General features: G+C 44.8%; 45 protein-coding genes and 1 tRNA gene. 15 read left to right on the plus strand and 31 right to left on the minus strand.

Annotated elements, in window-relative coordinates:
- Positions 1-25: 25 nt before the first annotated feature.
- Entirely contained in the window at positions 26-1,363 is a 1,338-nt protein-coding gene (gene astB, locus M1L23_RS11200; RefSeq protein WP_252627451.1) for an N-succinylarginine dihydrolase, read from the plus strand.
- Here the strand turns inward: astB and M1L23_RS11205 are convergent.
- From M1L23_RS11205 to fabB, 11 genes are all read right to left on the minus strand, one after another.
- Positions 1,360-2,235 carry a TraB/GumN family protein gene (locus tag M1L23_RS11205; RefSeq protein ID WP_252627452.1) on the minus strand — a complete coding sequence of 292 codons (876 nt, stop codon included), beginning with the start codon at positions 2,233-2,235 and terminating at the stop codon, positions 1,360-1,362. The two genes, astB and M1L23_RS11205, sit on opposite strands and share 4 nt — an antisense overlap.
- 27 nt (positions 2,236-2,262) lie before the next feature.
- Positions 2,263-3,774 carry an amidophosphoribosyltransferase gene (gene purF, locus M1L23_RS11210; protein ID WP_252627453.1) on the minus strand — a complete coding sequence of 504 codons (1,512 nt, stop codon included), beginning with the start codon at positions 3,772-3,774 and terminating at the stop codon, positions 2,263-2,265.
- An 18-nt stretch (positions 3,775-3,792) separates the two neighbouring features.
- Positions 3,793-4,275, minus strand: coding sequence for a CvpA family protein (locus M1L23_RS11215; RefSeq protein WP_252627454.1), 483 nt, complete (start codon positions 4,273-4,275; stop codon positions 3,793-3,795).
- 65 nt (positions 4,276-4,340) lie between these two features.
- Positions 4,341-4,898 carry an SPOR domain-containing protein gene (locus M1L23_RS11220; RefSeq protein ID WP_252627455.1) on the minus strand — a complete coding sequence of 186 codons (558 nt, stop codon included), beginning with the start codon at positions 4,896-4,898 and terminating at the stop codon, positions 4,341-4,343.
- Positions 4,888-6,198, minus strand: coding sequence for a bifunctional tetrahydrofolate synthase/dihydrofolate synthase (folC, locus tag M1L23_RS11225; RefSeq protein ID WP_252627456.1), 1,311 nt, complete (start codon positions 6,196-6,198; stop codon positions 4,888-4,890). The genes M1L23_RS11220 and folC overlap by 11 nt, the downstream gene beginning before the upstream one ends.
- Positions 6,199-6,228: 30 nt before the next feature.
- Positions 6,229-7,107, minus strand: a complete 879-nt coding sequence (gene accD / locus M1L23_RS11230; RefSeq protein WP_252627457.1) for an acetyl-CoA carboxylase, carboxyltransferase subunit beta — start codon at positions 7,105-7,107, stop codon at positions 6,229-6,231.
- A 136-nt stretch (positions 7,108-7,243) separates the two neighbouring features.
- Positions 7,244-8,032, minus strand: a complete 789-nt coding sequence (gene truA / locus M1L23_RS11235; protein WP_252627524.1) for a tRNA pseudouridine(38-40) synthase TruA — start codon at positions 8,030-8,032, stop codon at positions 7,244-7,246.
- A gap of 9 nt (positions 8,033-8,041) precedes the next feature.
- Positions 8,042-10,495, minus strand: coding sequence for a FimV/HubP family polar landmark protein (locus M1L23_RS11240; protein WP_252627458.1), 2,454 nt, complete (start codon positions 10,493-10,495; stop codon positions 8,042-8,044).
- Positions 10,496-10,711: 216 nt separating this feature from the next.
- Positions 10,712-11,728: an aspartate-semialdehyde dehydrogenase gene (locus M1L23_RS11245; RefSeq protein ID WP_252627463.1), complete on the minus strand. Its 1,017-nt coding sequence runs from the start codon at positions 11,726-11,728 to the stop codon at positions 10,712-10,714.
- Between the two features lie 58 nt (positions 11,729-11,786).
- The gene (locus M1L23_RS11250) at positions 11,787-12,932 is read right to left on the minus strand and encodes a 4-phosphoerythronate dehydrogenase (RefSeq protein ID WP_252627464.1); all 1,146 of its coding nucleotides are present in this window, start codon (positions 12,930-12,932) and stop codon (positions 11,787-11,789) included.
- An 84-nt stretch (positions 12,933-13,016) separates the two neighbouring features.
- Positions 13,017-14,237, minus strand: coding sequence for a beta-ketoacyl-ACP synthase I (gene fabB / locus M1L23_RS11255; RefSeq protein WP_252627465.1), 1,221 nt, complete (start codon positions 14,235-14,237; stop codon positions 13,017-13,019).
- A gap of 120 nt (positions 14,238-14,357) precedes the next feature.
- Between fabB and mnmC the strand changes: the two genes are divergently transcribed.
- Positions 14,358-16,277: a bifunctional tRNA (5-methylaminomethyl-2-thiouridine)(34)-methyltransferase MnmC2/FAD-dependent 5-carboxymethylaminomethyl-2-thiouridine(34) oxidoreductase MnmC1 gene (gene mnmC, locus M1L23_RS11260; RefSeq protein ID WP_252627471.1), complete on the plus strand. Its 1,920-nt coding sequence runs from the start codon at positions 14,358-14,360 to the stop codon at positions 16,275-16,277.
- Here mnmC and M1L23_RS11265 read toward each other — a convergent pair whose 3' ends face one another.
- Complete coding sequence (locus M1L23_RS11265; protein ID WP_252627473.1) at positions 16,278-16,571, minus strand: YfcL family protein; 294 nt, start codon at positions 16,569-16,571, stop codon at positions 16,278-16,280.
- 133 nt (positions 16,572-16,704) lie between these two features.
- Between M1L23_RS11265 and fldB the strand changes: the two genes are divergently transcribed.
- Positions 16,705-17,229 (plus strand): flavodoxin FldB, encoded by a 525-nt coding sequence (gene fldB, locus M1L23_RS11270; protein ID WP_252627474.1) that lies wholly within the window; start codon positions 16,705-16,707, stop codon positions 17,227-17,229.
- 17 nt (positions 17,230-17,246) lie between these two features.
- Here fldB and M1L23_RS11275 read toward each other — a convergent pair whose 3' ends face one another.
- Together M1L23_RS11275 and M1L23_RS11280 are read right to left on the minus strand one after the other, a co-directional pair.
- Positions 17,247-17,675 (minus strand): HIT domain-containing protein, encoded by a 429-nt coding sequence (locus M1L23_RS11275; protein WP_252627476.1) that lies wholly within the window; start codon positions 17,673-17,675, stop codon positions 17,247-17,249.
- Between the two features lie 40 nt (positions 17,676-17,715).
- On the minus strand, positions 17,716-19,425 hold the full coding sequence (locus M1L23_RS11280; protein ID WP_252627477.1) for a M28 family metallopeptidase: 1,710 nt from the start codon (positions 19,423-19,425) through the stop codon (positions 17,716-17,718).
- 182 nt (positions 19,426-19,607) lie between these two features.
- Between M1L23_RS11280 and M1L23_RS11285 the strand changes: the two genes are divergently transcribed.
- Positions 19,608-21,779 (plus strand): TonB-dependent receptor, encoded by a 2,172-nt coding sequence (locus M1L23_RS11285; protein WP_252627479.1) that lies wholly within the window; start codon positions 19,608-19,610, stop codon positions 21,777-21,779.
- A gap of 74 nt (positions 21,780-21,853) precedes the next feature.
- Positions 21,854-22,240: an acyl-CoA thioesterase gene (locus M1L23_RS11290; RefSeq protein WP_252627481.1), complete on the plus strand. Its 387-nt coding sequence runs from the start codon at positions 21,854-21,856 to the stop codon at positions 22,238-22,240.
- Between the two features lie 81 nt (positions 22,241-22,321).
- On the opposite strand, the gene M1L23_RS11295 is transcribed toward M1L23_RS11290, so the two are convergent.
- Positions 22,322-23,866, minus strand: a complete 1,545-nt coding sequence (locus tag M1L23_RS11295) for a M17 family metallopeptidase (protein ID WP_252627482.1) — start codon at positions 23,864-23,866, stop codon at positions 22,322-22,324.
- A gap of 47 nt (positions 23,867-23,913) precedes the next feature.
- A complete protein-coding gene (gene cysS / locus M1L23_RS11300; RefSeq protein ID WP_252627486.1) occupies positions 23,914-25,308 on the minus strand; it encodes a cysteine--tRNA ligase in 1,395 nt (464 codons plus the stop codon).
- 89 nt (positions 25,309-25,397) lie between these two features.
- Here cysS and M1L23_RS11305 point away from each other — a divergent pair, with 89 nt between their 5' ends.
- The 3 genes from M1L23_RS11305 to lpxH all read left to right on the plus strand — a co-directional run bounded on the left by M1L23_RS11305 (position 25,398) and on the right by lpxH (position 27,514).
- On the plus strand, positions 25,398-26,141 hold the full coding sequence (locus tag M1L23_RS11305; RefSeq protein WP_252627488.1) for an LOG family protein: 744 nt from the start codon (positions 25,398-25,400) through the stop codon (positions 26,139-26,141).
- Positions 26,142-26,255: 114 nt separating this feature from the next.
- Complete coding sequence (locus M1L23_RS11310; RefSeq protein WP_252627489.1) at positions 26,256-26,771, plus strand: peptidylprolyl isomerase; 516 nt, start codon at positions 26,256-26,258, stop codon at positions 26,769-26,771.
- Positions 26,772-26,773: 2 nt separating this feature from the next.
- The gene (gene lpxH, locus M1L23_RS11315) at positions 26,774-27,514 is read left to right on the plus strand and encodes a UDP-2,3-diacylglucosamine diphosphatase (protein WP_256473774.1); all 741 of its coding nucleotides are present in this window, start codon (positions 26,774-26,776) and stop codon (positions 27,512-27,514) included.
- Here the strand turns inward: lpxH and miaE are convergent.
- On the minus strand, positions 27,511-28,287 hold the full coding sequence (gene miaE / locus M1L23_RS11320; protein WP_252627493.1) for a tRNA isopentenyl-2-thiomethyl-A-37 hydroxylase MiaE: 777 nt from the start codon (positions 28,285-28,287) through the stop codon (positions 27,511-27,513). The genes lpxH and miaE overlap by 4 nt on opposite strands.
- 90 nt (positions 28,288-28,377) lie before the next feature.
- On the opposite strand from miaE, the gene M1L23_RS11325 reads away from it, so the two are divergent.
- Entirely contained in the window at positions 28,378-28,977 is a 600-nt protein-coding gene (locus M1L23_RS11325; RefSeq protein ID WP_252627494.1) for a Yip1 family protein, read from the plus strand.
- Positions 28,978-29,054: 77 nt separating this feature from the next.
- Here M1L23_RS11325 and M1L23_RS11330 read toward each other — a convergent pair whose 3' ends face one another.
- The 3 genes from M1L23_RS11330 to M1L23_RS11340 form a co-directional block, all read right to left on the minus strand.
- Positions 29,055-31,100, minus strand: a complete 2,046-nt coding sequence (locus M1L23_RS11330; protein WP_252627496.1) for a S9 family peptidase — start codon at positions 31,098-31,100, stop codon at positions 29,055-29,057.
- A gap of 98 nt (positions 31,101-31,198) precedes the next feature.
- A complete protein-coding gene (locus M1L23_RS11335; protein WP_252627497.1) occupies positions 31,199-32,002 on the minus strand; it encodes a TatD family hydrolase in 804 nt (267 codons plus the stop codon).
- Positions 31,959-32,624 (minus strand): AhpA/YtjB family protein, encoded by a 666-nt coding sequence (locus tag M1L23_RS11340; RefSeq protein ID WP_252627499.1) that lies wholly within the window; start codon positions 32,622-32,624, stop codon positions 31,959-31,961. Before M1L23_RS11340 ends, M1L23_RS11335 begins: the two co-directional genes overlap by 44 nt.
- Before the next feature lie 85 nt (positions 32,625-32,709).
- Here M1L23_RS11340 and serB point away from each other — a divergent pair, with 85 nt between their 5' ends.
- The 3 genes from serB to rimI are packed head-to-tail and all read left to right on the plus strand — an operon-like array spanning position 32,710 to position 34,285.
- Entirely contained in the window at positions 32,710-33,369 is a 660-nt protein-coding gene (serB, locus tag M1L23_RS11345; RefSeq protein ID WP_252627501.1) for a phosphoserine phosphatase SerB, read from the plus strand.
- Positions 33,370-33,375: 6 nt separating this feature from the next.
- Positions 33,376-33,810, plus strand: coding sequence for a hypothetical protein (locus M1L23_RS11350; protein WP_252627502.1), 435 nt, complete (start codon positions 33,376-33,378; stop codon positions 33,808-33,810).
- Positions 33,811-33,817: 7 nt separating this feature from the next.
- Complete coding sequence (gene rimI, locus M1L23_RS11355) at positions 33,818-34,285, plus strand: ribosomal protein S18-alanine N-acetyltransferase (protein WP_252627503.1); 468 nt, start codon at positions 33,818-33,820, stop codon at positions 34,283-34,285.
- A gap of 17 nt (positions 34,286-34,302) precedes the next feature.
- Here rimI and M1L23_RS11360 read toward each other — a convergent pair.
- Together M1L23_RS11360 and M1L23_RS11365 are read right to left on the minus strand one after the other, a co-directional pair.
- Positions 34,303-34,379 (minus strand) — tRNA-Trp (locus M1L23_RS11360).
- Between the two features lie 136 nt (positions 34,380-34,515).
- On the minus strand, positions 34,516-35,448 hold the full coding sequence (locus M1L23_RS11365; protein ID WP_252627504.1) for a nucleoside-diphosphate sugar epimerase/dehydratase: 933 nt from the start codon (positions 35,446-35,448) through the stop codon (positions 34,516-34,518).
- Positions 35,449-35,596: 148 nt separating this feature from the next.
- Between M1L23_RS11365 and tagD the strand changes: the two genes are divergently transcribed.
- Both tagD and M1L23_RS11375 read left to right on the plus strand, forming a co-directional pair.
- Positions 35,597-36,010, plus strand: a complete 414-nt coding sequence (gene tagD, locus M1L23_RS11370; RefSeq protein WP_252627506.1) for a glycerol-3-phosphate cytidylyltransferase — start codon at positions 35,597-35,599, stop codon at positions 36,008-36,010.
- An 11-nt stretch (positions 36,011-36,021) separates the two neighbouring features.
- Positions 36,022-37,032 (plus strand): glycosyltransferase family 2 protein, encoded by a 1,011-nt coding sequence (locus M1L23_RS11375; protein WP_252627508.1) that lies wholly within the window; start codon positions 36,022-36,024, stop codon positions 37,030-37,032.
- A gap of 32 nt (positions 37,033-37,064) precedes the next feature.
- Here the strand turns inward: M1L23_RS11375 and M1L23_RS11380 are convergent, their stop codons facing one another.
- The 9 genes from M1L23_RS11380 to M1L23_RS11420 form a co-directional block, all read right to left on the minus strand.
- Positions 37,065-38,516, minus strand: a complete 1,452-nt coding sequence (locus M1L23_RS11380) for a glycosyltransferase (protein WP_252627509.1) — start codon at positions 38,514-38,516, stop codon at positions 37,065-37,067.
- Positions 38,503-39,210 carry an HAD family hydrolase gene (locus tag M1L23_RS11385; RefSeq protein ID WP_252627510.1) on the minus strand — a complete coding sequence of 236 codons (708 nt, stop codon included), beginning with the start codon at positions 39,208-39,210 and terminating at the stop codon, positions 38,503-38,505. Before M1L23_RS11385 ends, M1L23_RS11380 begins: the two co-directional genes overlap by 14 nt.
- A complete protein-coding gene (locus tag M1L23_RS11390; protein WP_252627512.1) occupies positions 39,207-39,893 on the minus strand; it encodes an acylneuraminate cytidylyltransferase family protein in 687 nt (228 codons plus the stop codon). The genes M1L23_RS11385 and M1L23_RS11390 overlap by 4 nt, the downstream gene beginning before the upstream one ends.
- Positions 39,890-41,500 carry an aldolase catalytic domain-containing protein gene (locus tag M1L23_RS11395; RefSeq protein WP_252627514.1) on the minus strand — a complete coding sequence of 537 codons (1,611 nt, stop codon included), beginning with the start codon at positions 41,498-41,500 and terminating at the stop codon, positions 39,890-39,892. The genes M1L23_RS11390 and M1L23_RS11395 overlap by 4 nt, the downstream gene beginning before the upstream one ends.
- 13 nt (positions 41,501-41,513) lie before the next feature.
- Positions 41,514-42,383, minus strand: coding sequence for a hypothetical protein (locus tag M1L23_RS11400; protein ID WP_252627515.1), 870 nt, complete (start codon positions 42,381-42,383; stop codon positions 41,514-41,516).
- Between the two features lie 90 nt (positions 42,384-42,473).
- Positions 42,474-43,592: a glycosyltransferase gene (locus M1L23_RS11405; RefSeq protein WP_252627516.1), complete on the minus strand. Its 1,119-nt coding sequence runs from the start codon at positions 43,590-43,592 to the stop codon at positions 42,474-42,476.
- 97 nt (positions 43,593-43,689) lie between these two features.
- Positions 43,690-44,787, minus strand: a complete 1,098-nt coding sequence (locus M1L23_RS11410) for a DegT/DnrJ/EryC1/StrS family aminotransferase (RefSeq protein WP_252627518.1) — start codon at positions 44,785-44,787, stop codon at positions 43,690-43,692.
- A complete protein-coding gene (locus tag M1L23_RS15020; protein ID WP_252627519.1) occupies positions 44,784-45,245 on the minus strand; it encodes an N-acetyltransferase in 462 nt (153 codons plus the stop codon). Before M1L23_RS15020 ends, M1L23_RS11410 begins: the two co-directional genes overlap by 4 nt.
- Complete coding sequence (locus tag M1L23_RS11420) at positions 45,245-45,643, minus strand: sugar 3,4-ketoisomerase (RefSeq protein ID WP_252627520.1); 399 nt, start codon at positions 45,641-45,643, stop codon at positions 45,245-45,247. Before M1L23_RS11420 ends, M1L23_RS15020 begins: the two co-directional genes overlap by 1 nt.
- Positions 45,644-45,817: 174 nt before the next feature.
- Between M1L23_RS11420 and M1L23_RS11425 the strand changes: the two genes are divergently transcribed.
- A complete protein-coding gene (locus M1L23_RS11425; RefSeq protein WP_252627521.1) occupies positions 45,818-46,903 on the plus strand; it encodes a glycosyltransferase family protein in 1,086 nt (361 codons plus the stop codon).
- Positions 46,904-47,305 lie beyond the last annotated feature (402 nt).

Raw genomic sequence — 47,305 nt, forward strand, 5'->3', positions numbered from 1 at the left:
AGCATGCTCAGAAGTAGGAGCTTTTATGAAACACTTTGAAGTTAATTTTGATGGCTTAGTAGGGCCAACGCACAATTACGCCGGGCTTTCGTATGGTAATGTTGCCTCGCTAAGTAATGCGCGCAGTGTATCTAGCCCACGCTCTGCTGCCAAGCAGGGTCTGCTAAAAATGAAGGCTTTGCAAGAAATGGGCTTGATCCAAGGTGTTTTCGCTCCCCAAGAACGTCCCGATATTTATGCACTACGTCGGCTTGGTTTTCAAGGTTCTGACGCCGAAGTGTTAAGCCAAGCCTTTAAGCAAGCACCTGCCATTTTTCAGGCGGTATGCTCTGCTTCAAGCATGTGGACTGCTAACGCCGCCACTGTGTCGCCCAGCGCTGATACGACCGACAACAGAGTACATTTTACCCCAGCTAACCTAACAAACAAGTTTCACAGATCTCTCGAACCACAGACAACAGGCAACATTTTGCGGGCAATGTTCAACAACTCCCGCTATTTCGCCCACCATCCACATTTGCCCGACAATGAACATTTCGGTGACGAAGGCGCTGCCAATCATACTCGCTTTTGTACCGATTATGGCCATACCGGGGTAGAAATGTTTGTATATGGGCGCTATGCATTTGATGGCTCAAAGCCGGCCCCGCAAACATACCCTGCACGACAAACTCGTGAGGCTTGTGAAGCCGTAGCTCGTTTACATGGTTTAAGCGAAAGTAAAACCGTTTATGTGCAGCAAAACCCTGCCGTAATTGAACAGGGCGTATTTCATAACGACGTTATTGCCGTAGGTAATCAAAATGTGCTTTTTTACCATGAGCAAGCCTTTTTAGACACCGAGCGAAAGCTTGCTGAACTACAAGAAAAATTCGCTGCGCCCATGCATTTTATTGAAGTGCCTACAGCCAAAGTGTCGGTGGCTGAGGCAGTTAAAACTTATATGTTTAATACTCAGTTGGTAACCCTTGCCAACGGCGATATGGTTATTATTGCGCCAACCGAGTGTGAAGAAAGCACCATTGTGCACCAATATTTTGATGAATTATTAGCAAGCAACACGCCTATTAAAGAAGTGCGCTATTTCGATGTTAAACAAAGTATGCGAAATGGCGGAGGGCCTGCCTGCTTGCGTTTACGGGTTGCTATAAATGATCAAGAATTAGCCGCTGTAAACCAGGCTTGCATAATGAACGATACGCTATTTGAACGGTTGAACCTGTGGGTTGACACCCATTACCGCGATGAACTCAGCACCGACGATTTAGCCGACCCACAACTGCTAATAGAGTCGCGTACAGCGTTAGACGAGTTAACTCAGATATTACAGCTTGGCTCCGTGTATGCGTTCCAACGTAATTAGTGTTTAGTAACTGTACCACCACTACGTTCAAACAGAGCTAGCATGCCCTGCTCACCTGGCAAGTGAGCAGCGCCAACAGCCATAAAATGCTGCTCATTTTCCTTTAGTTCAGCCCGCACTTTACGCAACCAGTTTTGATTTCTTTCCACTAATAAAACGTGCTGAGTATAAGGAGATAACTGCTCGTTTATTTTAGCCCAAATACTATCTAAATCACCTTTTTGCCAATCACGCTCAAGCTCGGCTAGCTCTGTGGAAACTACCTTAAGCTGCTCTAATACATCCTTAATATGCTCTTCGGCAGTAATGTTATTGCGTGCATGGGCTAGCACCGTAACTTGCTCTTCGGCGGATTCCAAACCGTGAATATCGGTAGCATTGACCGCTGCGAAGCGCATCACTTGATAATCAATACCTTGCTGCGTGTCGAAGCCCTCGTGCCTAAGCCATAACACCAGCACTATATATTCTACTAACCAAGGCTCCATTCGCTGCATAACCGTAGGGGCTAAACCTACCCGAGCGCTCATTGCAGCAAGCTCATTCCACAGTTCAGGGCTAAGTTTTTCTTTTAAGTATGGGTAGTCATGCAAGCCCTGTTGGAAGAGCAAATCAGAACTGCGGGTAAGCTCTTCACTGGTTATTTCCATCCATAAGCGGTCACTACTGGAAATTGCTTGTTTGGCTTTGGTAGTAAGCTCTGTTGAAGATTGGGCGGCAAGATGAATGGTACCTAATAGCCAAAGCTCCCGGTCTGGCCACTGCACGTGGTAAAGTATTTCAGCTCGGGCAGTTGTTGCTAGCCCGAGCGAAAATAAAACCAGGATGACAAGACTTTGCGGATACCTTAAGCACCCCTGCCAAAAGCTCACTATTCATATCCTTATAGAGTTATTGCATTAATCAGCTTCATTATAGAGGGCTAAATTAGATTCTTCCTGTTCTGGCTCGTCACGTTTTTGATCGTTACGCGCATCATGCAATTCATCAAGGTAATGCTGATCAATATCGCCTGTTATGTATTGGCCACTAAATACCGAGCTTTCAAACTGCTGCAAATGTGGGTTTTCGTTTTGTACCGACCAAATTAAGTCGTCAAGGTCTTGATAAATAAGCTCATCAGCTTTTATTAGCTGGCTTATTTCTTCAACTTCTCGGCCATAACCAATCAGCTCGTTGGCACTCGGCATGTCAATACCATACACATTAGGAAAACGTATTTCTGGTGCTGCCGAGGCAAAATAAACCTTTTTTGCCCCTGCTTCGCGAGCCATTTCAATAATTTGCTCCGAGGTAGTACCCCGCACAATTGAGTCGTCTACCAGCAATACGTTCTTACCTTTAAACTCTACGCCAATTGCATTCAGTTTACGCCGAACAGATTTCCGCCGTTGTGTTTGGCCCGGCATGATAAAGGTACGGCCAATATAGCGATTCTTAACAAACCCTTGTCGATATGGTTTATTCAGTACACGAGATATTTCCAACGCCACATCTACCGCTGTTTCGGGAATAGGGATAACCACATCAATGTCCAGGTGTTGGTATTCTTTCTTTATTTTTTCACCCAGTTTAAGCCCCATGTTTAATCGACTAGCATAAACCGACACACCATCAATAAAAGAATCGGGACGGGCGAAATACACGTATTCGAAAATACATGGGCAATGAACCGGTTTAGCAGCACATTGACGGCTAAATAATTGACCATCTTCCGTAATATAAATTGCTTCACCCGGTTCAACGTCTCGCATAAAGGTGAAGCCCGTACCGTCAATAGCAACGCTTTCAGAGGCAACAATGTATTCTGTACCTTGCTTTGTTTCACGCTTGCCAATAGCTAACGGGCGAATACCGAAAGGGTCGCGAAAAGCTACCAAGCCATGGCCAATAATCATGGCAACAACAGCGTATGCACCTTTTACTTGTTCGTGCACACGGCTAACGGCACCAAACATGTCGTCGGCTGCAAGGTGATCTTGGTTATTATTAAGCAATTCATGTGCGAAAATATTGAGTAATATTTCCGAGTCTGAGGCGGTATTAATATGGCGTTTGGCTGTTTCAAACAACGCTAATTGTAACTCTTGCGCGTTGGTTAAATTGCCATTATGTGCCATGGCAATACCAAACGGTGAATTCACATAAAAAGGCTGTGCTTCTGCCGAGCTAGAGCTGCCTGCCGTTGGGTAACGCACATGGCCAATGCCAATATTGCCACTTAAGCGCCGCATATGGCGAGTGTGAAAAACATCGCGAACTAAACCATTCCCCTTGCGTAAGCGCAAGTTATAGCCATCAATGGTCATAATACCTGCGGCATTCTGCCCCCGATGCTGCAGCATAGTCAATCCGTCATAGAGCGCCTGATTTACGGGTTGCTTACCAACGATTCCAACTACACCACACATAACTACCTCTAAATAATTTTATTGCAGGAAGCTCGAAGAACTTTGCAAATAATCAAAAAACCATTGAATATAAATCCCGAAATGTGGGATTAACGTCGACACTTGCCACCACTCTTCATTTGGAAAGGGAGTAAAAGAGTCAAGAACAAACAACAGCGCACTCACAATAAGCACGCCGCGTAAGGCGCCAAATACAACACCTAATAATCGGTCAGTACCACTTAGCCCTGTTTTTTGTACCAGCTGACTAACAACATAGGTAATCATTGCTCCCACTATTAGGGTTACAATAAACAGCAAGGTAACGGCAAGCCCGTTTCGAACCATGGGGTCTTCGAAACCGGTAAAAAATGCGGCAAGATCTTGGTAAAACAAACTAGCGACAAAAAATGCAGCTATCCAAACGGCAAGCGATAATGCTTCTTTAACAAAACCGCGAATAAGGCTAATAATAATAGATAGTGCTATTACGCCAATAATTGCGTAATCAATCCAATTCATAGTAATGAACCACCCTTTTTAGACCTGCGAATTCTAGCAGAAAGTATTCGCTTATCGTTAGTTTTTTAGTCATTCGCTGGGCGATAAGGTACCACTTTACCCTCAAGCTCGGTTAATTCTTTTAACCGACCTAATTGTGAAGTTAATGCTTGTTCGTTTAAATCAGGGCCAACCAGCAGCAAGTGTAATTGCCCCTCTGGGCGGCGTAATACCCTGCTGTCGGCTTGAAAGCCTTCAGCACGTAACTTTGTTATCAGATCGTTCACCCTATCAACATTCCGAAAGGCACCTAACTGGATAACCCAACGGTCACCTGCTTGCGCAATAGGCTCTGCTTCATCGGCACCCAAAACCACAGTAGGCGCCAGCTCTCGCACTTCAATTTGGTCCTCTATAATAGGTACTGCAATAACATCGTTGCTGGTTGGGCCGGTAACGGAAAAATCGGCGGGGAAACTAGGAGATTGCATTTGCTGCTCTACCGAGGGTCGCAGAGGCGTTACTTGAAAGTCATCATTCGGCAGCTGTCCTGCATTACTAAACAGGTCAGGTAATATAATAACGGCCAGTGCAACAACGATCACTGTGCCTACCAGCCGGTTTTGTAAAGGACTACTCGCCACCTATCGTTCTCCCTTTGCAAGCATACATTGCGGTAATTGTTAAAAACGAACCAAAACATACTATCACATCGTTAGGCTTTGCTTCAGCTAACGCTTGCTCAAACGCATTGGCAACTGAAACAAATTGTTTTGAGCGACATTGTAACTGCGTTAAAACTCCAGCAAGATGCGCCGCTTGTGCTGCCCTTGTGCCCGGCAAGGTAGCCACATGCCAGCTGTCTATAACCAACGTCAACTCAGCCAAAGTAGCATGAATATCTTTATCGGCTAACATGCCACACACTGCAATAATGTTTATATCGCTACTAGTTTGCTCGCGCAAGGCTTGTAATTTGTCACGTAAGTAGCGTGCTGCATGTGGGTTATGTGCCACATCAAGAATAACCTTTGGTTCACCTGGCCAAATTTCAAAGCGGCCAGCCACAGTTGCTGTTTGTAAGCCCTGAGCAACATTATTTGCACTCACCTTAAAGCCTGCATGCTGTAAACCAGCAATGACTCCTAGGGCATTCACTACGGGCAACTGTGGTTCTGGTAAGTTTTTTAATGCCGTTAATGACTGTTTGGCCAACTCTGAGCAAAGTATAAAATTCCAGCCTTGCTCGGATTTTTCTAAATCGTAGTCTTGTTGCACACAAAGTAAATGCGCCCCAATTTCTTGCGCATGCGCCAACAAACGCTGTGGTGGCAAGCGGTCGCCACAAATGGCTGGCTTACCCGCACGGAAAATACCGGCTTTCTCAAAACCTATGTTTTCCCGGTCATTACCTAAAAAGCCCACATGATCAATATCAACACTGGTAACAATGCTTAAATCAGCGTCGACAATATTAACCGCGTCCAAACGACCACCTAAACCAATTTCAAGAATGGCAACATCTACCTGGTGTTTTTGTATTAACCACAGCGCCGCTAGGGTGCCAAATTCAAAATAGGTTAGCGACGTACTGCCCCGTGCTGCATTAACCGCACTAAAGGCCTCGCAGTGCTCTTGTTCGGTTAACATTTTACCGTTCACCAACACCCGTTCGCGGTAGTCAACTAGGTGTGGCGAGGTATAGCACGCCGTACTGTAACCAGCGTGCTGCAATATAGCGTCTAACATGGCAACCGAAGAGCCTTTACCATTGGTACCTGCAACAGTAATAACCTTCGGGCTAGGCTGTAATACCCGCAGCGACTGTGCCACTGCAACAATGCGGTCAAGGCCCATGTCAATTTCTTTGCTATGTATGTTCTCTAAATAAGAAAGCCACGCATCTAATGAGCGTGGCTGTTCCTGAGCGTGTGGTGTATTCAAGGTTTAAAACCTCGTTCCATCAAGGGTGAATTAATTATCAGCCATCATTATTTCAGTTTTAGGAGCTGGCAAGTGTTGAAATTTAGCCAACAAACTAGCAACTTTATTGCGCATTTCACGACGGTCTACAATCATGTCTATGGCGCCATGCTCGAGTAAAAACTCGCTCCGCTGAAACCCTTCAGGCAATGTTTCGCGCACTGTTTGTTCAATAACACGTGGCCCAGCAAAGCCAATTAGTGCTTTTGGCTCGGCTATATTAATGTCGCCTAACATGGCAATACTGGCCGACACGCCACCCATAGTTGGGTCGGTAAGCACAGAAATATAAGGTAAGCCCTGCTCGGTCATTTTTGCTAATGCCGCCGACGTTTTTGCCATTTGCATTAACGACAGTAAAGCCTCTTGCATACGAGCACCGCCCGAAGCAGAGAAACATACCAACGGCATATTATGTTCTAAACATTCCTCAGCGGCTTTAACAAAACGCGAACCAACCACCGTAGCCATAGAGCCACCCATAAAACTAAATTCAAATGCAACTGCAGCAATTGGCTGGCCTTTTAAAGTGCCTTTCATGGCAACTAATGCATCTTTTTCACCGGTCGCTTTTTGTGCAGCAGCAATACGGTCTTTATATTTTTTAGAGTCTCTAAATTTAAGTAAGTCTTGGGGCTCTAATTCGACACCAAGCTCCACTCGATTGTCGGCGTCAAGAAACTGATCGAGGCGCTCACGCGCACTAACCCGCATGTGGTGCTCGCACTTAGGGCATACGTGCAAATTGCGCTCAAGATCGGCACGATACAAAATAGCTTCACAACCCCCGCATTTACTCCACACCCCTTCAGGTATGTTGCGGCGTTTACTAGATTGTGGTTTTGCAAGAATTCTTTCTATCCAGCTCATAAATACCTATCACTAATCGGCCAAAAGCCAAATACGTCATGTTCGTTGAATTACCCGACATTAAAGCACAATTCAGCCCATGTTTGCAGCGCTAAGTGGTCTTAGTTGTCAGGCCCAGTGTTCCTATTTCGTTTTATTATCGTTCCGGCAAAAATAATGGTCCTAACGGTACCTTAGGCATTTCTAACTCAGGCGGGTACTGCACATGAACCAAATAAAGGCCATTAGGTTTAGCCGTAGCCGAGCACACTCTTCTGTCTTTTGCTGCAAGTACCTCTTCCAGCCATTGTTTAGGCTGCTCGCCACTACCAACAACAATAAGCGCCCCAGCTATATTCCTTACCATGTGGTGCACAAATGCATTTGCTTGTATATCTATGACCACATAAGCGCCAAAACGTTTAACCGTAATAAAGTGAACTTTACGAAAAGGTGAATGCGACTGACACTGCGCTGCCCGAAACGAAGAGAAGTCGTTTTCACCTAATAAAACTTGCCCGGCAGCGTGCATGCGCTCTGCATTAAGGGGCTGATGAATATGGGTAACACCGCCATTTAAAATGGCAGCTCGAAAAGGTGCATTGTAAATAACATAGCGATATCGCCGCGACTCGGCCGTAAACCGCGCACTGAAGTCGTCGCCAACCCGTTTTACCCACCTTATAGCTATATCGTCGGGCAAATGCGAGTTTACCCCCATGGTCCAAGCGCCATCGGGGCGATCAACACTAGTATCAAAGTGAACTACCTGCTGTGTCGCATGTACACCTGCGTCTGTTCGCCCAGCACACACCACCGCTACCGGGTGTAAGCTTATTTGTTCTAGTGCTCGCTCTACACAGGCTTGAACGCTAATAACATGGTGTTGCTTTTGCCAACCAAAATACTGCTGGCCATTATATTCAATTCCAAGTGCAATACGCATGTTCATTATTTATTCGTTATCAATCCGCTTCAGCAATTCCTCAGCTTCGGCTTTAAGGGCTTCGTCGGCAGACGCTAATACTTCTTGTAGCGCTTCACGGGCATTCTCGTACTCATCCATTTCAAGGTAAGCCCTAGCCAAGTCTAATTGTGCGGCTAATTGGTCTTCTGCTCGGTATGAATCGTCGTCGTTATCTTCATCAGCTGCTGCTTCAACACCAGTGTCTGTCTCGGCAAGTATGTCGTCTATATTTAAAAAACTGTCCGCTTCGTCGGTTGTATCCGCATCTTCCGTAAATAGCGACTCCAATTCACTTTCCGCTGCTGCTGTTGCTTCCGCTAGCTCATTTTCATCGAGTGCGTAGTAGTCTTCGTCCAGCTCTTCATCGTCCGCCAACGCAGTAAAACCGCTTTCTTGTTCTAATGGCGAGGTTTTTTCTGCTGTTGGTTGTACTTCCTCTAAACTAATTGGCTCTTCGTCACCTTCGGCGTCCACATCAGCAAGTAGCTCATCGCCTTCTTCTTCATTTGGTTCTAATTCATTATCAATGTCATCTTCATCTACAAAAACCAGTTCAGGCTCTTCATCTGCAGCGCTACTTTCGCCTGCTAAGACATCGTCGGCGTCAGTGGTTTCAGGTTCAGATAACAACGAGTCAATATCTTCGGGAGTAATCTCTTCAGTGCTTTCGTCGCTAATTCCAAGTTCATTAAATAGCTCGTCAATATCAATATCATCCGCTTCAACTTCTGCATCGTCAGATTCAGCGTTATCTTGCTCTGTTTGCTCTGTTTGCTCTGTTTGCTCTGTTTGATCAAGCACCACATCAGGGTCGAAAGGATCAATGCTATTCGGCTCTTCAGGGAGCAAATCGTCGCTTTTAGCGGCAACTTGTTTAGTGGTTTTATCATCTTTAGCAAAGTTATCTAGCAGGTCGTCAATATCATCACTATCAACGGTTGTCGCAGTGTTGCCTTGCTCTGCGGTTACAGCTGCATCCGAATCGGTATCAACGTCAGTGGTACTTTCATGCTCTGGCTCAAACTGTTCTTCACTGTCATCATCGGTTGCACCAGCAAGTAAGCGGTCAAGATCATCTTGACCAAGCGAGCCATCTGTAGGGTCATCGGTGTTAACTGCCTTGCTTGGCGCTTGTGGCGGCGCCGCTGGCGGAGCTTGCACTAACTCTACCGCCTCTGGGGTTTCCTCGGGACTATCAAAACCATCGTCTAATTCTGAAAAGTCACTCTCGTTTAGTGCTTCTGCCGACTCATCTAAACGTATGTCAAAGTCAGCTTCGTCATTGCTTTCATCGGTCGCACGAGGCATTAGCATTTCGTCTGACAAGCGGTCTAAATCAGCTCCTTCATCATCGTCAAAGCCTTCAAATGGGTCGTCCGATAGTAGGTCGTCTTCTTCTACCGTAATGCCCCCCATAAGCTCCCGTTCAAGCGCCTCTCGCGCTTCTTCGTCAGACAACTCTTGTTCTGCCTCACGCCCACCTTTGGTTTCTGTTAAAAACTCATGCTCAGATATATTTAACTGGCGACGGCGCAGTAACCAAGTGGTTAATAAAATCATTAACAGCGCAGGAACCGATGCAAGTAGCGCTAGGGCCGCTGGGTGGTCTAATAGCTCTTCGACTACTGTTTTTTCTTGCGTGCGTGCGCTAACAATGTCTTGCTCTCGACGTAGTGCTTCTTGGGCAGCTTTCAGTTCACTTATTTCTGCCTGATATTCTGCAGAAGTCACGGCCCCTTCTTGTAGGGCGTTTAGTAACTCTTCCAGCCTCACTAAACGCTCTCTGAGCTCTTCATTGTCACGGAAAACTTTTTCTGTGGTTTCAATTGAGCTCAATAAGCTTTCACGCAAATCGATAAATTCTTGTTCATGCCGCGCACGCACTTCACCAATTGCTTGCTCTGTGCGGGTACGGGTTTCTTGTACTAGCTTGTCTTGTTCTTCTTGTCGTTGGTTAGTGAGCTGTTGTTGTTCGTTTAGCACTTGTTGCTGGCGGTTAAGTTGTTCGCCAAGCTGCACCTGCCTACGAGCAGCTTCAGGATTCATCATTTGCACTTCTTGCAAACTTGGAATTCTTAGGTAAAAACCCGTTAACATTTCGCTTGGGTTACCATTACGAAATGCTTCGGGGTTCGCTAGCACCAGTGCCGCCATCATTTGCGGCACGTCAACACTAGAATGTGGTCGATACTGGCTAGCTATGGTCCATAAGGTGTCGGTTGCTTTAATAGGCCCATAGCGTTCAGTACCAATGCGCACGTCGGTTTGTTCTGCTCCTTCAGGGCCACGAATAACAATACGGTCACGCTCTTGCGCGGCCACATCAAGAGGATGAAATAGGCTAAAGGTACCAGCACCTATAAGCGCACCAACAATTACAGTGCGAGCCCACCGACGAGGCAACTGGAACACATCAAAACTTCCCTGAGCTGAATGGGTCATTGCATTAATCCTGATCGAACGCACATTTAATACCTGATTATTATTGAAAAGCTTTTCGCCTAGCTAGGTACGTAGCTAGTTAAGTAGTTAACCGACAACATTTAAACACTATAAGCTACCTTAGTAGGTAACGGCAATCTACCCTTTATAATTAGCTAGCCTAACGCAAACAAAACCTACATAGGCAGCTTACATTCATTGCTTTCTTATGTTCGTTTACCAGTAGTTAGCCAACAAATGCTCTGCAATTTGCACACTATTCGTTGCGGCACCTTTACGCACGTTGTCGGCTACCACCCAAAGGTTTATGCCTTGTGGGTGTGAAATGTCTTGTCGTACACGGCCAACAAATACTTTGTCTTGGCCAGTTGCATCACTCACCTGGGTTGGAAAGTCGGCCTGATCTTCCATAAGTTCTATGCCGGGCGCGTTGCGTAGTAAATCTTTTATTGTTTGCGCATCTGCCGGTTGGCGTAGTTCTAAATGAATTGCTTCCGCATGGCCAAAAAACACCGGCACCCGAACGGCGGTAGCATTGATGCGAATTGAATCGTCACCAAATATCTTTTGGGTTTCCCACACCATTTTCATTTCTTCTTTGGTGTAGTCATTATCTAAAAACGAATCAATTTGAGGAATACAGTTAAAAGCAATTTGGCGTGCAAAGGCTTCAGGCTCAACCGGAATGCCATTTAATAAGTTAGCGGTTTGTTTGGCCAGCTCGTCTACCCCACTAGCACCAGCTCCGGAAACCGACTGGTACGTAGCCACATTAATACGATCAACCCCAAAGGCATCGTGAATAGGCTTTAAGGCGACAACCATTTGAATAGTTGAACAATTCGGGTTAGCGATTATATTTCGGTTACGAAAATCTGCTAGCGCGTCACCATTTACCTCTGGTACCACTAAGGGTACATCTGGCTCATAACGAAAGTGCGAGGTGTTATCAATCACTACACAGCCGGCGTCTGCAGCACGGGGCGCATACATTGCAGAAATACTGCCGCCCGCTGAAAAGAAGGCAAGGTCAACTAAACTCCAGTCGAAATGTTCAGCATCTTGAACTTCCAGCTGTTCGCCGTTGAATTGAATGTCGGTACCCGCAGAACGGCTACTCGCTAAAGGAAAAAGCTGTTTAATGGGAAACTTTCGTTCAGCCAGGCATTCAAGTAGTTGTTTACCTACTAAACCAGTAGCTCCTAGAACAGCAACATTCAATTGTAAACTCATGTACTACCTCTCAATTCAAATATGCCTAATTAGGCTTCATGCTTAACTAATTCTACTGCTAATCGTGCGTTAGCTCTACCTTGAAACCAAGTTGCTGACACTGATTCAAGAATGTTTCTGGCACCTTAACACAAGTGGCGCTTAACTCGCGCCGGTGTTGGTAAACTTTTCGAAGCCTGTCAAAGCCTTCGGCCGTTACACCATGTACGCGAAAGTCGTTATCGTCGGCAACAATAGCATAACTACTGCGTACCCAGTCTGTTACTAACGCCTGCGGCAATTTTTGGTTTGCTAAAGTTGGCGCCGTAAATTGGCGTAAGTTAACTGCAGGCATAAAGTGGCTTTCACTTAGTCGCTTGCCCTTCCAACTGAAGAACTCGTACAGGGCCTCATATAATTTATAACTGCCACGTATTTTACCTTCCAGACTATGCCCTGCAATGTGTGGCGTAGCTAAGCCCACCCGCTGTAGCAACTCTAAATTTACGCTAGGTTCGCCTTCCCACACATCTAAAGCACAATATAGCCGTGGGCCGTCTTTTAGCCGTTGTAGTAACGCTTGATTATGCACCACAGGGCCCCGGCTAGCATTAACCAAAATAGCATCTGGCTTTAATAGTGCTAATTGCTCTGCATGCATTAAATGCAACGTACTATGGGGCGCTGCCGTGGTTAGCGGCACATGAAAGGTAATTACATCTGCTTGGGCCAATAACGACCAGTCGCCAAAGGTTTTATCGGCTTTGGGTAACACGGGTTCAGGATCAATATAGCGCACGTCCATACCCAGCGCCGCTAAGCGTTTACCCGCTTGCACGCCCGTATGCCCTGCCCCTACCACTAATGCCAGTTTACCCGCCAATTCTAGCTTGGCTGTTGCCGCCAGCTCCAACACCGCAGCCAACACATATTCACCAACAGAAATAGCATTGGCGCCGGGCGCACTGGCAAAACCAATACCGCGCTTCTGTAACGCATCAACGTCAACATGCTCCGTACCAATAGTACCGGTACCAACAAATTTAAGTTGAGGGGCTAAATCGAGTAGTTCTTTAGTAACCTTCGTTACCGAGCGAATGAGTAATACCTCAGCTGCGAGAAGATCGGCTGCCGGTGGAGTACGGCCAGAAAAAGTTTTAATTTGCCCGCGCCCTTGCAGGTAGCAGTCAAGTTTAGGAAGGTTTTCGTGAATCAAAAAATTCATGGGCTCTCGCCTTCATTCAGGTTTGAGCCCAGTTTAGCAAGTTTTCCCTGCGTTTTAATATGTTACCAAGCTATAACGAATAAATTATGCTTCAGGAACATAACGGCGGAACACTAAAGAAGCGTTCGTACCACCAAAGCCAAAGCTATTCGACATCACCACGTTAATTTCTTTTTCAAGCGGCTCACGCACAATATTCATGCCCGCAGCTTGCTCGTCTAAGTTATCAATATTAATTGAAGGCGCTACAAAGCCGTCGCGCATCATGAGTAATGAGAATACCGCTTCGTGAACACCAGCAGCACCAAGCGCGTGGCCTGTCATTGCTTTGGTTGCACTAATTGCTGGGGTGTTGTCGCCAAATACTTCACGTATCGCCTCCAACTCTTTCACGTCGCCTACTGGCGTGCTGGTACCGTGCGTATTCAAATAGTCGATCGGCGTATCTAAGCCGGCCATCGCCATTTTCATACAACGCACAGCGCCTTCGCCTGAAGGAGCAACCATGTCGTAACCGTCTGAGGTTGCGCCGTAGCCAACAATTTCAGCATAAATTTTCGCACCACGGGCTAGGGCTGTTTCTAGCTCTTCAATCACCAGCATACCGCCACCACCTGAAGGCACGAAGCCGTCACGATCTGCGTCATAGGTACGCGACGCTTTTTCAGGCGTGTCGTTATATTTCGTGCTGAGTGCACCCATGGCGTCAAATTCCATGCCTAGGGTCCAATGCAGCTCTTCACCACCACCTGCGAATACGCGATCTTGCTTACCTAATTGAATGAGCTCTAACGCATGGCCAATACAGTGCGCACTGGTAGCACACGCCGAACTAATTGAATAGTTCACGCCCTTAATTTTCATTGGCGTTGCTAAGCAAGCAGACGTGGTCGACGCCATGCAACGTGGCACCATATATGGCCCAACACGGCGTACACCGCGCTCGCGCAACGTGTCTGCTGCGGCAACTTGGTGTTCACCTGAAGCGCCACCTGAACCTACTACTAACCCGGTGCGCTCGTTACTTACTTCCTCTTCGGTTAAGCCTGCATCAGCAATAGCTTGCTCAAGAGAAATATATGCATAGGCAGCTGCGTCGCCCATAAAGCGCAGTGCTTTACGATCAATATGGTCTGCAACATTAATTTTTAAGTCGCCCCATACCTGACAACGTAAGCCCATTTCTGCAAAACTTTCTGAACGGGTAATTCCTGAACGCCCTTCACGAAGTGAACTCAACACTTCTTCTTGGTTGTTGCCAATGCTCGAAACAATACCTAAACCAGTAACAACAGCTCGTCTCATCTTGTCTGTCCTATGTTAAAATTTGTGCGTATCATAGCGCGTCCGCGAGCAAACGAAAATCTATCAATGCAGTGGTCAGCTTAGCTATACCTTTATTCGCCATACGGAATGAGTTGTATTGTGCCCCAAGAACCCATGAACAAAACGCCCCTAAGCTATGCCGAGCTTGCCTTCGATGCCACAGGCACACCTCGCTCTACGCAGCATAACGACGTTTACTTTTCTCGTGGCCAAGGCGTCGCTGAAAGCCGATATGTATTTCTTCAGCACAATTTCTTACCGGCTAAGTGGCACACTTTAAAAGCTGACTCTACCTGGGTCATAGCTGAAACAGGCTTTGGCACCGGGCTCAATTTTTTTACCGCAGCCACCGACTTTCTCCAACACGCGCCAGCACATACTCAACTGCATTATGTTTCTTTTGAAAAGTACCCACTTCACGCCAGCGATCTCACCACTATTGCTAGCCACTGGCCTGAGTTTGAAAGTATTAGTCAAGCCACCGCGGCTCATTACCCTGAACTTATTCCCGGCTTGCACCGGCTGCAGTTACACCCACGTATCACCCTCGACCTCATTTTTGGCGACGTGCTCGATACCTTGCCCGACTGGGCCGCAGCCCATGAAAACATGGTCGACTCATGGTTTCTAGACGGCTTTGCACCAAGCAAAAACCCCACCATGTGGCAGCCGGTGGTGTATCAATCGGTATTTAAAAGCTTAAAAGCACAGGGCACCCTTGCTACCTTCACTGCCACCGGCCATGTTCGCCGAGGCTTAGAAGCAGCCGGCTTAAACATAAAAAAAGTCCGTGGTTTTGGCTATAAGCGCGATATGCTCTGCGGCACTAAACCAACCTTAGCAACACCTGCGCCACGCTTACCTAAGTCTATCGCCATTATTGGAGGCGGCATTGCCGCCGCAAGCGTAGCTACTGAATTACGCGACTTTAACGGCCCATTAACCTTAGTTTGGGGCGCTAAAAGCCCTGCCGACGGTGCTTCTGGTAACCCCCAAGGGGCTATTTATCCCTTATTGCAAGCCAACTGGACCCTACTAAGCCAACTCAACACCCATGCCTTTTGTTTTAGCCGCACGTTTTACCAGCAACATGTGCCTCATCAGGTACATTGGACCGGTGTGGAATTATTAGAGCGCTCAGCAGAAGACAAAATTCGCCAGAAAAAAATTATTCAACGCCAGCTTTACCCAACGTCCATAGTGCAGGCCAAAGCCCACAGCCTGCTTATGCCAACCGCTGGTTGGCTTAACCCGTTGGCGGTGGTGAGCGAGTTATTCCAGCAGCTTATTCAGTATCGTGAAACCCGTGGGCTTCCTACCCAGATTATTAAAGACCAGCCGGTAAAGTCGCTCGAGCGTATTGCAAGCCAATGGCACATTGAAACCAACAGCGGCAGTTATCAAGCTACAAATGTGGTGTTATGTGTGGGCCATAGTTTAGGGTTAGCCGAGCAAGCCGTTACCGCCACTCATATTCACAGTCGCGCGTTAGCACAGGCCAACTTACCTATTCGGCCCGTGCGCGGGCAAATTAGCTTGTTACAGGCCGGCGCCCTCGAAAACTTACAGCATGTAGTGTGTGAGAAGGGTTATGTATTACCGCCACAGCAAGGGGTGCTGTGTACCGGGGCAACCTTCGATCAAAACGACCATAGTGCCAATATAAAAGAAAGTGATAATGCCGCGAATATCAACAAATTAAATAGCATGATGCATACCAATTTTCAGGCTAGCGACCTTCTTGGCTGCCGCGCTTCGGTGCGCGCCACAACTCCTGATCATATTCCTATTCAAGGCCCACTGGTGCGTGCCAGTGCCTGCGGCAAAGAAACCGTTTCATGCCCAGGCTTGTCGGTTATTTTAGGGTTAGGCTCGAGGGGGTTTACTACGGCGCCGTGGCTAGCACATGCCGTAGCGTGCAACATTCTGGGTAAACCATTACCCTTTGGCGAGCGCATTGCAAAGGCAACCGGCACCCGTCGTTTTATACAACGGGCGCAAGCTAGAACAAATGAGTAACTAACGGGCAGCTGTTGCTTTCGCTTTTTGCTCCAGCCGAGTTACCATGCCTTCTACTAGCACTCGGTCACTGTCATTTAATTCACCGGCGTGTTCGGCAACACTGGCATATAATGCTGGCCAAAACTTCGCTTGATCTTCTTCACCAGCCATAGTTAAACGCGCCACAATCAAGTCGAAATGGCCTCGTAAATACCCACTCGCAAACAGCTCATCGTCGTTACCATGGGCCACAATGTGATCAAATTCCGCGTCAATGTCTTCCGACATCTCGGTAATACTCTTGCTGCTCATATATCCTCAAACGCTATAATAGTTTGGCGCTTAGTATACCGTTCATAGGCTTAGCCATCTACCATCCAAACGGCTTTCTGTTACAATGGCCGCCATTCTTTTTACCCGCAGTACTTGGAGTTTTAACCAGACCATGGGTGATTTTCGGATTGGTTTATTTTATGGTTCAACCACCTGCTATACAGAAATGGCAGCAGAAAAAATACGCGACTTTATTGGCGCCGACATTGTTGACATATACAACATCAAAGACGTGCCGCTGGCTAAGGTGAACGACTATTCGTTACTAATATTTGGCATTTCCACTTGGGACTTTGGTGAATTACAAGAAGACTGGGAAAGCCTATGGCAAGAAGCAAGCACCTTAAACCTCAGCGGTAAAACGTTAGCGCTTTATGGTATGGGCGACCAAGACGGCTACCCTGAATGGTTTCAAGACGCGCTCGGCATGCTGCACGACGCGGTGGCACAACCTAACTTAAAACGTATTGGGTTTTGGCCCAATGAAGGCTACAACTTCGAAGCGTCGAAAGGCCTAACTGCAGATAAAACACACTTTGTTGGCCTAGCACTAGACGAAGACTCGCAATACGAATTGTCAGACGAGCGCATTGCTATTTGGTGCACCCAAGTTTTAGAAGAAATAGCTGCCGCCTAAGTAGCAGCTATTCATTACTAAGAAAGTGGCTGTTGTAACCGCAGCCCTTCCTTTAGCGCGTCGCAAAACTCATGCAACGCCTTTTCTTCATAAGCCACCGCAGGGTGTTTACCCCATACAGGGCTTGGCCATGCGGGGTCGGCTTTAAAGCGCACAATATGGTGCATATGTAACTGCGGTACCACATTGCCCAAAGCACCAATATTAAGCTTCTCGCCTTTAAAGTGCTTCATTAACCACATTGATAAAAAAGTCGACTCTTGCAATAATTGCTGTTGTTGCATGGCTTCAAGCTCATATATTTCGCGAATTCCAGCAACCCTTGGCACTAAAATAACCCAAGGGTACTGGCTGTCGTTCATCACTAATACACGGCAAAGAGGCAAGTCGCCTACCGACTTCGTATCTGCAGCAAGCTGCGTATCTAAGGTCCAAATATCTGTCATCATTTACCTTTTAGTGCTGAATACTTTAGTAGCGAATACTTTAATGACGAATACTATTTTCGTCACCCGCAAACACCTGGCCAAAATAACTGTCTGGCAACCATGTTGGGCGCACTGCATTGCCATTAGCAATCATGCGGCCAATATCGTAGTTAATATTGGTAAATACCGCGCCTGCATCATAACGAATGCCGCCGTATTGTTCCGTTAAGGTGCTAATTTCGTCTGAATGCCTGTGGTAATGCTTGGCAAAGAATTCGCCCCACACTTCGCCGCCATCTTCCCCTTCATTTTGCGACTCAAAACCAGTCATCAAAAATACCGCCGGAATTCCTTTTTTCACTAAAGCATAGTGGTCTGAACGTGTGAAAATAGCTTGCTCAGGCATTGGGTCGGGGCTGCGCTTAATACCATGCAACTCTGCCGCTTCTGCAACTACGGCGCCTAAGCTTGAATGTTCCGCACCAAAGGCAACAACATCAGCAAAGTTATACAGTAACACGGGCATGTCTAAGTTTACGTTCGCCACAATGTTTTCAATTGGCACTGTTGGGTAATGGGCAAAGTAATCGGCACCCAATAAACCACGCTCTTCTGCGGTAACTGCCGCAAACATAATGGTACGGTCGGGGTGGTCGCCATTTTTCGCCGCTTCTACAAACATGCGCGCCGTTTCTAGCATTACTGCTACACCCGCTGCGTTGTCCATTGCGCCATTATTAAACTTGAGCTCGCCTTCTGTATTGTTTACCGGGCCTAAATGGTCTGAATGGGCGGTATACAGCACAACTTCGTTACGTAATGTATTATGGCCGCCACTAAGCTTTGCCATTACGTTAGGGCTATCGAGCGCACCGAACACCGACTGCTTCGCTAAGGTTGCCGACACACCAAGGGCAACACCCTTCGGCATTTCATTAGCGTCTATTTGTTGCCAAATGTCGGCGAGCTCTAGCTCAACGTTTTCAAATAAATGCGCTGCCGCTTCATAATGCAAAAATGCTCCACCACGAAGTTGGCCTTCGTCGCCATGGGCTTCACCTTCAGGTGTTAACCAGGTCATACGGCGAGCATCAGCAGCATAGCGGCGCATGACCGCAAAGGGTCTAACTTCCTCTTGTTTAGGCGTATGTAAGGTAATAATGCCCACCGCACCACGCTCAATAGCTAATTCAGTTTTAATCCGGCCAAGGTGGGCTGCTGCCTCACTTGGCAAACCGTCAGGGCGGCCCGACAACATCACCACAATTGCGCCGTCTACATCTAGGCCCGCGTAGTCGTCAAAGCCAAACTTGTCCGACACCATGCCATAACCCACAAATACTAAAGGGGCTGTTACTTCTAGTTTTTCCGCAAAGGTGCTCGGGCTAGCAGTAAAAGCTTCTAAGTACGGCAGCGAAATATTTTTCCTACCATTGTGCACAATAAACTTCGGGCTATCGGCCACTAAGGTTGCGGTACGAAAAGGCACCCGCTGGTAATAGCCGTCGTTGCCAGCAGGCTCTAGACCAAGCTCTTTAAACTGGCTCACTATATAAGCAGAGGCTATTTCATGGCCCCGTGTTCCCGTGTCACGGCCTTCTAATAAGTCGCTGGCTAGAAACTCTAAATGTGCTTCCAGCGCCACTTCACTGGCTACTGGTTGAAAAGCCTGATCTTGCTGCTGATTTTTTTCTTCGACGGCCGGGCTACACGCAGCCACAGCCAAAACCGTTAGCAAAGAAAGAAATCCCTTACGATACAAATTCATATGAAAACACCCTGAGAAATTAGTGCGGTCAGTTTAACCGCTTACAGCCTTCCATACCAGCCACAATAATCACTGAACTCTTGCTTTCAAAATGCCATTATTGTAGTGTTACATTATAACATCACACAAACTAGCCATGCATCGCTTAAATGCATTAAAACCCACTTTAAGGATTCCTCTAGATGTATCAGAAGACCCCTGTTGCCCTTGCTGTGGCAACCCTCTTAATGCCGCTTACCCTTCACGCTGAAGAAACTGCAGAAAACGCACCCCACGAACACGATCACAAATACGAGCGTGTTATTGTTACTGCATCACCTCTTGAAAAGTCGGCTCTGAACAGTGCCCAAGCTATTCATGTATTAAGCGACGACGAATTACGCCAAGCCCAAGCGGCAACCCTAGGTGAAACCTTGCGCGGCATTCCTGGTGTGCAGTCGAGCTACTTTGGCCCTACCGCAAGCAGCCCTGTTATTCGTGGCCTCGACGGCCCCAGAGTTAAAGTGGTACAAAATGGTTTAGATGTAGCCGACATTTCTCGTGGTGGCCCCGACCATGCCGTATCAACAGAAAGTACCACCGCCCAACAAATTGAAGTATTCCGTGGCCCTTCAACGTTATTATTTGGTAGTGGCGCCAGCGGTGGTGTGGTTAACGTGGTCGACAATCGCGTACCGCGCTACGCTGAACAAGGTATTACTGGGTACTATGGCGCGGGTTACAACAGCAGTGCCAATGAACGTAATGTAAGTGCAGGAATAGACGCCGGTGCCGACGACATTACGGTGCACTTCGACATGTTTATGCGTAAAGGCGACGACTACGACGTACCAAATTTCCTTACCCTCGAAGGCGATATTGCCAACACCATTGAAAACTCCTTTACCGACGACAAAGGCTTCAACATTGGTGCCAGCTACTTTTTAGACTCAGGCTTTATCGGCTTTTCATATGGCCGCATGGAACGCGACTATGGTTTACCCGGCCACACCCACGACGAAGGCGAAGGCCATGATAGCCACGACGAGCATGACGACATTTATGCCAGCTTTGTGCAAGACCGCTATCAAGTGCTTGGTTCGTTTATCGACCCTATGAAAGGGTTTAAACGCCTCGACATTAATCTTGGTTTTACTGAAATGAATCACGACGAAATTGAAGGAGATGTGGTTGAAACCGGGTTTTCATTAGAGCAAACTGAACTACGTTTAACCGCAACGCACCAGCCAATTTTGAGCTGGGACGGTGCTGTTGGTATTCAGGTACAAAATCAGCAATACCAGTCGTCGGGTACCGAAGCTTTCACGCCAAATTCTGAAACCGACTTAACCGGGATATTCTGGTTACTAGAAAAAAACATCGACCAAATAACCCTGGAAATGGGTGCACGGGTAGAAGAGGTTAAAATAGCTACCGATGATTTCGGCACCATTAAGCACACTCCTGTTAGCGCTTCTTTTGGGGTGAACTATCGAGCAACCGAGCTACTAAGCTTCAGCATGAGCCTTAGCTATAGTGAACGCGCACCACAAGCAAATGAACTCTTTGCCAATGGCGCTCACTTTGCTACCCGTTCATACGAGTTAGGTGGTTTTTATGAGCTACATGAAGATCACCATGCCCCAACTGATCCAGATTACACAGGGTTATACCATGTTGCTCCTAGCACAACTGGCCTTAATAAAGAAAAAGCTAATAACATTGACCTTGGTTTGCATTACGATGGTTTAAAGTATCACCTCGATGCGAGCGTATTCTACAACCATATTCGTAATTTTATTTACCAACAAAATACTGGCTTAAGTAGCGAACTACTGGTTGCCGATCATAGCCACCACGATGATCACGGCCACCACGATGATCACGGTCATGACCATAGTAGTGCGGGTTTACCTATTTATGCCTATCAACAACAAGACGCTGACCTGTACGGCTACGAGCTAGCAGGCCATTACGAATTCAATTCACAATGGCACCTGGGTGCTTTTAGCGACTACACCCGCGCTAAGTTTGTCGACGCTAGCCCAGGCAATACCAATGTGCCGCGCATACCTGCACAACGTGCAGGCTTGCACCTAAGCTATATGCCTGCAGGTTGGGAAACGAAACTTTCATACACCCATCATTTTAGCCAAACAAAGGTTTCTGCTGACGAGGTGAAAACCGACGGCTTTGGCATGTTAAGCGCCCATGTAAATTACTATCCTAGTTACTTTGCTGGCCAAGACTTTGCCATTTACTTTAAAGCGGAAAACATAACCAACCAGCTCGGTTATGCTCACAACTCCTTTATCAAAGACTTCGCCCCGCTGCCAGGTCGTAGTTTTGGCATAGGTGTGCGCGCTCAATTCTAGGCATTGGCTATACTGTGCAGTAGAATAAGTTAATTATTTAAAGTTTATTAGCAAGCGTTCCCAAAGGAGAATCTATGCGCTTTTTATCACGTCGACTAGTGATGCCAAACGACCTGAATTTTGCCGGCTCTTTGTTCGGTGGCCGTATTTTAGAATGGATAGACGAAGAGGCGTATATTTTCGCCTCCTGCCAACTGGGCGAACGCAGCTTAGTAACTAAGTACATTGCCGCCATTTCATTTGAAGCATCGGCCTACAAAGGCGATGTGGTGGAATTTGGCCTCGACATTAAAAATGTTGGTCGCACCTCTGTGTCGGTTACCTGTGTGGTGCGCAATAAAATTACCAAGCAAACCATTTGCGTGGCCGATGAAATTGTTTTTGTTCATATCGACAGCGACAGCCGCAAGCCCATGGCTCATGGTAAAACGAAAGAAGACCTATTAGCCGTTAAGTTTTAATACCCCTTTTGCTACAGTACAAAAACAAAAGGGCTGTCGTACTTCTGTATGACAGCCCTTTTTTATTCTAACTGTTTATTCTTATTTTAAAAATGCGCCAGCTAAAGCCAGTACAGGTGTTGCCGTTGGCTTGCCATGCTGCCAGTCGCCGCCTTCTACACCACTACCGGCAATATCAATATGGGTGTATGGCAACGGTAGCTCAGACGCATTGTCATGCTTGTCTAAACCAGCCGTTAACACTAAGAACGCCATCGGGAATTGATGCCCACGTGCCGTGGTTGCCGAAGGACCATTGTTCGACGACAACACATCATCGGCCTTAGTACGGCCACGCACAAAGTCAAAGTCTTCACGACGGCTCAGCGACAGCTCAGCCCCGTCGCCCCACAGTTCGCCGGCATCCATAATTTTTTGCACAATGCCCGCTTTCAGCGCTGGGCCATTAGGTACTAATGCTGTGTATGGGCCTTTCGACAATGCCGCATGGCCTGTTAAGGTTGCTACCGTATAAAGCGACGGGTTTTCTGCCGTTAGCGCTTCATCTTTTAGCTTCGTTAACGAATCGGCAATTACCAAACGCCCTTCGGCGTCGGTGTTTCCAATACGTACACGCACACCTGAACGGCCGGTAACAATTTCATCAGCCACAAAAGCTAAGCTGCCAATGTTATTGCGCACAAATGCTAATTCAGCCACTACTCGTAAGCCTTTTGGTTTTAGCCCTGCAACGGTGCGTAAAAAACCAGCCACTCCAGCTGCACCACCTTTATCACGGCTCATGCCGGCCATGTGGCCGCCGGTTTTCAAGTCGGCACCACCGGTGTCGTAGGTAATACCTTTACCCACTAAAAACAAACTTTCGGTAATAGGGCCTTCGCCTTTATATTCCAACCGCACCACACAAGGGCGTTGTTTTTCAACGGCAAACGAAGCCCGCGCCACAGCGCTTAATAGTGGGTATTCATGTTGCAGCTGCATACGATCATTAATAATAGTTACACTTACACTGCTACCAGCAAACGCTTGCTGGCAATATTCAGCAGCCCGGGCCGGCGACATACGCTCTGGCTCAGTACCGCAAATATCACGAGCAACACGACGTCCTGCTTCTACTGCCGTTAACCACTCTATACTGGTTTCACCCAGCACACCCACCGCCGCAAAAGGCTCTAGCCCCTCACCAAAGTGCTCACGGGCTTCTAATGGCTCGTAGGCGCCTTGGCTTAAACCTAAATAGCTACTGGCCAAAGCATGTTGCCATGCGGCGCCAGCAGGTACCGCCGTAGTCATAATTACCGGCTGTTTCGCGCCAGCTTTCGCCACCCGTGTTACTGCATCGCGCGCGGCGTCATAAAATCGGCGCACGTCGTCATAGTCACGCGCAAGGCTGCCCGTTGGCGCTAGTACCAAGCGGTTACCTGGTACGCCTGCGCAAGGCACTATGCTTAATTGCTGGGTAACCGAATCGTCGGTTACTTTAGCCGCAGCAATGGCCGCTTGGCAGTGTTCTGGAAGCTCATCAAAGTGTGGGCCTACTACAATTAGCGCGTCCCAACTACCGTTGGTTAGGCTGTCCCAAGTTACTTGCTCGGGAGTAAAAGGTTCTGGTGCACGTAATGCCATATTTATTTCACCTTAGTTGTTATGTGTTTCAGCTTTTAATAGCTAATTTACTGTCGGCGCCAGCGCGTGCCTTCAGCAGAATCTTCCAATACGATACCCATAGCTTGCAGGGCGTCGCGTGCTTGGTCGGCGCCGGCCCAATCTTTTGCGGCTCTGGCGTCGTTACGCTGTTTAATCAATGCTTCAATAGTGGCTACTTCAGCGCTGTCGCCGCCACCATGTAAAAAGTGTTCTGGTGTTTGTTCTAAAATGCCCAGCACTGCGCCATATTCACGCATAAGCCCAGCTATTTCTTGCGCCTTTGCTTTCGTTTCAGCCGTATTTACTGCACGTAAACGGTTTAATTCCCGCGCCAGCTCAAAAATAACCGACATGGCTTCTGGTACATTAAAGTCGTCATTTAATGCAGCAGTAAACGCAGGCTCGTAGCTGTTACGGGTTTCTGCCGACACAGCACTTACCTCAATATCGCGCAATGCCGTATACAAACGCTCTAAACTTGCCCGTGCTTGATCTAAATGACTTTCTGAATAATTTAGCTGGCTGCGATAGTGCCCGCTTAATAAGAAAAAGCGCACCGTTTCTGCATCGTACTCTTTTAGTACTTCGCGAATGGTGAAAAAATTATCGAGCGACTTCGACATTTTTTCTTCATTCACCTGCACCATACCCGTGTGCATCCAATAGTTCACATAAGGCGTGTCGTGGGCACAGCTTGATTGGGCAATTTCATTTTCATGGTGCGGAAACTGTAAGTCGGAACCGCCGCCGTGAATGTCGAAGTGAGTACCTAAGTGTTTGCCACTCATGGCTGAACATTCAATATGCCAGCCTGGCCGACCTTCGCCCCATGGCGAACTCCAACTGGGCTCACCTGCTTTAGCTTTTTTCCACAGCACGAAGTCTAGTGGGTCACGTTTGTCTTCCACCACCGCTACGCGCGCCCCTGCTTGCAGCTGTTCCAGCGCTTGCCCACTTAGTTTGCCGTAATCAGGGAAGCTACTTACATCGAATAAAACGTCACCTGAAGTAGCCACATAGGCATGTTTTTTAGCCAATAGCGTTTCTATTATTTCTATAATTTCAGGCATGTGAGTGGTTACTCGTGGCTCGATGTCTGGCCGAGTCAGGTTCAGCGCATCGAAGTCTTCATGCATGTAAGTTAGAAATTGCTCAGTAATAGCATTAATATCGGCATTGGTTTCTGCCGCACGGTTAATTATTTTGTCGTCTACGTCGGTTACGTTGCGCACAAAGGTAACCTCGTAACCACGATAACGTAGGTAACGTACTACCACGTCGAAAGCGACATAGGTTCGGGCATGGCCAATATGACAATAGTCGTAAATAGTCACGCCGCAGACATACAAACTCACCTTACCAGGTGTGAGCGGTTTAAATTCTTCTTTACGATGAGTCAGTGAGTTATAAATCTGAAGCATGGTATAATTGTGTCTCCGGCGACGATCAGCTGATTTGCGTTAAAAATGAATGCGAAGCTTATCATTTTTGTAGTATACGAGGAACATTCATGTCAATTGACAACAAAAACTATCCTATTGAAACATTAACATTAGACACCGAAGCGCCGGCAGCAAGCCGCGGCCATGCGGAACGCCTCGCCGAAGAATGGCAACTAGCTGAAGACACCTTCAATGGTGAAAGCGTAAAGCATACCATTTCTATTTTTGGCAGCGCGCGAATTCCTGATCCAGAAACAAACAACGGCAACGACTGCGGCCACATGGCGTCCTTCTATGCAGAAGCCCGTGAATTGGCATTTCAACTGGGGCGTTATATTGAAGAAAGCAACCTTTGCGACACCCGCCTGATTACTGGTGGTGGCCCTGGCATTATGGAAGCTGCTAGCCGCGGAGCCTTCGACGCTGGCCATGCCAGTATCGGCCTAAATATTGTTATTCCGCGAGAGCAAAAACTAAATCCGTTTATTGCGGCTAAGCACAGTATTGAGTTTCAATATTTTGCCCTGCGTAAAATGCACTTTTTAAAGCGGGCACGGGCATTAATCGTATTTCCCGGTGGTTTTGGCACCCTCGACGAGCTGTTTGAAACCTTAACTCTTATACAAACCAAGAAAATGCCCCGCATTCCAATTATTCTCTACGGTGCAGACTTCTGGAACCGCTTGCTTGATTTAGAAATATTACTAGAGTGTGGCTTAATTGATAAAGACAACCTTGAACTTTATCATGTGGTTAGCACTGTTGAAGAAGCCTTCAACGCTCTACAGCCCGTATTGCAAGAGCTTGATTAAATCAGCCTGCAAAGGGTTTTCTTTTCAAACCAGAGCAGTTTCCGCTAAACTTCCGCTGTTCCGTTTATTTGTTTTTGGCTTTAGGCCATTTAAGTCACTAGGTAAGGATTTTTTATGTTTGTAACATTACACACGAATCACGGCGACATTCGCATCGAATTATTCGCCGACAAAGCACCTGAAACCGTTGCTAACTTTCTTCGTTATGCTGAAAGTGGTTTCTACGACAACACAATTTTTCACCGTGTTATTAGTAACTTTATGATTCAGGGCGGTGGCTTTGAACCAGGTATGACCCAGAAGCCAACGGAAGCGCCGATTAAAAACGAAGCAAACAACAAATTGTCTAACACCCGCGGTACCATAGCCATGGCCCGTACCCAAGACCCACATTCAGCAACCTGCCAATTTTTTATTAACGTTGAAGACAACGGCGCCCGAGGCCTCGACTTCACTGCAGAAAATAGCAACGGCTGGGGTTACTGCGTGTTTGGTGAAGTGGTTGAAGGCCTTGACGTAGTCGACGCTATTCGTAACGTTAAAACCGGCAACTCTGGCTACCACGGCGACGTACCAGTAGAAGACGTTATTATTGAACGTACTACAGTTGAAGCTGCCGCAGCCGAATAATAATGATTACGCGCTTCATTTCAGACCTTCACTTAAGTGTTTGCAGGCCGGATATGACCGCTCTGTTCGTAACCTTTTTACGTACTGAAGCGCGTGAAAGTGATGCCCTTTATATTTTAGGCGACTTATTCGACTATTGGATTGGTGACGATGATCAAACCCCTTTTCATCGTCACATTATTTACGAATTAAGGCAGCTTACCGACGCTGGGGTACCCTGCTTCTTTATTGCTGGTAATCGCGACTTTCTTATTGGCGAACGGTTTGCTACTGAAACAGGCGTAACCATTCTCGAGCAGCCTTTTGTTGCCGACATTTATGGTACCCCTACATTATTACTGCACGGCGACTGTTTATGCACCGACGACGTTGCCTATCAACGTTTTCGTAAAGTTGTTCGCAACCCATTGCTTTTGGCTATAGCCAAACGGTTACCATTAAAATGGCGCCGTAGCCTTGCTCAAAAGCTTCGCTCAAGCAGCAAAAGCAACCAACCCCTCACGCCCGAACAATTAAAAGCCATGGACACCACCGAGCCAGCAGTACAGCAGGCTTTTGCCAAATATAAGCTGGAACGTATCATTCACGGCCATACCCACCAGCCCAATATTCATGAACATGAACTTGCCAACGGCCAGGTGGGCACCCGCATTGTACTTGGCGACTGGTACGAACAAGGTAGTATTTTAGAAGTAACCGCCGATACTTTTATACTCCGCAGCGAACCTTTAAGCAGCAACTAGCTAGTCGGCACGCCGCTATGAAAGCGTAACTCGGTGTCTGGCGACAATATCAGCTCGGCTTCAACTTTAGCTAAACGTTCAATATGCTCGGTTATTGGCCCACCATTTACTTCTTCCGCTAAGGCTAAGTAGTCTTCAAAGTGCCGTGCTTCCGAACGTAATAATGAAATATAAAAGCGCGCCAGCTCGCTGTCTAAATATGGCGCCAACGCCGCAAAACGCTCGCACGAACGGGCTTCTATTAACGCCCCGATAATAAGCTTGTCTACTAGCATTGCTGGCTCGTGCTTACGGGCATGGCGTAGTAACCCCGCCGCATAACGCGAAGCACTCACCGCCTGTATATCAATGCCACGGGCCGTCATTATGTCGAACACTTGGCTAAAGTGATGCAGCTCTTCTTTCATTAACAACACCATGCGATCGACCATGCGGGCTTGCCATTCATGCTCAGTCGTTATTTTAAGGCGTGGAATGTGATTGCCTAATTGCCGCAAGTTCACCGCTTGCTTACGGTAAATGGCGTCTTCGTAAGGTAATAGCCAGTTCAATACCTCGGCGGCACCTTGTTCGTCTAAAATATATCGTCGTAACAACAAAGCCGCACTTTGTGCCGCTTTTAATTCGCAATGCAAATGGTCAATGAGCAATATATTTAAGGCTTCAGGCGTTGCCGCCAAGTTTAGCCATGCTTGTGGTGTTGCTACGTGAAGAAAGTTTCGAATGGGCACTAATAGGTTATTTATTTGCTCGGATGGGTGATCTGTATTCACATCAAGTATTGCCTTCTGCTCAATTTACTATTATAGATCTATATACCTGCACACATTTTGTACAAACTTTTAGTGCAGCAAGGAGCTACTATGATACTAAATCATGTTTGGGGTCTCTACGCCCATCCACTTAAAGCATGGAAAAGAATTGGTACCCGCAATGAAAGCTTGGGATTTGCTCTTTCACACCTTTTGCTTATTGCCTTAATTCCCGCCAGTTGCGCCTACTATGCGTCGGTTCATACGGGTTGGAACATTGGTATTCAAAAAAACATTTATTTAGCCGCCGACAGCGCCCTGCTTATGGCTATTTTAATGTACTTTGGCTTGTTAGCGGGTGTTATTGCCCTGGCCTATTTAATTCATTGGATGTCTAAAACCTTCGGCGCAGATACCAGCTTTAAACAGTCTTTAGAGCTCTCGGCTTACACGGCAACGCCCGTTTTAATGGCTGGCGTTGGTGCTTTGTATCCCGAGCTGTGGTTTGTTAGCTTAGTATTTTTGGGCGGTTTGGCTTACTCCGTGTACTTGCTTTACACCGGGGTACCTATTTTAATGAAAATTCCAGAAGAGCGTGGTTTCATGTATGCCAGCTCAGTGGTAACAGCTGGTTTAATTTTAATGGTTATTCTAATGGTTATTTCAGCAATGGCTTGGACCAATGGCTTCGCCCCAGTATTTATTCAGTAATTCTTAATCCTTCATAAAAAAGCTCGGCGCTCACTGTTTAAATAGTTAGCCCGAGCTTACTTTTTTCTAAATCTACTTTATTCTGCTTTTGTACTTTCTCGGTACTTGTTAAACCAATAGGTTACATAAGCAGGTTTTGCCATTAAGTTACTTGGCCGCGCGTGTAACGAATGCGACGCCCCTGGCACTCGCACCATAGCCGACTCAATACCACGTAACTGTAACGCTTGGTAATACTGCTCGGTTTCTGAAATTGGTGTGCGGTGGTCCGACTCGCCAGTAAAAAGCATAGTCGGCGTGGTTACCTTGCCCACATAAGAAATTGGCGAATACTTCAAGTAATGCTCTGGCATGTCCCACGGTAAGCCTGGAAACCAGTACTGGGTAAAGTAGTTATACATGTCGGCATTAAGCACAAAACTATACCAGTTAATAACTGGGTTCACTGCCACAGCTGCAGCAAAACGATCCGTATGGCCAATGGTCCAAGTGGTTAACACACCACCGCCACTACCACCGGTTACAAACAATTCGTTTTCGTTAATAAAACCGCGGCTAATAACCTGATCAACGCCGTCCATTAAGTCGTTAAAGTCATAGCTTGGGTAGTTATGATGAATTTCATTGGCAAAGTCTTCGCCATAACTAGTACTACCACGCGGGTTGGTATAAAGCACCACATAGCCCTGGGCTGCCATTAACTGTAGTTCCATAGCAAATACAGGGCCATAGGCTGTATGTGGGCCACCATGTATTTCTAAAATTAGTGGGTACTGCTTGCTAGTGTCAAAACCTGGCGGGTACATAACCCAGCCTTGAATTGGTTTTTCATCTACCGACGAGTTATACCAAAACTCTTCCACTTCACCAATAGTACGATTGGCTACAAAGTCTTGGTTTAACTGGGTAAGCGTCGTTGTTCTGCCATTAACGATAGTGGCTAGTTCTGCCGGGCGCTGAGTGCTACTTTGGGTGTAATACAGCTTGTCTTTCGCGCCCAAAGCAAACTGCCCGCCGGAGTATGGGCGACTATAAGAAAGGCCACCTAAGTCATTGGTAAGAACTTTATGAGCACCACGTAAGGTTTGCTCAGCTAAAATTCCCGTGCCTTTGTCGTCATAAGAAACAATCAGCCCACGACTATTTTCTTTCCAGGCAAAGTCACTAATGCTGCGATCTAAGTCTGGCGTTAATGCGCGACTATTCGAGCCATCGATATTCATTACATACAAATGGCTTACCTGGCTCGATAAGCGACGGTCATCAAAACCTACATAAGCAATGTAGCGGCCATTGGGCGACACTTTAGGCTGACTGTCTGGACCAACTCGATCTGTTAATTGTGTGAGCTCCCGTGAGGCTATATTAAGCTGAAACAATTCACTATTAAGGGGCTGCTCTTGCCAGTTGTCATAGCGATTCGCCGAAAAGAACAGCGCGCTGCTATCTGGGAGCCACGCCAGCTCACCCCCATGGTTAAAGTTGCCTTCGGTTAATTGCGTAACGCTGCCGCCCTGAGCCGGCATAATATAAATTTGCTGATAGCCTGAAGCCAAATAGCCTGCCCCATCGGCGCGATAGTTCATGTTATCAATATACTTCGCTGGCTCGGCCCAACTTGCACCCGTCGGTTTGCCTGGCAAGCTCACCGGTGCCGCTTTTACTTCTGGAGTAAACATTGAAAATGCTAACCATTGCCCATTTGGCGACCAGCTTAAGTTACCCGGGCTATTGGTTGTGGTAGACAATTGTGCGGTACGGCCCGAATCAAGCCACAGTATATGAATTTGGCCACCAGACAAAAAGGCAACCCGATCACCTGTTGGCGACCAACGTGGCGAATAAGCATCAATATTGCGATCGGTTAACGCCTGCAAATTAGAACCGTCACTGGCCATAATCCACAAGGAGCTGCGGCGACGGTCAGTATTTCTGTCCATCCAATTACGTACGAATATAACCTGCTCGCCGTTGGGGCTAGGTTGAGGGTCGGCGGCAAATTCAATTTCAAACACATCGTCAAATTGTAGCGGGGTTACGTTTTCTGCATTAGCGTTTTGTACCAACGCCTGCGCAGTAAATGCAATAAAGCTAACAAGAACAATTAATAAAGTACGCACCATGGGTACTCCTTTTCTAGAGATAACGCGATTTACTTACATTAACTAAACATTACACTAATCGCTAGGATAGCGGATAGTGCAAAGGCGATGAAACCCTATCAAATTGAGACTTTAGGAAAAACAGACTGGGTATTTATTAATAGTTGGGTGGCAATTTCAGCTGGGCTTTCTTCACGAAGCTCGCAAAGAGCGTCAAACACAATGCGTACACGTGAAGGCTCATTGCGCTGACCTTGAAAGCCCATTAAGGGCATGTCAGGGCTATCGGTTTCTAGCACCAGGCTAGTTAGCGGCGCCTGACTAATTGCGGTGCGGGTTTTATTCGCGCGCGGATAGGTAATTACACCACCTACCCCAAGTTTGAAGCCAATATCAGCCCATGCTTGCGCTTGTTCGCTACTACCACTAAATGCATGCACTATTCCCGTTAATCCCTGTACCTTGCCGATTACTTTAACCTCGGCTAATAAGGTGTCGAGTGTTTTGCGGTGGTGTAAAATAACCGGCCGTTGTAGTTCAGCGGCCAAATTTAACTGCGCACGTAATAAGTTCAATTGTAACGCAGGTTGCGCGCAGGTGGCATCAAGACCAATTTCACCCACGGCTGCATCAGGGTTTTGCCGCAACAACAGTTCTAAATGCATAAGGTCTGCAGGCACATGCTGGGCAATAAAGTAAGGATGTAAGCCAAAGGCTAAATGCCAACCAGCATGCTGCTGTGCTAATTCTAGTAACCGCGGCCATTGCTGGCGGCTTATACCCGGCACCACAAAAGCGCTCACCCCTGCTTGTTTCGCGGCAGCAACTACCGCATTGCGGTCATGGTCAAACTCAGCAAAATCAAGATGGCAGTGAGAATCAATTAGCTCGATCATGGTTATTTTCGGGGTTATTACTTTCACTACGAACTCGGCGTATTAATACCGGCTGGCGGCGACGAACAAAGGCGGTGGCAACCATAACACCAGCAAAAAACGCCAGAATAAGTAAATAAGCACTTTCACTTAGAATCGAGCGATGAAAAGGCCTTGATTCCGACATAATTCGGTCGTAGTCAAAGGTTATGCGCACAAAACCAAGTAGTTCCGCGCTTTGATCGTCGCTGTCGAGCACCTCTTCAACCATAGGCACCGCCCAAATAATTTCTGGGAGTGCATTTAAATAGTTATACAGCGGCTGTTCGTGCCCAGCCCGCACTACCGTTCTACCTAATCGGTCTTGAATAGCCACTTCAAGTATTTCGTCTTGCTGTTGTAAGTGTTGCGCTAAGCTGCGCAATGCGTCGTCGTTATTTTCTAAAAACCAAATTTGCGACTCATGCCGTGCTTGCGCCAATATAAGGCGTGCAAGCCGTTCCGTATGAGCCATTAACGCTTCTTCACCACGCTGATTTACTTGCAACCACACGTTGGCAATGGCTGAAAGCAGTAATGCCGCAACCCCCATATATAAACCTAAGCGCAACCAGCGGTCTTCGTTGAAATACCAGCGAAAGCTACGTTTTATAACTATTTCCTTTTGCATGGCTTCACTTTAGCCGAAGGTCTGTGGAGTGACAACGATATTCTGCTACTATACAAGCAACTGTTAATGTCATGGTTCAAATAAAATGCGCCACATAAAACCGAATATGCACGTGCCAGGGCTTGCCGTGTTTGATATGGACTCGACCCTGATTGACATGGAAAGTATAGACGCCATAGCCGCTGCTGCCGGCTACGGTGAAGCAGTTGCAGCTATTACCGAAGCAGCCATGCAAGGCCAGCTCGACTTTACCGAGGCCTTACTTGCTCGGGTTGAAAAACTAGCCGGTGTACCTGAACAGGTTATTCTTGATATGTGTAATAACCTGCCATATATGCCCGGCGCAGACCGCCTTATTGCTTGGTTTAAAAAGCATCGGTGGCGCATTGTTATCGTTTCTGGTGGTTTTACCTGGTTTGCCGACGAAGCCGCCCGCCGCTTTAACGCCGACCATGTGGCCTGTAATGTACTTGAAGTACAACTAGGTAAGCTGACCGGCCGTTTAATTGGCGATATCGTCGACGCCGAAGCGAAAAAGCGTATTTTACTTGCCCTAGCCCAAACCTACGGCCTAGAAAGCCAGCAAGTGGTTGCCGTTGGCGACGGTGCGAACGATATTCCCATGGTTGAAGCTGCGGGTACTGGCATTGCCTTTATGGCAAAACCCGCACTACGCGAAGTAGCCGACATTTGTATCGACAGCCCCGACTTAAGCCTTATTATTCATGAGTTAGAAGAGCCGTAATATAAAATGACTATGTGGACTGAACAACAAACAACGGCCTTAGATGCACTAGGCATTCCGCGCTACCAGTTAAACCATGCGCCTGCTGAGGCTGTTGCTAACATACAAGCCGAACCAACCCCTGCAGCAGCGCCTATCGTTGAACCAGTAGCCGCTGAAGCGCCTGCAGCTGTCGTTGTCACTGTAGCAGCGCCCCCAGTAGAGCAAGAGCCAGTGCTTTATCAGCTCGGCCCATGGCTGTTACAGTTTCCGCTGGCCCTACCGGTGAATTACTACCCCTGGCTAAAAGACTTAAGCCAATTTATAGAATCACCCCCCACCCAAGTAAGCGCCGCAGGCAACAAAACCATTATCGACTGTGCCTTCGTTGCCAAAGACATACTTAGCCCCGCAGAAAAACGTGCGCTATGGCAGCAATTGAAACCTTTTTTAAACCAGTGACCACGTCATGATCATCGCCCCAATTTACCAATACATTCCTGCTTTATACGCCATTGAAAGCGTTGCCCACCTTGTACCCTGGTCAGAGCGTACGCTACAAGGCTGCTTTGGCAGTAACTACCGCGTTATTGGCTTGTATAACGAAAATGAATTGATTGGCTTTTATATTGTGCAAGATATTGCTGGCGAACAAACACTGATGAACATTGCCGTGCACCCCAATTTTCAAGGGCAAGGCTTCGGTAGCGTTTTGTTAAACGACCTACTTATGCGCGCCAGTACTTGGCAACAAAGCCAGCTAGCATTAGCCATTCCAGTTTATTTAGACGTACGGGAAAGTAACCATAGCGCCATTCGATTATACGAACGCTACGGCTTTAAAGTATTAGGCAAACGCTTAAATTATTATCCACTACCGAATTCAACAGAAAGGGAAACCGGCTTGGTATATGGTCGACTAGCGGATTTGAATTGATATAACAGAAGAGAAAATGGCAGGGGTGGAGGGACTCGAACCCCCAGCCGTCGGTTTTGGAGACCGCCGTTCTACCAATTGGAACTACACCCCTGCAGATGCCTTATGCTAAGTACGCACTAAGTACGCAAGTAACGGCAAGCATTATACCCATCGTTGTTAGGCCCGCAAGGCTTTTCTTGCAAAGTGTACTGCATTAAGGCTTAGGTGATGGTTTAGTGAACAAAGCGCTAGTTTTTAGCGCTAAGAATTTGGCGTTTAGTTACTTGTTGAGATCTAAGGTCCGCTTTCGTTTGTTGATAGCGATTATCATAATCTTGCAAACTAGTGTTTGGTTGTGGGCTCCGCCATTCGCCATACATAAAGGTCAAAAAGCTTTCAACTTCATCAGGCAAATAAACCGTATAGCCACAATATTTTATTGGCTGAGGGGTTCGAAAGTGAACCGCAGGAGCATCAAAAATACCCGCTGAAGAGTCCAACTCAGAACGACCATGACGCTCGGTTCTCTTTTGCAAACTAATTTCTATGTCTTTTATCGTTTCATGGTCATTACTTTCTAAGTCCAAGTTTATGCAAACATCTTCTCCCGCTAAAGTAATCACTGTTGCCACCCAGTGCGCTTCAGGTACTTGTGGTAACGCAGCGAGTAATTGAGCCGTTAATTCAACAGCCTTATCAAAATTTTTGGCATTGATAGCAAAATCAATATCATCATCCCAAGGTATTAAATCACCGTCTCGCACTAAGCCAAGGGCCGTACCCGAATCAACCATCGCATAAATGCCGTGTTTAGCTAAAAACTCGCTAATAATCCCTAAGCTCTGTTGAGCAAAAGCCAACGTAGCAGCGTGCGTAAAAGGCTTAATAGCAGGCTTTAGGTAAGTTTTATTGGGAATCACAACCTTTGCAGCAGGAATACTCAACTCATGAATAAGTTGGTTTTTAATACTATCTTGCCATTGGCTCGTTATAATCACTTCGTCAAAGTCGTGCTGCGCTATATCTAAGGGGCTAATAATTGGGCGCCCGGCAAGCGTAGCTCCCCAGCGCGATGAATCATTATCACTAAAAGCTATCACGTCCACTTGGCTATTATGTTTGATGAAGTTTTCACCACCCAGGCTTGCACCAAATAAAATCACTTGCTTACGAACAGACATTAGTTCCCCTTTAGTCACAGTAAAAACTGATATGAATCATATCCTAATGCAGCCACTATAGTCATTTGTCACACTAGTTTAAAAGCTCTAAATAACTTAAGCTCTAAGCCGATAGCAAAATATACACAACACAAAAGGTAGCTTTTGAATGACCACCGTAATTACGTACGGAACCTTTGACCTTTTTCACATTGGGCATGTCAACCTGCTTAAGCGAGCACGAGCACTAGGCGACCGACTTATTGTTGCCGTTTCTACCGATGAATTTAACCAAACCAAAGGCAAGGTAACGCTAGTACCTTACGAGCAACGAGTTGCTATATTAGAAGCCTGCCGCTATGTAGACTTAGTTATACCCGAGTCTACCTGGGACCAAAAAAGACTAAACATTACTGAGCATGCAGTCGATACATTTGTAATGGGTGACGACTGGCAAGGGAAGTTCGACCATTTAAGCGACATTTGCCAAGTAGTATATTTAGACCGCACCAAAGACATATCGTCTACTGCCATGAAGCAGGCAATTAATGTGTTTGTGCAGATGCAGAAGAGTTTTCTTTAATAGGTAGAAAAATGCCCCAAATAACAGCACTAATGAGTACTTATAATAGCGCGCATCATGTTAAAGAAACAATCGACAGCATAATTAGCCAAACCTATCCTGACTTCGAGTTTTTAATCATTGATGACGGTTCAACAGACAACACCGTCGAAGTAATACAGCAATACAACGACCAGCGTATTAGGCTCATTCAAAATAAAGAAAACAAAGGCGTCGGTGCATGCCTAAACCAGGCATTAAAACTGATTAATACGCCATACATTGCCAAAGTAGACTCCGACGATATTAGCCATCCTGAAAGGTTTGCTAAACAACTGCAATATATGCAGCAAAACCCAACCCTAGATATAATAAAATCTTACTTTGAATACTTTCCAGACACACCTGAAGTAGAACAAAGCGAACGCTATAAACAATATAAAGCAGAGAAAGAGAAAGAACACAATGCCATCGACACGCCTGAATTAATCGAAGTGAATTTACTTAGGTGGTCATGTGTAATACATGCAACTTACTTTGCAAGGTCACTTGCAATCATCAATTTAGGGTATCCAGATTATAGGGTTGGTGAAGACTATGCACTCTTCTATAGTGCAGTTAAGAAGAACAATAAAATAGGATGTATTCGGGAGAATTTAGTACGAGTTCGAGTAAGTGATTATTCAACAACAACGATATCAGATGCCGCAAAATTTTATTCTCATTCTGTAGTCAATATTAAAATAAATGAAATAATAAAACTACATAAAACTCATGGCGCATTATGGATCTATGGTACTGGTGGGCTTGGTATAGAGTCATGCCGGTACTTAATTAATCTAGGCTTTGTTATACGTGGGTTTTTAGACCGCCATGTGAAACCCCCGATATTAATTAATGGCGAGTTACTACCTGTTAAGGATATCAAGACACAAAAAACAGCAGGTATCATTATCGCAGCTCAACCTGTACGTATGGAAATAAAAACCAAACTAGAAAGAAGAGCTTTAATTGAGCATGAGGATTTTTTGATTTTAGCTTGATTAGGTTTATATTAAACCAGTTTTGGCTTGTCTCATAGTATATTAACTAAAGATACTATAGCTATAATAATAGCAGATGCGAAAATTATTAGTTTAGTATTGCGTCGGAATGAGTGTATAGCACTTGGTGTTGTAATTAGCGCAAGTGGAGCCCTACTTATTTTAATCAATGGTATTTTAAAACACTCTCTTAATTGTTTTTTTATAGGAAAGTAGTAGGTGCTTGCTACTAAAATACAATCAAAAGAATAATCACCAGAAACAAGTTTTGAGGGGGGAATTACCTCAACACCTAAAACTTTCTTACCATGTAGATCAATATCATTATCACTGAATGCAATAACTTCAAATTGCTCAGGAAGTTTAATTAATGTCAATTGTCCCGCTGCACCGGCGCCAAAAATTACAATGCGTATTTTGCTTAAGTAATTAATATTAGCTGCACGTTGAACACCATATTTCCAACGTGAGGGCAAATAACGGATGAGCAACCTAAAATCGGTCGATATTAGGTTGTACTTACCTTTCCAGCCAGCATGTTTATATAAAATCTTATCATGTTCGCGTGTTATTCTTCGTATTAGTTTTAAAGCCTGTTCTAGATCTAAATTTAATAGACCCACTCGTAAGGCTTTAATATAGTCTTCAAATTGTTGACACGCTAAGATATGAAAGCGATATTGCGAAAAACCAGAGCTTGGAATTCTTAGATTATTTTCACCAAGTACCAATTTGATTATTTCTGGTGTTTTTCCGCTCACTTTTTTACCAAAATTATTGGGGTGCCGTCTATAATATATAAGAGGCTCTTGTAAATAGAATAAATCCCCACCTAACAATGAGCGAAAGTACATTAAATGGTCTTCGTAATCGGGTGCATAATAAGGTGTACCAAATCGTAAATACAACTCTCTAGAATAAGCTAGTGCTGCGCCAACAAAAGGAATTGGATACGGACTATCTAAATAAACATTTAACCTTTCAAAAGAGCTTAATTCTTGCAGATTTCTTTGCCAAAGATACTGCTGTGTTCTATCCGTTTGAAGATCATTACCATATTGGTCTATTTCATTTAAGCCATGCGCAATAACTTCAGGTTTACCATTGGCTAGCCATACTTCGACAAGACGACTTACACGATTTGGAGCGGAGATATCATCACCAGCAGCAGCTACTATAACCTCTCCTTCTATAAGGTTATCCATAATAAATTTAAAATGATTTCCAATTCCTAAGTTCGCTTCGTTTAAATTTACTTTAATACAGTGCGGACCTTTATAGCCTTCAATTTCACTCATTATTATATCTACTGAATGATCAGTAGAGGCGTCATCTGAAATTATTATTTGTAGATTGCTATAGTCCTGCGCAAGTGCTCCAGAAATAGCTTCTTTTACATACTCTTCTTGCTGAAAAACAAGCAATATCATCGAAACGCGCGGTAAGTTAATATTCGCATTATCAGTAGTATCATTTATTTCCATGATTTAAATCCTGCACTTGTATGGGCATGATCCTGCCAATATTTTTAAACACTTTTGACATTTCAGAAATATTCTTAAATATTACTGTTTGGGGCGCTTCAGCTTTTACTTGTACTGGAATTATTTCACTCCAATCTGATAGGAATACAGAATCAATTGAAAATGCTTTAGCACAGGTAAGGTCGTACATACTATCACCAATAAATAAAGCTTCATCAGCTTGCATACCAGCTATAATTAATCGCTCTAGATGCTCCATCTTGTCTATTGGGCTTCCGTAAATACCACCATCGAATAATGATGACAAGCTTCTTTGTTCGAAGACATCTCTTAGCTCGTTTTGGTCACCACCTGAAATAATGGTCCAGCTACTTTGAGCTGTTTGAGCTCTAAAGTCAGATAATCCAGGAGCTATATCACAAAGAAGCAATTGTTCGTATACTCGTTGCGCATAACAATCGAGTAACACTTGGTAATCAGCTTTGTCGGAACACGGTGAGTATTTATCTAGTAGCCAGCGAAATTTTTGGTAACGGGATACTCCCCCAGTAGACAGGTGATACGCTACTAAGTCCTCAGCAGCTGAACTACCGTATGCTTTTGCGCAGGCTCTGAAGGCATCTGTTTTAACTCGATTTGCATCTAATATAACGCCATCGCAATCAAATAAATAATGTTTATAATAGGGCTTCATAAACTAACTAGCTTCTCTGTTAGAAGCAGCTCTGCCAGCTTGAAGTCTTCAGGCCAGTCTATGTCAAAGCCCTCAAAGCGACTCATAGGATATAACTTAACTTTGTTTCCAATACGATCATTGTAGTTGCGGTAATTAGCGGCTGAGCTTATAAATGCACAACTATTAACTTCATGTACCGGCTCCAATGTTTGTGTACGAGGCCATTGGTTAAGTTGTCTATCATAGTTAATGGGTTGTTCATGAAACCAAAAAAAACCTTGATGCGCTGTAGTTGTCATCAATGAGTCGTAGCCATGTTTAAGTGCCTCATAATAGGTAGCAATTAGTGCAGCATATTGGGTGTTTTTAACAAACGGAGAAGTCACATGAGTCCAAAGAATATCTCCGTTTGGTATTAAGTCTAAAGCATGATTTACCAACTCATTGGTCTCAGTTGTATTTTGACTAAGCTGTGTCTGCCGCTTATGAATTGTTAATTTGGTATTTTTAAGATTAACCGCATAATCTAGAATAACTGGGTCGTCTGTAGAAAGTACTACTTGGTTAATAACATCACAATCAAGTAACTGAGCAAGTTTAATTTCAATTAACCCCATACGCACATTAGCAAAACGCTTCCAGTTCTTATTTGGGATTCGTTGGCTACCTTGTCGACAGGGTAGAAAAGCAGTCATACTCATACGTTGCCTCCACATAATCCGTAGATGCTCGCTTGAGGAATTTCATAGCGAGTTTGAGTAACCGCCAGCAACGGACTGGCACCTGCCGTTGACTGATATTGTTGTAACAGTTGGTTCATTTCGAGATTGCGCCGATCATCTCCAGCATAGCCATCAAAGCCGGCCATGAGTACTTGTTCTACGTTAGCAGAAGCAAGTGCAGCCAGTGCATAGCCAATGACTAAACTAGTTGGAATATGACAGCTTGTAAGTGAAAATGAGAAAAAATCGTCACTAACATGCATACCGAAATTTAATATCTGTTTACTTTTTTCCAGCCGCGCACTGATCTGAGTAGGCAATAAGCCCAAGGGCGTTATGAGTGGTTGTGGTAACTTTAATAGTTGCTCTAGGTCTGCGAGTAATCGGATAGGATGGCAGGCTATACGATAGTCAATATGTTCTTGTGCAATAGATGACTGAGTGTTAAGAGCAATAACAACAGGCCGATTGTTCCTTATATAGTCTTCAATTGCCACACGATGCTCATTTACACTTGGACCTGTACCCAGCAGCAAAATAACACGCCCAGAGAAAGCAGTTTTCGGTGACCACTCAGTATACTGAACTGAATTGTATGATTGCGGCTGGCGTGAGAGTTGACGCATATCAAAACTTTTGCCTTGCTGCCCTTTAAGTTTATCTAGAGCAGCGATAATATCCTCTTCGCTGTAGCGCGAATCATTCATCATTTCTTGAACGTAACTGGGGTGAATCCCAAGTTTCCCACTTAGGTAATAGAATGGATTCGTACCCCAACCGCTTTGATGTTTTAATGGTGCAAAATAAGAGCTAATAAGCTTTAATAACGGAACCATATCACTCAGTTCTGAACGAGTAGTTTCAATTAATAATTCTTCAGTTTTAGCATTCCCAGGCCCACGTCCCATCCCAGTAACAGTACAGTCCACCCACAGAGCCCCTGAGTCAATGGCTGCGATGGAGTTTTGTAGTGCCAAACCAATATTATCATGAGTATGAATACCTATGTCTCCTTCCCAACCCTGACGTAAAGCTTGAATCACTGTATTTACATGTGTAGCGCACATGCTGCCCAAGCTATCAGCAAAGTACAACACATCGACAGGGGCGGTACTAATTTGCTTAGCGTAAGTACCAATATGAGTAGTACTCAAATCAGATATTTGCATCATATTAAGGCCAACCTTATAACCCTGATTTTTCAACCAAAATACGGCAGGCAAGGTTGCTTCTATTTCGTGGCTGTGGCAAGCGAGTCGCACAATATCAACCGGAGATTGTGCTGCCGACACAGGGAACATTTTTTTTAAGGTTACTGGTATATTGTCGCTCTTTAAGAGTTCTGCTGCATTCACCATCACAGCAACCTGCAAACTTGGATCTATATCTAATTGTTCTAAATACATATCAGTAGTATAAGCGTTCGGCCCTTTAAAACCATCGTTAATTAACGAGCGTAAGCCGAGTTCAACAATATTTACCTGTGCAGCGGCCATAGCTCGAAGATAGCGGTTGACTACATCTAGTTCAAAGTTCCACTTGTTGTAGTAGCCACCGTCTCTAAGTGTGCAATCAAGAATAAACATATAATTCTCGCCTTTAAGCTCTTGGATATACGTCAATGAGTGAAAAAGAGGATTTGTTTTTAATAACTATGTTGCGACTTTTAGCCATCAAATATATAGATTTGTGGGCATAATATGTATCGGCTGTTACCGACATTAATTCATGCATTGTAAAAGGTAATTTCCGTTGCGGATTTTTTCGCATGGGGACAAGTTTTGTTTTACCATAGTAATGCGTATATGAAATAAGTAGCTCGTTAGTTTGTTGATTAACTTGGGCATCCATATGAAAGCTTAAATCAGCACCATATATATCAATGTTAGAGTATCCTGTTAATACTGCAATGTAAGTCGCATAAATCAACACATTGAAAAGTGGTGGGATTAAGTCCGTAGTCTCATATAGGTGAGTAGTTACAGATGTTGATATTTTTATTGGGATACTACAAACAGGACAACCACCAAAAAAAACCAAAGTGATATTTTTATTATTAATAGATTGACGAAGAAATTTTTGATTTGAAATAATTGGAACATATATTTTTAATGGCCAGTTAACTGTAGTCAAACTTTTAAAGAAAACCTCACGCTTTTCCTTCAATTCTTCGGCGGTGTCATCAGCCCAAAAGTAAGCGTCTAATAACACATGTTTACTTGGCTTCAATTCTGAGAAAACTGGATCTTCACTAAAGTGGTTGACGGTAACAAAGTCTACATTACCAATCTGAGCAGTTAATGCAGAAATGTCTTTCTTTAGTGATGGCCCATTACCAATAACTAAACAATTATTATGAATCTTTGGATGTTGATAACTTTTTAAATCTACACCGCCTAACTTACGGGATTTGGAAAAATTGCGACGTGATAGTAGCCAAAATGCTATCTTAAAAGAAAGGCTTGTCATATTTATAACCATCCATAATGATAAGGCTAGAAAGATCCAGCTAGTTTAAGAGATAACTTTCGAAAGCCATTTAAAGGCCAGCTTTTTACATCACAAAAAGTCTAGTTGTACTATTTTTTTTCTAGCTATTAGGTTATTAGCAATTAATTTAGCTATAACCTTATCTTCATAACCTACAGAAGCTAGAACTAGCCTATCAATTTGATAGTTTATAAGGTGTTCGGGAGGAAAAATGTTTTTATCAGCATTATGCAAAGCAGTAGACTTATCAAATACTAAACAATCTCTACCTAATATATTAATAATAATATTCCCGATAGTACCAAAGCCATAAACAGCAATGTTGCTATGTTTCTCAGCAAGCGCTAATACTTGTTCGCTCACCTTATCGTATAACCTTTTATACTCCAGAGAGGCTTCCTTACAAAGGCTGCTTTGATTTGCATTAACTACATCCCTAAAAAAAAGTACATTTATTTTCGACAATGCAATTTTGTAATCTTTGCTGTCACTAAAAAAACTCAAAACTTTAACCCTGTTTGTATGCATCAACCAAAGTTTAGAGCTTGTGTTATCTTCATGCCGTCGATATAAGGCAACTTCTTCTGGATATGTTCTCAACACCTCACCTTTTTCTGTCAACTTCAGCCACATATACCAGTCTTCAATTTTTATGTTTTCGGGGTACCCACCTATTTCTTTTAACTTGCTAGTCAAGATCATAGCCCCGGGAGCGTTAGGCATGTTTATATGCCGCATTAAGTCACTAAATGTGTGCGTTAACACCCTGTTTAACTTCATTTTGTTATTGACTATAGCTCCGATCTCTCGCATGACCCCAAATGCTGCGTTGTGATTTGTTGTTTCTAATTTTTCAACTAAAAATGATGTTTTGTGCTGCAGCAGCACGTCGTCTGAAGCTATGGGAGCAAAGTACTTGCCACGGCTCCAATCCAGAGCTTCATTTAAAGTTGCACACAGGCCTTTATTCTCTCTATACCTCGTCTGAAACCTAACAAACCTTGCGTGGCACAGCTCAGATAACCTCTGAATTACTTCAACTGAAGCATCAGAAGAGCCATCATCAATAATTAGTAGCTCTATCTTTTTATAGTCTTGATTAATGACGCTTAAAATAGTTTCTTTAATAAACTGCGCATGGTTAAAACTGGGGATAATTACTGTAACTACAGGGGACTCATTTGGCATTTACTTACCTTTATTTTAATTATCATTTTTAACTATCTCAATATAAGTCTTAGAGTTCTGCAGCTACACTTTAACCTACTGTTAATACACTACGAAACTAACGAAAATCGTTACAAATAGCAGATATATACTCGATATCATCAATTGGCAAGGTGGGGCCCATAGGCAAACTTAATACTTCATTATGTATAGAGTCGGTAAGTGGATAGCTAACCTTGCCAGTTTGTCTATAAGCACCCTGACGATGAGGAGGTATTGGGTAATGAATCAAACTTTGAATATTATGTTTTTCTAAGTGTTGCTGTAGCTCTGCTCGCTTTGCTGTTCGAACCACAAACAAATGCCAAACATTGTCTTTATTACCTAGTTCAGGAAGATAAATTAGTGGGTTATGGATATGCTCCAAGTAAATTTTAGCCGCTTTGCGTCTTTTAGATATTTCGATATCCAAGTATTTCAGCTTGACACGCAGAACAGCAGCCTGTATCTCATCCAGCCTGCTATTCACACCTTGGTATTTATGCTCATACTTACGAGTACTTCCGTAGTTTCCTAAAGACCGAATCATAGTTTCTAGCTCGCTGTCCCCAGTTGTAACAGCGCCCGCATCACCTATCGCACCAAGGTTCTTGCCAGGATAAAAACTAAAGCCACTAGCATCTCCCCAAGTGCCAACTCTCTTCCCATGCAGCTCTGCACCGTGGGCTTGTGCCGCATCTTCCAAAACCAAAAGTGAATATTTGTTAGCAATATCCATTATCGCTGGCATATCAGCAGCTCGACCATACAAGTGAACTGGCATAACTAATCGCGTTTTATTGGTAATAGCTCGCTTCAGCTTATAAGGGCAAAGGTTATATGTTTTTGGATCTGGCTCAACAAGTATGGGAGTCAATTTGTGCTCGGTGACGGCCAAAATAGTCGCAATAAACGTGTTTGAAGGAACAATTACTTCATCTCCTTCTTTAAGTTTTCCCATAGCAATCCATGCTCGAATAGTTAAACTCAAAGCATCCAACCCATTTCCAACGCCGATTGCATGTTTGGCACCACAGTACGATGCAAACTCGTACTCAAAACTGTTTAGCTCAGATCCCCCAATATACCAACCCGAGTCAATAACTTTACTTACGGCTAAAATTAATTCATCACGATATTGTTGATTTATAGATTTCAAATCTAAAAATGGAATCATTTAAGGTACCTAATTATTTTCGCAGGATTACCAGCAACAATAGCATTTTCAGGAACGGATTTAGTGACCACTGCGCCTGCACCTACCAATGCTCCTGCGCCTACTGTCACGCCAGGTAAAATGGTTGCATTTGCACCAATGCTTGCTCCTGAGCGAATGGTTATACCAGCGAGCTTAAATTGATGTTGTTTAGACCGTGGATACAAATCATTGGTAAAAGTTGCATTTGGGCCAATAAACACATCATCTTCTACCCTCGTTCCATCCCATAACTGAACGCCAGGCTTAATAGTTACATTACTTCCAATAATGACATCATTCTCAATAAAAACCTGCGCGTTAATGTTACAATTGTCTCCTATGACCGCCTTTGGAAGGACAACACAATATTGCCAAATTGATGTACCCACGCCAATACTTTCACTTTGCACATCAGATAATTCATGTATGAAAACCACTAACTAACCTCCTTTAAGAAGTTTTCGTAGTTTCTAATGTAATCTGCTTCATCATAATGTTCACTTGCGAGTACCAACAAAATGCAGTCATCACTAAAGTCATGCATTTCTCTCCATACGAAGCCATTAATCAAAAGCCCTTTTAAGGACGAATTTAACCAAGCCTCTTCACGAGTTGCTCCATCGTCTACTACCATACGGCAGCTGCCAGCAATACAAATTACCACTTGCTGTAGTTTTTTATGCGCATGAAAGCCCCTGCTGACACCCTTTTTTGTATCAAAAATGTAATATACTCGCTTGATAGTAAATGGTACGTTTTTGTTACCCTCAAGTGCAACTAAAGAACCCCGTTCATCACCGAGTGGGGGGAAATCTATAAACTTCAATAAACTCATTTATTCACCTTTGAAAGCATTTATCGCAACCACTGAAGTTTTCCTCGTTTGTAGTCACTTTTGGTAAAGTAATAAAATGTCTAACATCTTGTTCTTTATCGTACCTATCGCTATATTATTTAATAATATTGTACATCACTTCGATGTGTAGACTTCTCAACATAAAAGTAACCTATGACAAAATTCTATCAATCTCTTCACATATACTCAGGGTATGCTCGTCAATATGAGAAGGATTTTAAGCCCGGTGATCAACCTGAGCTAACATTTACGCAACTCAATGATCATTTACGTCAACATGGTTACTATCAGTCATACATCCTTGATCCTCCAGTAAATACTGATGACAGTACTTTTTTTAACATCTGGGACTACAGACGTGTACAAAACCTTTGGGCTAAAGAGAACAACTTGCCTGACGATAGCTCCCTTCGCAATATAAGACTAGCTCAAATTGAGTCTGTACAACCTGATGTTATTTTTGATATGTCTCCATTTGTTGATACAGACTTTATCAAAGAGCTTATTGCCATATATGGCAAAGATAATATTCGATATATTTGCTGGAACTCGTACATTAAGGAATATGCCATGACATTTCCTGAATATCATGGTCATACATCATTACACAGACCCTTTGTGAATCACTGGAATCTAAACGGCATCCCTGCTTTGGAGTTGCAACCGGGAATACCTAATAGATGGTTGAAAAATAGCGTAGGTTCGGAGCGAGATATTGACATACTTTTCTACGGACAGTATTTAGAGAGTATATTCCAAAATAGAAAGAAAGTGATTCAAGGGCTTTTGAAACGAAAATTACATGGCAATGACAAAATTGAAGTTTACTTGCAAGTAGCCAATAAAAGTGCGGAAGAGTCATTAAGTGATTACTTAAGTTTAATCAAAGCGCCAGTTTTTGCAGAGACGCTGCATGAAAAGCTAAAGCGAACGAAAGTAGTGGTCAATACCTATGGCGATAATAACCAACACTATAAAAGCAATGCCAGAGTATTTGAGGCTATAGGGCATGGTGCACTATTAGTATCAGAGCGCGGCACTTATCCAGCGGGCTTTGTGGATGGGGAAGACTACATTTCTTACAATGGTTTGGAGGAGCTGAATGAAGTATTAGATGAAGTTCTAAACCACTGGGAACGCTACGACAAAATTCGCAAAAATGCACAGCTTAAAATTTCAAGACTGTACAGCAGCACGATATATTTTAACAACTTCAAAAAATTTGTCGAATATCTATAACAAAAAGTTAACTTTGGGAAATGTTGCTTTGTTAAAATTACAGGTTTAACAAAACAACAACTAGTTATACTATTTAAAATAAGTCTGAGTACACTCAGGATCGAATGGTATAATGTCAAGCCCCCCTAGCAAGTTTGCTTTCGACAAATCCTCTATCATACTTTCAGTATGTCTTTCTGTAGCCAAAACAACTGTATCTATGTGTATATTGTCACTTAATAAATCAGTGATAGTAAAAACAGGAGTGTCGCAAAAAGAGTCTATAATCGTGGAGTTGTCAACAACGGGTGAAAACTGATCCACTTTTGTCCTAAAAACAACGGAGTAAAAGTGATCCACCCTTAGCTAATTTTATACTTCAGACGCCGACTACAAAGTGATCCACAAAAGTGCTCACTCAGC

Source organism: Aliidiomarina quisquiliarum (assembly GCF_023922585.1).
Taxonomy (GTDB): Bacteria; Pseudomonadota; Gammaproteobacteria; order Enterobacterales; family Alteromonadaceae; genus Aliidiomarina; species Aliidiomarina quisquiliarum.

Bases quoted from the DNA above. Each gene is read 5' to 3' on its own strand.
- M1L23_RS11245 (WP_252627463.1), bottom strand. From the start codon at position 11,728: ATGAGTTTACAATTGAATGTTGCTGTTCTAGGAGCTACTGGTTTAGTA.
- cysS (WP_252627486.1), bottom strand. From the start codon at position 25,308: ATGCTTCAGATTTATAACTCACTGACTCATCGTAAAGAAGAATTTAAA.
- serB (WP_252627501.1), top strand. From the start codon at position 32,710: ATGCGCCACATAAAACCGAATATGCACGTGCCAGGGCTTGCCGTGTTT.
- M1L23_RS11325 (WP_252627494.1), top strand. From the start codon at position 28,378: ATGATACTAAATCATGTTTGGGGTCTCTACGCCCATCCACTTAAAGCA.
- M1L23_RS11390 (WP_252627512.1), bottom strand. From the start codon at position 39,893: ATGAGTATGACTGCTTTTCTACCCTGTCGACAAGGTAGCCAACGAATC.
- M1L23_RS11240 (WP_252627458.1), bottom strand. From the start codon at position 10,495: ATGACCCATTCAGCTCAGGGAAGTTTTGATGTGTTCCAGTTGCCTCGT.
- tagD (WP_252627506.1), top strand. From the start codon at position 35,597: ATGACCACCGTAATTACGTACGGAACCTTTGACCTTTTTCACATTGGG.
- M1L23_RS11215 (WP_252627454.1), bottom strand. From the start codon at position 4,275: ATGAATTGGATTGATTACGCAATTATTGGCGTAATAGCACTATCTATT.
- M1L23_RS11395 (WP_252627514.1), bottom strand. From the start codon at position 41,500: ATGTTTATTCTTGATTGCACACTTAGAGACGGTGGCTACTACAACAAG.
- M1L23_RS11285 (WP_252627479.1), top strand. From the start codon at position 19,608: ATGTATCAGAAGACCCCTGTTGCCCTTGCTGTGGCAACCCTCTTAATG.
- M1L23_RS11280 (WP_252627477.1), bottom strand. From the start codon at position 19,425: ATGAATTTGTATCGTAAGGGATTTCTTTCTTTGCTAACGGTTTTGGCT.
- M1L23_RS11265 (WP_252627473.1), bottom strand. From the start codon at position 16,571: ATGAGCAGCAAGAGTATTACCGAGATGTCGGAAGACATTGACGCGGAA.
- M1L23_RS11380 (WP_252627509.1), bottom strand. From the start codon at position 38,516: ATGGAAATAAATGATACTACTGATAATGCGAATATTAACTTACCGCGC.
- accD (WP_252627457.1), bottom strand. From the start codon at position 7,107: ATGAGCTGGATAGAAAGAATTCTTGCAAAACCACAATCTAGTAAACGC.
- M1L23_RS11295 (WP_252627482.1), bottom strand. From the start codon at position 23,866: ATGGCATTACGTGCACCAGAACCTTTTACTCCCGAGCAAGTAACTTGG.
- M1L23_RS11410 (WP_252627518.1), bottom strand. From the start codon at position 44,787: ATGATTCCATTTTTAGATTTGAAATCTATAAATCAACAATATCGTGAT.
- M1L23_RS11425 (WP_252627521.1), top strand. From the start codon at position 45,818: ATGACAAAATTCTATCAATCTCTTCACATATACTCAGGGTATGCTCGT.
- M1L23_RS11420 (WP_252627520.1), bottom strand. From the start codon at position 45,643: ATGAGTTTATTGAAGTTTATAGATTTCCCCCCACTCGGTGATGAACGG.
- truA (WP_252627524.1), bottom strand. From the start codon at position 8,032: ATGCGTATTGCACTTGGAATTGAATATAATGGCCAGCAGTATTTTGGT.
- lpxH (WP_256473774.1), top strand. From the start codon at position 26,774: ATGATTACGCGCTTCATTTCAGACCTTCACTTAAGTGTTTGCAGGCCG.
- M1L23_RS11340 (WP_252627499.1), bottom strand. From the start codon at position 32,624: ATGCAAAAGGAAATAGTTATAAAACGTAGCTTTCGCTGGTATTTCAAC.
- fldB (WP_252627474.1), top strand. From the start codon at position 16,705: ATGGGTGATTTTCGGATTGGTTTATTTTATGGTTCAACCACCTGCTAT.
- rimI (WP_252627503.1), top strand. From the start codon at position 33,818: ATGATCATCGCCCCAATTTACCAATACATTCCTGCTTTATACGCCATT.
- M1L23_RS11385 (WP_252627510.1), bottom strand. From the start codon at position 39,210: ATGAAGCCCTATTATAAACATTATTTATTTGATTGCGATGGCGTTATA.
- M1L23_RS11350 (WP_252627502.1), top strand. From the start codon at position 33,376: ATGACTATGTGGACTGAACAACAAACAACGGCCTTAGATGCACTAGGC.
- M1L23_RS11400 (WP_252627515.1), bottom strand. From the start codon at position 42,383: ATGACAAGCCTTTCTTTTAAGATAGCATTTTGGCTACTATCACGTCGC.
- M1L23_RS11330 (WP_252627496.1), bottom strand. From the start codon at position 31,100: ATGGTGCGTACTTTATTAATTGTTCTTGTTAGCTTTATTGCATTTACT.
- purF (WP_252627453.1), bottom strand. From the start codon at position 3,774: ATGTGTGGTGTAGTTGGAATCGTTGGTAAGCAACCCGTAAATCAGGCG.
- M1L23_RS11375 (WP_252627508.1), top strand. From the start codon at position 36,022: ATGCCCCAAATAACAGCACTAATGAGTACTTATAATAGCGCGCATCAT.
- M1L23_RS11290 (WP_252627481.1), top strand. From the start codon at position 21,854: ATGCGCTTTTTATCACGTCGACTAGTGATGCCAAACGACCTGAATTTT.
- M1L23_RS11310 (WP_252627489.1), top strand. From the start codon at position 26,256: ATGTTTGTAACATTACACACGAATCACGGCGACATTCGCATCGAATTA.
- fabB (WP_252627465.1), bottom strand. From the start codon at position 14,237: ATGAGACGAGCTGTTGTTACTGGTTTAGGTATTGTTTCGAGCATTGGC.
- M1L23_RS11305 (WP_252627488.1), top strand. From the start codon at position 25,398: ATGTCAATTGACAACAAAAACTATCCTATTGAAACATTAACATTAGAC.
- M1L23_RS11250 (WP_252627464.1), bottom strand. From the start codon at position 12,932: ATGAATTTTTTGATTCACGAAAACCTTCCTAAACTTGACTGCTACCTG.
- astB (WP_252627451.1), top strand. From the start codon at position 26: ATGAAACACTTTGAAGTTAATTTTGATGGCTTAGTAGGGCCAACGCAC.
- M1L23_RS11365 (WP_252627504.1), bottom strand. From the start codon at position 35,448: ATGTCTGTTCGTAAGCAAGTGATTTTATTTGGTGCAAGCCTGGGTGGT.
- M1L23_RS11275 (WP_252627476.1), bottom strand. From the start codon at position 17,675: ATGACAGATATTTGGACCTTAGATACGCAGCTTGCTGCAGATACGAAG.
- M1L23_RS11405 (WP_252627516.1), bottom strand. From the start codon at position 43,592: ATGCCAAATGAGTCCCCTGTAGTTACAGTAATTATCCCCAGTTTTAAC.